The sequence below is a fragment of the Sphingobacterium sp. GW821-FHT03E03 genome (assembly GCF_059420745.1).
In genome coordinates this window covers 1-57,671 of record NZ_JBWKUH010000032.1, presented here as the reverse complement: position 1 = coordinate 57,671, position 57,671 = coordinate 1, and the positions used below count along the sequence as shown (strand labels likewise).

Annotated in this window: 55 protein-coding genes and 1 pseudogene (1 of these 56 running past the window's edge); 31 read left to right on the top strand and 25 right to left on the bottom strand. The window is 38.7% G+C overall.

The features are described from left to right. From AC07UV_RS23100 to AC07UV_RS23080, 5 genes are all read left to right on the top strand, one after another. Positions 1-532, top strand: the 3' portion of a protein-coding gene (locus tag AC07UV_RS23100; RefSeq protein WP_282255251.1) for a Crp/Fnr family transcriptional regulator. It extends 56 nt beyond the left edge of the window; the window shows 532 of its 588 coding nt (coding positions 57-588); the start codon falls outside the window, past its left edge; it ends in the stop codon at positions 530-532. 93 nt (positions 533-625) lie between these two features. Next, on the top strand, positions 626-1,090 hold the full coding sequence (locus AC07UV_RS23095; RefSeq protein WP_495185449.1) for a DoxX family protein: 465 nt from the start codon (positions 626-628) through the stop codon (positions 1,088-1,090). 106 nt (positions 1,091-1,196) lie between these two features. Further along, positions 1,197-1,796, top strand: a complete 600-nt coding sequence (locus AC07UV_RS23090) for a Crp/Fnr family transcriptional regulator (RefSeq protein ID WP_495185448.1) — start codon at positions 1,197-1,199, stop codon at positions 1,794-1,796. Between the two features lie 62 nt (positions 1,797-1,858). Continuing rightward, the gene (locus tag AC07UV_RS23085; protein ID WP_495185447.1) at positions 1,859-2,479 is read left to right on the top strand and encodes a hypothetical protein; all 621 of its coding nucleotides are present in this window, start codon (positions 1,859-1,861) and stop codon (positions 2,477-2,479) included. A gap of 147 nt (positions 2,480-2,626) precedes the next feature. After that, positions 2,627-3,028, top strand: coding sequence for a DoxX family protein (locus AC07UV_RS23080; protein WP_282255258.1), 402 nt, complete (start codon positions 2,627-2,629; stop codon positions 3,026-3,028). A gap of 155 nt (positions 3,029-3,183) precedes the next feature. On the opposite strand, the gene AC07UV_RS23075 is transcribed toward AC07UV_RS23080, so the two are convergent. After that, a complete protein-coding gene (locus AC07UV_RS23075) occupies positions 3,184-4,704 on the bottom strand; it encodes a glycoside hydrolase (RefSeq protein ID WP_495185446.1) in 1,521 nt (506 codons plus the stop codon). A gap of 160 nt (positions 4,705-4,864) precedes the next feature. Between AC07UV_RS23075 and AC07UV_RS23070 the strand changes: the two genes are divergently transcribed. Continuing rightward, positions 4,865-5,191 carry a hypothetical protein gene (locus AC07UV_RS23070; RefSeq protein WP_495185445.1) on the top strand — a complete coding sequence of 109 codons (327 nt, stop codon included), beginning with the start codon at positions 4,865-4,867 and terminating at the stop codon, positions 5,189-5,191. A 166-nt stretch (positions 5,192-5,357) separates the two neighbouring features. Here the strand turns inward: AC07UV_RS23070 and AC07UV_RS23065 are convergent, their stop codons facing one another. Then, positions 5,358-5,810: a GNAT family N-acetyltransferase gene (locus AC07UV_RS23065; RefSeq protein ID WP_282255261.1), complete on the bottom strand. Its 453-nt coding sequence runs from the start codon at positions 5,808-5,810 to the stop codon at positions 5,358-5,360. A gap of 91 nt (positions 5,811-5,901) precedes the next feature. Continuing rightward, the gene (locus AC07UV_RS23060; protein ID WP_495185444.1) at positions 5,902-6,891 is read right to left on the bottom strand and encodes a GlxA family transcriptional regulator; all 990 of its coding nucleotides are present in this window, start codon (positions 6,889-6,891) and stop codon (positions 5,902-5,904) included. 134 nt (positions 6,892-7,025) lie between these two features. On the opposite strand from AC07UV_RS23060, the gene AC07UV_RS23055 reads away from it, so the two are divergent. Beyond that, a complete protein-coding gene (locus tag AC07UV_RS23055) occupies positions 7,026-7,478 on the top strand; it encodes a DUF1569 domain-containing protein (RefSeq protein ID WP_495185443.1) in 453 nt (150 codons plus the stop codon). A 159-nt stretch (positions 7,479-7,637) separates the two neighbouring features. Further along, on the top strand, positions 7,638-8,144 hold the full coding sequence (locus tag AC07UV_RS23050) for a hypothetical protein (protein ID WP_282255264.1): 507 nt from the start codon (positions 7,638-7,640) through the stop codon (positions 8,142-8,144). A 35-nt stretch (positions 8,145-8,179) separates the two neighbouring features. On the opposite strand, the gene AC07UV_RS23045 is transcribed toward AC07UV_RS23050, so the two are convergent. Further along, positions 8,180-8,389 carry a hypothetical protein gene (locus AC07UV_RS23045; protein ID WP_282255265.1) on the bottom strand — a complete coding sequence of 70 codons (210 nt, stop codon included), beginning with the start codon at positions 8,387-8,389 and terminating at the stop codon, positions 8,180-8,182. 348 nt (positions 8,390-8,737) lie between these two features. Between AC07UV_RS23045 and AC07UV_RS23040 the strand changes: the two genes are divergently transcribed. Next, entirely contained in the window at positions 8,738-8,932 is a 195-nt protein-coding gene (locus AC07UV_RS23040; RefSeq protein ID WP_077435067.1) for a YqaE/Pmp3 family membrane protein, read from the top strand. A 62-nt stretch (positions 8,933-8,994) separates the two neighbouring features. On the opposite strand, the gene AC07UV_RS23035 is transcribed toward AC07UV_RS23040, so the two are convergent. Next, positions 8,995-9,774, bottom strand: a complete 780-nt coding sequence (locus AC07UV_RS23035; RefSeq protein WP_282255266.1) for an alpha/beta fold hydrolase — start codon at positions 9,772-9,774, stop codon at positions 8,995-8,997. Positions 9,775-9,819: 45 nt separating this feature from the next. Continuing rightward, entirely contained in the window at positions 9,820-10,248 is a 429-nt protein-coding gene (locus AC07UV_RS23030; protein ID WP_282255268.1) for an SRPBCC domain-containing protein, read from the bottom strand. A gap of 267 nt (positions 10,249-10,515) precedes the next feature. Between AC07UV_RS23030 and AC07UV_RS23025 the strand changes: the two genes are divergently transcribed. After that, positions 10,516-10,965, top strand: coding sequence for a hypothetical protein (locus AC07UV_RS23025; protein ID WP_495185442.1), 450 nt, complete (start codon positions 10,516-10,518; stop codon positions 10,963-10,965). Between the two features lie 188 nt (positions 10,966-11,153). Here AC07UV_RS23025 and AC07UV_RS23020 read toward each other — a convergent pair whose 3' ends face one another. Beyond that, positions 11,154-12,311, bottom strand: coding sequence for an Atu1372/SO_1960 family protein (locus tag AC07UV_RS23020; RefSeq protein WP_282255271.1), 1,158 nt, complete (start codon positions 12,309-12,311; stop codon positions 11,154-11,156). A gap of 156 nt (positions 12,312-12,467) precedes the next feature. Here AC07UV_RS23020 and proA point away from each other — a divergent pair, with 156 nt between their 5' ends. Further along, a complete protein-coding gene (gene proA / locus AC07UV_RS23015; RefSeq protein ID WP_495185441.1) occupies positions 12,468-18,191 on the top strand; it encodes an anti-phage protein ProA in 5,724 nt (1,907 codons plus the stop codon). Positions 18,192-18,198: 7 nt separating this feature from the next. Here proA and AC07UV_RS23010 read toward each other — a convergent pair whose 3' ends face one another. The 3 genes from AC07UV_RS23010 to AC07UV_RS23000 all read right to left on the bottom strand — a co-directional run bounded on the left by AC07UV_RS23010 (position 18,199) and on the right by AC07UV_RS23000 (position 19,784). Continuing rightward, positions 18,199-18,561: a DUF7674 family protein gene (locus AC07UV_RS23010; protein WP_282255273.1), complete on the bottom strand. Its 363-nt coding sequence runs from the start codon at positions 18,559-18,561 to the stop codon at positions 18,199-18,201. A gap of 128 nt (positions 18,562-18,689) precedes the next feature. Then, entirely contained in the window at positions 18,690-19,106 is a 417-nt protein-coding gene (locus AC07UV_RS23005) for a hypothetical protein (RefSeq protein WP_495185440.1), read from the bottom strand. A 186-nt stretch (positions 19,107-19,292) separates the two neighbouring features. Then, a complete protein-coding gene (locus AC07UV_RS23000) occupies positions 19,293-19,784 on the bottom strand; it encodes a hypothetical protein (RefSeq protein ID WP_495185439.1) in 492 nt (163 codons plus the stop codon). A gap of 340 nt (positions 19,785-20,124) precedes the next feature. Between AC07UV_RS23000 and AC07UV_RS22995 the strand changes: the two genes are divergently transcribed. Further along, entirely contained in the window at positions 20,125-20,766 is a 642-nt protein-coding gene (locus tag AC07UV_RS22995; RefSeq protein WP_495185438.1) for a DUF4272 domain-containing protein, read from the top strand. Positions 20,767-20,837: 71 nt separating this feature from the next. Here AC07UV_RS22995 and AC07UV_RS22990 read toward each other — a convergent pair whose 3' ends face one another. After that, positions 20,838-22,049, bottom strand: coding sequence for a DUF1266 domain-containing protein (locus tag AC07UV_RS22990; protein ID WP_495185437.1), 1,212 nt, complete (start codon positions 22,047-22,049; stop codon positions 20,838-20,840). 247 nt (positions 22,050-22,296) lie between these two features. Here AC07UV_RS22990 and AC07UV_RS22985 point away from each other — a divergent pair, with 247 nt between their 5' ends. Both AC07UV_RS22985 and AC07UV_RS22980 read left to right on the top strand, forming a co-directional pair. Next, positions 22,297-22,854, top strand: coding sequence for a Crp/Fnr family transcriptional regulator (locus tag AC07UV_RS22985; protein WP_495185436.1), 558 nt, complete (start codon positions 22,297-22,299; stop codon positions 22,852-22,854). Between the two features lie 54 nt (positions 22,855-22,908). Next, on the top strand, positions 22,909-23,505 hold the full coding sequence (locus AC07UV_RS22980) for a DinB family protein (RefSeq protein ID WP_495185435.1): 597 nt from the start codon (positions 22,909-22,911) through the stop codon (positions 23,503-23,505). A 192-nt stretch (positions 23,506-23,697) separates the two neighbouring features. On the opposite strand, the gene arsC is transcribed toward AC07UV_RS22980, so the two are convergent. Further along, the gene (gene arsC / locus AC07UV_RS22975; RefSeq protein ID WP_495185434.1) at positions 23,698-24,054 is read right to left on the bottom strand and encodes an arsenate reductase (glutaredoxin); all 357 of its coding nucleotides are present in this window, start codon (positions 24,052-24,054) and stop codon (positions 23,698-23,700) included. Positions 24,055-24,496: 442 nt separating this feature from the next. On the opposite strand from arsC, the gene AC07UV_RS22970 reads away from it, so the two are divergent. Further along, the gene (locus AC07UV_RS22970; RefSeq protein ID WP_282255281.1) at positions 24,497-25,405 is read left to right on the top strand and encodes a helix-turn-helix domain-containing protein; all 909 of its coding nucleotides are present in this window, start codon (positions 24,497-24,499) and stop codon (positions 25,403-25,405) included. An 82-nt stretch (positions 25,406-25,487) separates the two neighbouring features. Beyond that, positions 25,488-26,488 (top strand): annotated as a pseudogene (locus tag AC07UV_RS22965) (aldo/keto reductase). Between the two features lie 131 nt (positions 26,489-26,619). On the opposite strand, the gene AC07UV_RS22960 reads toward AC07UV_RS22965, so the two are convergent. The 3 genes from AC07UV_RS22960 to AC07UV_RS22950 all read right to left on the bottom strand — a co-directional run bounded on the left by AC07UV_RS22960 (position 26,620) and on the right by AC07UV_RS22950 (position 29,041). Next, positions 26,620-27,708, bottom strand: a complete 1,089-nt coding sequence (locus AC07UV_RS22960) for a porin (protein WP_282255283.1) — start codon at positions 27,706-27,708, stop codon at positions 26,620-26,622. A 198-nt stretch (positions 27,709-27,906) separates the two neighbouring features. After that, entirely contained in the window at positions 27,907-28,029 is a 123-nt protein-coding gene (locus tag AC07UV_RS22955; protein ID WP_282255284.1) for a hypothetical protein, read from the bottom strand. A 532-nt stretch (positions 28,030-28,561) separates the two neighbouring features. Continuing rightward, a complete protein-coding gene (locus tag AC07UV_RS22950) occupies positions 28,562-29,041 on the bottom strand; it encodes a hypothetical protein (RefSeq protein ID WP_495185433.1) in 480 nt (159 codons plus the stop codon). A gap of 124 nt (positions 29,042-29,165) precedes the next feature. On the opposite strand from AC07UV_RS22950, the gene AC07UV_RS22945 reads away from it, so the two are divergent. Both AC07UV_RS22945 and AC07UV_RS22940 read left to right on the top strand, forming a co-directional pair. After that, the gene (locus tag AC07UV_RS22945) at positions 29,166-29,897 is read left to right on the top strand and encodes a class I SAM-dependent methyltransferase (RefSeq protein WP_495185432.1); all 732 of its coding nucleotides are present in this window, start codon (positions 29,166-29,168) and stop codon (positions 29,895-29,897) included. 128 nt (positions 29,898-30,025) lie between these two features. Beyond that, the gene (locus AC07UV_RS22940) at positions 30,026-30,757 is read left to right on the top strand and encodes a 3-keto-disaccharide hydrolase (RefSeq protein ID WP_495185431.1); all 732 of its coding nucleotides are present in this window, start codon (positions 30,026-30,028) and stop codon (positions 30,755-30,757) included. A 554-nt stretch (positions 30,758-31,311) separates the two neighbouring features. Here the strand turns inward: AC07UV_RS22940 and AC07UV_RS22935 are convergent. The 3 genes from AC07UV_RS22935 to AC07UV_RS22925 all read right to left on the bottom strand — a co-directional run bounded on the left by AC07UV_RS22935 (position 31,312) and on the right by AC07UV_RS22925 (position 32,945). Continuing rightward, positions 31,312-31,782, bottom strand: coding sequence for a hypothetical protein (locus AC07UV_RS22935; protein WP_495185430.1), 471 nt, complete (start codon positions 31,780-31,782; stop codon positions 31,312-31,314). 209 nt (positions 31,783-31,991) lie between these two features. After that, positions 31,992-32,309, bottom strand: a complete 318-nt coding sequence (locus AC07UV_RS22930) for a DMT family transporter (protein ID WP_282255290.1) — start codon at positions 32,307-32,309, stop codon at positions 31,992-31,994. A gap of 78 nt (positions 32,310-32,387) precedes the next feature. Beyond that, positions 32,388-32,945 (bottom strand): Crp/Fnr family transcriptional regulator, encoded by a 558-nt coding sequence (locus AC07UV_RS22925; protein WP_282255291.1) that lies wholly within the window; start codon positions 32,943-32,945, stop codon positions 32,388-32,390. 158 nt (positions 32,946-33,103) lie between these two features. Between AC07UV_RS22925 and AC07UV_RS22920 the strand changes: the two genes are divergently transcribed. The 3 genes from AC07UV_RS22920 to AC07UV_RS22910 all read left to right on the top strand — a co-directional run bounded on the left by AC07UV_RS22920 (position 33,104) and on the right by AC07UV_RS22910 (position 37,853). Further along, positions 33,104-33,466: a DUF1801 domain-containing protein gene (locus tag AC07UV_RS22920; protein WP_495185429.1), complete on the top strand. Its 363-nt coding sequence runs from the start codon at positions 33,104-33,106 to the stop codon at positions 33,464-33,466. Between the two features lie 113 nt (positions 33,467-33,579). After that, positions 33,580-36,846, top strand: coding sequence for a TonB-dependent receptor (locus AC07UV_RS22915; RefSeq protein WP_495185428.1), 3,267 nt, complete (start codon positions 33,580-33,582; stop codon positions 36,844-36,846). Positions 36,847-36,908: 62 nt separating this feature from the next. Continuing rightward, the gene (locus AC07UV_RS22910; protein WP_495185427.1) at positions 36,909-37,853 is read left to right on the top strand and encodes an MBL fold metallo-hydrolase; all 945 of its coding nucleotides are present in this window, start codon (positions 36,909-36,911) and stop codon (positions 37,851-37,853) included. 141 nt (positions 37,854-37,994) lie between these two features. On the opposite strand, the gene AC07UV_RS22905 is transcribed toward AC07UV_RS22910, so the two are convergent. Next, positions 37,995-38,594 (bottom strand): nitroreductase family protein, encoded by a 600-nt coding sequence (locus AC07UV_RS22905; protein ID WP_259178271.1) that lies wholly within the window; start codon positions 38,592-38,594, stop codon positions 37,995-37,997. A 142-nt stretch (positions 38,595-38,736) separates the two neighbouring features. Here AC07UV_RS22905 and AC07UV_RS22900 point away from each other — a divergent pair, with 142 nt between their 5' ends. The 3 genes from AC07UV_RS22900 to AC07UV_RS22890 all read left to right on the top strand — a co-directional run bounded on the left by AC07UV_RS22900 (position 38,737) and on the right by AC07UV_RS22890 (position 40,797). Beyond that, a complete protein-coding gene (locus AC07UV_RS22900; protein WP_223579086.1) occupies positions 38,737-39,036 on the top strand; it encodes a winged helix-turn-helix transcriptional regulator in 300 nt (99 codons plus the stop codon). Positions 39,037-39,069: 33 nt separating this feature from the next. Beyond that, on the top strand, positions 39,070-39,642 hold the full coding sequence (locus AC07UV_RS22895; RefSeq protein WP_282255296.1) for a Crp/Fnr family transcriptional regulator: 573 nt from the start codon (positions 39,070-39,072) through the stop codon (positions 39,640-39,642). A 72-nt stretch (positions 39,643-39,714) separates the two neighbouring features. Continuing rightward, on the top strand, positions 39,715-40,797 hold the full coding sequence (locus AC07UV_RS22890; RefSeq protein ID WP_495185426.1) for a DUF418 domain-containing protein: 1,083 nt from the start codon (positions 39,715-39,717) through the stop codon (positions 40,795-40,797). Positions 40,798-40,913: 116 nt separating this feature from the next. On the opposite strand, the gene AC07UV_RS22885 is transcribed toward AC07UV_RS22890, so the two are convergent. Next, positions 40,914-41,822, bottom strand: coding sequence for an NAD(P)/FAD-dependent oxidoreductase (locus tag AC07UV_RS22885; RefSeq protein ID WP_495185425.1), 909 nt, complete (start codon positions 41,820-41,822; stop codon positions 40,914-40,916). Positions 41,823-41,969: 147 nt separating this feature from the next. Next, complete coding sequence (locus AC07UV_RS22880; RefSeq protein WP_282255300.1) at positions 41,970-42,566, bottom strand: class I SAM-dependent methyltransferase; 597 nt, start codon at positions 42,564-42,566, stop codon at positions 41,970-41,972. Positions 42,567-42,836: 270 nt separating this feature from the next. Here AC07UV_RS22880 and AC07UV_RS22875 point away from each other — a divergent pair, with 270 nt between their 5' ends. Then, positions 42,837-43,499 carry a DUF1349 domain-containing protein gene (locus tag AC07UV_RS22875; RefSeq protein WP_495185424.1) on the top strand — a complete coding sequence of 221 codons (663 nt, stop codon included), beginning with the start codon at positions 42,837-42,839 and terminating at the stop codon, positions 43,497-43,499. A 51-nt stretch (positions 43,500-43,550) separates the two neighbouring features. On the opposite strand, the gene AC07UV_RS22870 is transcribed toward AC07UV_RS22875, so the two are convergent. From AC07UV_RS22870 to AC07UV_RS22855, 4 genes are all read right to left on the bottom strand, one after another. After that, positions 43,551-44,336 (bottom strand): response regulator transcription factor, encoded by a 786-nt coding sequence (locus AC07UV_RS22870; protein ID WP_495185423.1) that lies wholly within the window; start codon positions 44,334-44,336, stop codon positions 43,551-43,553. Between the two features lie 108 nt (positions 44,337-44,444). After that, positions 44,445-47,000 carry a BamA/TamA family outer membrane protein gene (locus AC07UV_RS22865; protein WP_495185422.1) on the bottom strand — a complete coding sequence of 852 codons (2,556 nt, stop codon included), beginning with the start codon at positions 46,998-47,000 and terminating at the stop codon, positions 44,445-44,447. Positions 47,001-47,046: 46 nt separating this feature from the next. Then, positions 47,047-47,472: a GNAT family N-acetyltransferase gene (locus AC07UV_RS22860; protein WP_495185421.1), complete on the bottom strand. Its 426-nt coding sequence runs from the start codon at positions 47,470-47,472 to the stop codon at positions 47,047-47,049. Positions 47,473-47,542: 70 nt separating this feature from the next. Continuing rightward, entirely contained in the window at positions 47,543-47,989 is a 447-nt protein-coding gene (locus AC07UV_RS22855; protein WP_495185420.1) for a DUF1572 family protein, read from the bottom strand. Between the two features lie 586 nt (positions 47,990-48,575). On the opposite strand from AC07UV_RS22855, the gene AC07UV_RS22850 reads away from it, so the two are divergent. The 6 genes from AC07UV_RS22850 to AC07UV_RS22825 all read left to right on the top strand — a co-directional run bounded on the left by AC07UV_RS22850 (position 48,576) and on the right by AC07UV_RS22825 (position 57,312). Further along, positions 48,576-49,877 (top strand): ATP-binding protein, encoded by a 1,302-nt coding sequence (locus AC07UV_RS22850; protein ID WP_495185419.1) that lies wholly within the window; start codon positions 48,576-48,578, stop codon positions 49,875-49,877. 104 nt (positions 49,878-49,981) lie between these two features. Next, the gene (locus AC07UV_RS22845; protein WP_495185418.1) at positions 49,982-50,581 is read left to right on the top strand and encodes a TetR/AcrR family transcriptional regulator; all 600 of its coding nucleotides are present in this window, start codon (positions 49,982-49,984) and stop codon (positions 50,579-50,581) included. A gap of 78 nt (positions 50,582-50,659) precedes the next feature. Continuing rightward, positions 50,660-51,856 (top strand): efflux RND transporter periplasmic adaptor subunit, encoded by a 1,197-nt coding sequence (locus tag AC07UV_RS22840; RefSeq protein ID WP_495185417.1) that lies wholly within the window; start codon positions 50,660-50,662, stop codon positions 51,854-51,856. Positions 51,857-51,875: 19 nt separating this feature from the next. Beyond that, complete coding sequence (locus tag AC07UV_RS22835; protein ID WP_282255310.1) at positions 51,876-55,064, top strand: efflux RND transporter permease subunit; 3,189 nt, start codon at positions 51,876-51,878, stop codon at positions 55,062-55,064. Between the two features lie 24 nt (positions 55,065-55,088). After that, positions 55,089-56,516, top strand: a complete 1,428-nt coding sequence (locus tag AC07UV_RS22830) for a TolC family protein (protein ID WP_495185416.1) — start codon at positions 55,089-55,091, stop codon at positions 56,514-56,516. Positions 56,517-56,829: 313 nt separating this feature from the next. Further along, on the top strand, positions 56,830-57,312 hold the full coding sequence (locus AC07UV_RS22825; protein ID WP_282255312.1) for a DUF4822 domain-containing protein: 483 nt from the start codon (positions 56,830-56,832) through the stop codon (positions 57,310-57,312). The last annotated feature ends 359 nt before the right edge of the window (positions 57,313-57,671 follow it).

Here is a 57,671-nt window from a genome sequence, read left to right as displayed (position 1 = left end):
AGAGGAAGAGAAAGAACGCTTGTGCGCAGCATTGACCTACAAAAAAATACGCCGCCGGCAATATTTACTACAAGAGGGAACGATCTGCACACGCGAATGTTTTGTTATCAAAGGTGCCCTGCGGCAATATGAGGTTAGCCCGACCGGCCGTGAGAATACCGTGCAATTTGCTTTTGAGAACTGGTGGATTTCGGATTGGTATAGTACCTTGCAAGCACAGCCTTCGGTTTACAATATCGATGCATTGGAAGATACGGAAGTATTCTTAATAGAAAAATGCAAGCTGGAAGAACTGTTTATTGAAATCCCAGCTTTGGAAAGCTATTTTCGGAAAATATTTCTAAAAGCATTCGTTTCCCTCCAGAAAAGAATACTATTCCAGCAGAAAACAGCTGAGGAAAGGTATCTTGAGTTTATGAAATGTTATCAATGGTTTGAACAACGTATCTCCCAGCAACATATCGCCTCTTTTCTTGGCATTACAAGGGAATCGCTGAGTAGACTCAAAGGACAACAGTATAAAAATATATAAATCTGTGATAAATCGCACCGGTTTTATTTATCAAATAGCACAGGTTAAGAGGCTAATTTCAAATTAAATTTGTTCATCATAAATCAAAGCAAGATGAACAAAAAAGTTAAACAATGGATGCTGTCAACAGATAATAGCTGGACAGCCTTTATTTTGCGGCTAACATTGGGGTTAGTGCTATTTCCACATGCAGCCCAAAAACTATTTGGTTGGTTTGACGGCCCCGGATTGCAAGGAGAAATTGCGTACATGACCAGTCATGTCAATCTCCCAATGTTCTTAGCCGTTAGTGCAATTGCGGTTGAATGCCTAGGAACGTTTTTTATCCTATTGGGCTTTTTGACCAAACTCACCAGCATTGCTATTTTTTTCCTATTTATTGGTATGATTGTGGTCGATCACGCCGCACATGGTTTTTTTATGAACTGGTTTGGAAAAATGCCGGCTGGTGCTGAGGGTTTTGAATACCATTTATTGGTCTTGGGTATATGTCTCGCACTCATGCTACAAGGTGGTGGCAGATATGCTCTGGATAAATTATGGAACTCAAAGTCCTAGAACAGTCGTGATCAATACTAAATTTGCTTAAATTTGCGTCTTATTTAGACACCCACAAAAGCGATATTTTTACGATAAAGCCCATCGGTGTTTTTAATCAAGATATATGAATTTAGACGCTTTCAGTTCGCTATTGATCGACCATTTCAAAGAAATTGTGCCACTCACTGAAGCGAATATACTGTCCATTCTCCCAAAATTGGAAGTAAAAGTTGTAAAACGGAAAGAGTTTGTTCTTCAGGAGGGGCAGATTTCCAAACACATGCGATTCATTGTAAAAGGAAGTCTATATGCCTATTATATGGAGGAGAATGGCAAAGAACATATTGCGCAACTCGGGATAGAACATTGGTGGATCAATGATCTATATAGCTACCTGAGTGAATTACGATCTCGTCTATATATCCGTGCAAATGAGGATACCACACTCATACAGATCAGCAAACGCAATCTGGAAATATTGTATAAAGAAGTCCCTGCCCTCTCCGAGTTTTGGCGATTGAAAATTCAGCATGCTTATATGAATTTACAGGAACGTACTTTCGAAAATGTACGATCTGATGCGTATACCAAATACCGCAAATTTATCTCGGACTATCCTACAATTGAACAACGGTTTCCGCAATATATGATTGCCTCTTATCTTGGGATTACGGTCGAATACCTAAGTTATTTGAGAAAAAAACACCTGTCACGTCTTTCTTAAGATTTCTTAATTTTTATCCCCTCCGCCTTGTCTAGTTTTGCTCGTAATTCAAACGAGAGAACATGAAGACAACAGCTATTACACTTGCACTTTCTACCTTGGTTGCTGTGGCGACACATGCTCAGCAACTATCCTATACACCTGAGGTCGTCCTGGGACATCGTTCATACTTCTATATGCATCAGGTCAGTTACAAGATCAGTGACAAATTAAAAATCAACAATCTATCGCTTTTTGATACAGAATATACAAACGATAAAGAAAATATCTTTTTTATAAGAAATACGGCTTCCTATACGATTAATAAACGATTCACATTGAATGCAGCTTTTGGAATGAAAAATCCCGGAGCTTTCTTTAGCGCCTTTGTACAATATCGCGTGAGCAAACCTACCCAGTCTTTTTCTTACACTATAGGCAGCACTTATCAAAAAGGATTTACGCTCGAACAGTCCTTATCGTTTGAGTATAAACCCTATTTAACCGCACAGAAACAGGCTTATTTCAGTTTACTTGCTATCGGCAATGTAAATACCAAAATGTACCAGCGGGGACTTCAATTTATACGTTTGGGCTTAAAACAGAACAAGCTTATGTATGGACTAGCATCCAATTTTGACCAATTTAATAACAGTAAAAAAACACTGGAAAATATCGGCGCTTTTGTAAAACACAACTTTTAAAAATAACATAATGAAACCATCATGATTTATTCAATCACATTGGGGAATGAATAACCGAGCAAAGCGAGTTCATGAATACCACTTAAAACATACACTCGATGAATAAATCTGATAGCTTCATCACAATTTAAAAACAAATTTATACAGATGAAAAAAAATCTTGATTTAGGCATTCTAATCAGTAGAGTAGCTATTGGCGGTCCCATGTTGGTTTACGGGATCAATAAATTAATCCATGGCATCGGGTTCATTAGGGACATCATCGTCAGCATCGGACTGCCCTCATTTTTTGCAAATGGTGTATTTGTCGGCGAAATCATTGCCCCCATTATGATTATACTTGGTCTACGCATACGTTTGGCCGGAGTAGTATTCGCTATTAACTGTCTTACGGCTATTTGTCTCGCTCAAACCGGTAATATCTTAAAATTAAATGAATTTGGTGGCTGGGCAGTGGAGCTTTTGGTTATCTACATGCTGATTGGATTGAGTTTTCTATTTATGGGGGCAGGTAAATATGCCATTTCGACAAATAATAAATGGGATTAATCGCAGCGCATTAATTTGAAAGAAAAATGGGCTGTCCAAAAAAGATTTCGGACAACCCATTTTCTTTTATTTTATTCGTATCCCCCCTCTTTCACACATTCATTACTCATGGGGGTGTTTTTACTCTTCGGATTGCTTCTTTTCCGTTTATATCCTTATTGTTTGGTTCCTTCGAGTGTCGACACGCTCTTTGCTGGAATAGTTAAGCTATATACACCACTTGCAGTTGGCGCAACCATACCGGCGAGCCCCCAATGCCCTACACTGGTCGCTGTTGTCTGATAATTGGATAATTGTCCCCCCACAAAACCTGACAGATTGATATCCAACGGGACACTACTACTACCTGTATTTGTCACGACCATCGCAAATTTACCTGTTTGCGGGTCTTTATACGCGGATATAAGTAATCCATTGGCATTTTGTACCGCAACGTTGATACGCTTGTAATTCGCTTTAATAAATCTGGAATAATGCCCCATCACATCATAAGCCTTGGTAAATTCCAACGAACCATCACTTCGTGTACAGATCAAAGCCTCGTTATTTTGGAATGCGAGCATCCCGAGCCAGAAGACATAAGCACTGGCATCACAATCTGCCAGCAATTTGTGCATATTAACGGCAAGCTTCAATCCACCTTCAATTCCAGCATCATAGTTTCCGCCATCGTCCGATGCTTCGGTTACCCACATTGGTTTGCCGCCTGTGGAAAATGTCCACTTTGATGGGCTTTGGTTGAAACCTCTTTTTCCGCCGATCAACTCTGTAATTTCAACGTAACCATGTCCTGCCAGAATATCGACATTACTCCTGTCCATTCCAGATAGGAAGGTATTGGCAGTACCCCAAGCCGCATTTTCAGAAGCGATGATTTTGGTACTTTGCAAACCTTCTTCATTTAAAGCTGGTCTGAGGTTGTTAGTGACAAACTCACCAAGTTTATTTGAAGCCCAATAAGATGCATCCCAATCCGAAAACACATTTTCAGGTTCATTCGTTGGCGATATAGCGTTAATTGTTATCCCTTCATTTTGATAGGCTTTAGCGAAACCAGCCAGATAACGGGCAAATAGCGTCGATGAGGTATTCAGATTAAGCCCATTAAACCATTTACCACTGATACTATTGGGATTCGTCTTCATATAAAGCGGCGGTGTCCAGGTACTCGCGATAATAACGGGGACTTGAAATCTTTCCTTAGCTTTTTTTAGAATCCACAGCTGTCCCAGATGCTCCCGCGTATCTGCCGAAAGTGCCTGATAAGCCGGGCTACTCACTGCGACATCGATATCAACCCCTGCAGGCTTAATGGTCACCAGCCTATTCTGTTGATTGAATGGGTAGGTATGTAATACTTTACCGCGCAATATATTCAACTTCAAACCCGAGTTACCCCACAGATAGTCCAAAATACTATCTCTCTTCGGAGATTCAAAGAAAGGAACAATACGCCCCCCGAAGGCACCAAAACCGTCTATTTTTTGACGTTCCTGGTTCCATTCCACAACGGCATTTGTCGTTACTGAGGCAGCCTGCGCATTTAACTGATTCAAACGATTCACCGCTTCATCTTCATTCGTCGATAATACCTGCTTGTGACACCCCGTCAACCATAGGGATGCCATTAATCCAAAACAAGAGATGGATTTAAAAACAAATTGATTTCTGTTCATAAATTTCTATTTATTAATTTGCAATAACAGTTTATCTCTAAATACGACTTGCGGTAAAATTGTTTTGTCAAATTTCAAACAAAGTATTTATTTTTTGAAAAATTAACAATCCTTGCAATCGCTTAACAATAAGCTATTATCATATTAACATTCAATAAAAATGAACGATTTTATACAAGACTTTGAAGTGTACATAGCTACTTTCCCGACCGAACTATCTGCCATTGATACCATAGCATTTAGTGCGAAGCCAGTTCCAGAAAAATGGAGTAAGAAGGAAATTTTAGGGCACCTGATCGATAGCGCCATGACAAACTACCTCCGGTTTATCAGAGCACAATCTGAAGAAAACCCACAGATCTTTTACACACAGGATGACTTTTGTGAAAATGCAAATTATCAGCAGTCAGAAACTAAACAGCTGCTTGATCTATTGGTTAGCACTCAACAAACAACTTCTATTTCTATTCAAGACTTTGATTACTAAAAGCCTGACAATGCGAAAATGTAATGATCTAACACTTGCCTTTTTGATGGAAGATTATTTAGCCCACCTCAATCATCATCGTCAACAGATACTTTCTTAATCATAAAATAGTTAAAATGTCTAGTCCAAATAATTAGATTATTTTTCAGACTAGACAAAATACAGTTTACTTTTTACTCCACCAATGATAATAGTTGTGAAGTCCATCGTATTCAAAACCGCAACGTGGATATAGCGTATTGCCAATGTCATTTGTTTTTTCTGTTTCGAGCATTAACCCACAGGCACCGGTTTCGGTACACCATTCTTTGCTCCGATCGATCAGTGCAACTGAAAGTCCCTTACCACGATAATCTTGGTGAACAAACAGATCGCTCAGCAACCATTGCATTTCTAACTTAGTGTAATGAAACAGTTTATACAATTGTACAAATCCCACGGCTTTACCGTCAGCAACGGCTAGAAAAACAATTGATTCGTCATTCAGAAACCGCTCTTTTAAAAATAGTCTCCCTTTTTCCAGATCGGATTCCTGACGGTAAAAGATTCGATAAAGGTTAAACAATTCTGCGGTCTCGTTCAAGTCTTCAAGACTGGCTCTTTTAATTTGGTAATTCATTTTAGTAAATATTTTGATTTATACAGGCAAAAATATTTGTAAAAAGAATCCACATTATCATCCAGATTTGAGATATCGGGTAGTCCAGTCCTTAGGCTTCCTCAAATTGGCCCCTGTATCTGTTTCTATAATCTATGGGTGTTAACCCCGTTATTTTCTTGAATAAACTGCGGAATGTTTTTAAGTCATTATAACCGATACTATAGGTAACATCAGCTATATTTGCGTTCCCCATTTCCAATGCTTTTTTTGCAACCTCTATCTTTGTCCGCTGTATATATTCTATCGGGTTCAATCGGGTTGCATTCTTAAATCTTCGAATAAAATTTCGTTTGCTCATATTGACGTGGTCAGCAATCTGTTCTACCGAAATGTCTGCTTTAATTTTCTCTTCGATATAGCTTTGCGCTCTATGGATATCTTGATCATCGTGAAGACGTTGCCCTGAGAAAACTGAAAATATATTCTGTGAGGTACGACCATAATCCAATGCATAGAATTTACTGAGTTCGATGGCGATTTCTTTGCTACAATTTTTTTCTATAAAATAGAGCATTGCATTTAATGCCGAAAAACCACCTCCGCCTGTAATAATTGCTTTGGAATGCGTGACCACATGATCTGGTTTAAACAGGATCTTGGGATATCGACTTGCCAGATCCGTAATAGCGTCCCAATGTGAGGTTGCTGGCATTCCATCCAACAATCCACTTTCTGCCAAAAAATAGGCTCCGGTGCACAGACTAATCACTTCCGCTTTGTGCTCATATTTATCTCTGATCCAACCGATCAACTCCCAGTTGTCTTCTAAAAATGATTCAATCTGCTTTGCGGCTATATTCATAGGTGGAATAATAACCACATCCGTTCGGGCGACCTCCGCCAGTATTCTCGTACAATAAAACTGGATCGGGAGAATGGATTGCACCGTTTTTGTATCAACCCCAATTAATTCAATCTCAAATGGTATCTGCATCCCTCTTTTTAAAGCAGCTTCATTTGCACTCATGAGTAAAGCGACTGTAGTTGATACTGCCGTAGATAATACATTGTTATAGATAATGACTGATATATGTTTCATTTGCAAATAATTATGTACACCTCTATTTTCTCTCTTAAATGTACACATATTTTTGGCACGAAAACCACCCTCAAATGTCATTTTTACGTGGTAATGATCGGCAATATCTGCCTTAACTTTACAAAAAAAACAAGATGAAAACAATATTCAACAACACAGAAAGAGCAGAACTGATCGAAAGAATCGAGCTCCTTACCCCCAATAACACAGCACAATGGGGAAAAATGAATGTATATCAAATGATCAAACATTGTACAATCTGGAATGATTGGGTGCTTGGTCGGAATAAACATCATTACAAGCAAGAATTTCTTGGGAAGATATTTGGAAAAATGGCCCTAAAGGGGATGATAAAAGACGATAAGCCACTGAAAAAAAATGTGCCTGCTGGAATTTTTGCCGTTAAGGATAATATGGGTCAGATTGATACCGCCCAAAAAAAAACTTGGATGGAGCAAATTGAATCCTATGGTCATTATTCAAATCCAGATTTCGTCCATGATTTTTTCGGAAAAATGGAAACGGAACAAATTGGCATTTTTGTGTATAAACACATGGATCATCACTTGAGACAATTCGGTGTGTGATCGAATATAAAATCTTTTCAGACGAATTGTAAATGTAAGAGGTATCGACTGTTACACACTATTATATTTACGAAATAATCTGTCGTTTTACATTACTATTGATCAATTAATAGGTTGATTACGTAAAGTAAAAAATAGATCTTCATTTATAAGGAGCTTATGGTTAATGAGGTGCAGTCTGAAAAGATTTATTATCATCCGAACTGGAAAAGAATCACGATCGCTGTTATTTTAGTGCTCATTGGAACAGGGACATTATGGGTAGACTTTGCCCCTTTTTTGGGATCCATATCATGGCTACCATTAAAGCTGACATGTATTCTGATCGGGTTTTGGATGCTAAAGAACAGCAAAAAAGCCGTTCGGGCGAAAACAGATACAAGAGGATTTTATTTCAAAAGAATGCCCGCAAGACATGCGTTCAAAAAAGCCATTGCTGACCTTGATTTATTAGTGTTTGTTCCATTCGTACAAATTGTCAACATCCGGATAACCGCAAGTATCTGGGAAGGGACAAGACTCGAATTAGAAACTACACAGGGAAAAGAGATACTCACGATGTTAAACGTGTTGAGTAAAAAAGAGAAACAGCAGATCTATCAGACTATCAAAAGATTTGGTATAGCGAATGTGGTCAAACCCCAGGAGGAGCAGGGGAAAAATTGATTACATTAAAAAATCTGCTGTAGATTAGTCTCCTTTTAGCTGAAGTTGTCCGATAATAGCAGATCTACATCTTCCCTAATTTCTTCGGGTAACATCAGGTAAACCGATGTTTTTAGATTCTTTCTACTAGCTTCTCCTTCTATAAAAATGTTCCTAAATCCTTCATTGAGCCATTTTCCGTCTTCTTCCAAATAAGCTTTATATTTATTGTCCAAGATCTCAATAATGTTTTTGCTCTCTTTCATGTGTTCCGTCATTTATCTTATTGTAAACTGCATCTAAAAATATTCGACAGGGGAACATCAACATTGGTGCCACTCCTGCCCCGAATTTTCAAAAGGGGATTGGAAACAGAAAATTTTAAGATTTCTTAACATCTTCCGCTATGAGGTAAATAATGATTCAGAAAACTGGCAATCGTGTTTTTGACAACAGAATTCATATTGAAGCAAATAGCAGCAATTTTCAACACCGTTATTTGCTTTCTTACATATTATTGTCGATTTTTGTTGTGTACATTTAAGCTATCTGTATAACTAGATGAAAGGATCTTGTTTTCGGTTATTATACAGTTCTTTTATAAATCGTTTGATATGATATTGATTGCTGTACTACTTCCTTGGTTATCCTTCTTTTTAAGAGGTAAGATATTCAGTGGAATTATTTGTTTAATCCTCCAACTTACTATTTTGGGCTGGTTGCCCGCAGCAATATGGGCCGTTGCTTCACGTGTTGATGGTAAAAATCAACAGCGCATACGAAGTTTGGAACGTAGTATGCGCCGTTAAGTGTCTCATCAGCTGTACTAAAACCGCTTCAATCCAATGAACTTAGCTTAAATAGGATGATGTTATTCGGCCTCAAGGAATTTTTGAATCTGAAGGATAGTAAAATCAATTAATCCTTTATCTATTTGTCCATCAAAATCTTTCATCATATAATTACCATGATTAGCGGGCAGAACCATGAGCCGTGCATCAGGTATCTGCTGTTGCATTTGTGCCAAATGCTCCCCTTTGACCACGTCCTGATCTCCTCCGATCAGAAATACCGGACAAGGTAAGTTTTCTAAGGTACCGGGTTCAAAATCCTGGAAATTTATCATACGTTGGCTATCCTTTTCATACATATTTTTAAACTTTTCGGGATCCGGATTCAATTTCAAAAAATTTTCTTTCAAATAAGATGGCATAACCTCAATCGTAGAAGCCGACATGCTATCAAAAAAGCCATCTAACAAGCCCTCTCTTTTGGTGTTACCCGAAGCAGCAATCAATTTGTCTACCCTATCCGGGAAAAGAGAAGCGAGTTTCAAAATGGTCGTTGCGCCATTACTGAAGCCTAAAAATGAGGCTTTATCGATCGCGAGGCAATCCAACACCGCGATAATATCCATTGCATCCTGTTCAAATGTTTCCGGAACAGTCCTATGCTCTGATCGACCATGATTTTGCATATCCAGCAAAATCAATTGATAGCGATCCTTCAATCGTGTCACGGTCTCCTCAAAATCAAAAAAACCTGAGGAACCACCGCCATGGATAAGCACAAGTGGCTTTCCGGCCCCATATATTTCATAGTATAGCTTTATCCCGTTAGCGGCTGCATAGCCTGAGTGATTGTTCAACATGCTCATTGTTCAATTTAATTAGTTTCGTCTATTTAAGATCTAGATTTATCTGCTTTCTACAAATTTTTTAAAGTTGGTCAGAACGGCGTCGGTGAAATTTTGCTGAAGATCCAGCGCTGTCACCGCATCTGGTTCAAACGTCTCCCTTATAATCGTATTATTATCTATAGCCTGAAATTCGACAATACAGTTTCTTCCGCCACTGGTACTTTCAATATATTCTAATGGAATAATACGATCATACACCCCACGATAATCAAAGCCTTCATGATCATCTCGCCGTTCCATTCGAAAATTAAACTGACCACCTTCCCTAAAATCGTTCTCTACATCCGGACAATGCCAATCATCGAATGGAATATTCCATTGTCTTATGGACGCTGATCCGATCCAGTGTTCCCAGACATCTTCGAGCGGTTTTTCCACCAAAACAACTGAAACAAGGGGATTTTTTCTTGGGTTTGCGTCTTCCATATGTTATATTTTTAGATTAAATGCGATCCGTTTATTAATTTCTACCGCCTATTGAATATATATTTCGGCATTTGCCTTCGGCCAGCATAAAGCTATGGTTGACAGGCAATATTAGCTACAATGCAATATTAATAAACGGCGTATTAAATTAACTTGCCCTATGGCAATATTTATGGTTCACTTAATTTTTTCAAACAAAGGGATCAATTTGACAAGTATGGTATATTTATTGCACTGCACGACAAAACATATAAAAAACCGATTAAAATGAAAAAAATTGCATTTTTAGCACTATGTGTTATCCTATTTGCAGGATGTAATAATGCACAGCAACCAAAGTCTGCTGAGAAAACAGACAGTCTGGCCAAAGAAGAAACACCATCTATCGGCGGAGATAAGGATGAACATGGATGTCTTGTTGGCGCAGGCCAAACCTGGAGTGAAGTTAAACAGGGATGTATTCAGGTCTTTAACGTAGGAACACGTCTGAATCCTGTTGATGTTAAGGAAGGTGATGCTGTCATCAGTGCATTTATTGTCGCTAATGATGATAAATCCAAAATGGAGTTATTTTTACCAGACGACAATAAAACAACGATTATTTTGGACAAAACTGAAAACAATACATACCAAAAGGATACCTATAAATATGATGCTGATAAATCAGATTTATATGTAAATGGTGCAGTAAAATATAAAGGTGAAGTTAAAAAATAACATCCCTGAAACTTTATAGGACGTATAAGGTAATGCCAATGTTTATCACATTGGCATTTTTTTAATTGTCTATTTTTTATTGAGCCATTTTTTTATTAAGGTATCCATAAGCTAGCTACACTCGGTTTATTGGTCAGAAAGATCCCTCAATCGATTTTCACAGCTATCTCTAACGAACAGCTATCTAACTATTCAATTTCGAAGACTGCTTGTATCTCTACAGATGAATTTACAGGTAAAGATGACGCTCCAAAAGTCGCCCGGGCATGTTTCCCTTTTTCGCCAAAGGCCGTAACAGCCAAATTGGATGCCACGTTCATCAGGTCGGCATGTTTATTATAATCGTCTTTCGTATTGAAAATTCCTGTTAACTGTACACATCGTTTGACTCGGTTTAGATCTCCACCGACCGCCTCATTAAGAACAGAAAGTACATTAAGCATTGTTATTTCGGTCGCTTCCTTCACCTCCTGCTCACTTACTCCTACCCCTAATTTTCCGGGTTTAAATATTTTACCATCCTTGAGTGCGACCTGATTAATAAAGACCAAATTTCCCGAACGGACATAAGGTTGATAATTCCCTGCCGGTTGGGGTACTTTTGGAAGTACAATATTCTTTTCCCGTAACCGATTATGGATTGATACCACATCCGGATTAGCTGGGCTACTTTTTTTATCAAGAGCCTTATTGTCCCTTGTACCCGCTAGACCTAAGGCAACCTTCGCAAAGTTCATTCCCTGCAGCTCGGCCAGATAACGCTCACTTTTGCTTGGTCTTTCGGTAGCTGTCAATGAAGCGAGACTTGTTGTCCCCAAGACTGTATTTCCCTGTGGAATGGATTTATCTATTTTGTCATTCCCCATGATACCGGTAGGAACCAGAATCATCCCATGTACAGCTAGGCTATTCCAGAATGACTGCAATGCCAATTCCTTTCCTGCACCACTCCCTGCAGACATAAACACTGTAGCGGGGATGCCCTCCAAAGCGTGCTGAGACCACAGGTCTACTGTTTTGGACAGGAACTCGCTCATTGCTGTACTTACATTACCAAAATAAACAGGTGATCCAAATGCTATCCCGTCGTAATTAGGCAGTTCTTCTACTGTCGCCACTGCAAGACTACTTAGCTTTGGATCAGATGATGGTTTCACAAGTTTAACAACAGCCTGTACCTTGCCAGTACGCTCAACACCTTTTGCAACTTCCTTGGCTAATTCATACGTTCCGCCTTTATCGGAATGAATAAGAACCAAGACCTGTGTTTTATGAGCCTGTGCCATGCCAACATTGGTCAATACAGCTAACATTACGCCAATAAGGGAGGTATATAATTTTTTCATCTTAAATCACTTATTAAATCTGACACAAAATTAAAGATGCTTCCTTTATATATTTTGCCAAAAATTACACTCAAAACGACATCTAGAAATAGCGTATAAAGCAATTGGGAGTATATAAATTTTCTATATCTTTAAACTAATATATTTTTTTTTAAAATGATCGAAACTAATGCTTGTTTTCAGGTTGCAATAGAGAAAGCCTCTCGCTTTAATTATAGCTTCTGTTTTCATAATCTGTCGCTGGTGGAAAAAATAAAGATCACCGCAGTTACAAAGGATATTGAACAGATAAAAATTGAGATTACTTCTGAAATCGGATTGTTCAGCCCCTACACATTTTATATAGACAGGTTTTTGGAAGGAACACCAGTAACACTGGAAAATTTAGATTTCGACTATAATATTCCATTTATCCGGAATCTGGTAGAGAAAGATTTGGATACGCTTACCTGTACGATTTATTCTAAAAATGAAATCTTATATCAGCAAAAATTCACCGTAAATGTATTACCGATGGATTATTTTAGCGGATTAAGTAAATATCCCGAGTTATTGGCTTCTTACGTTTTGCCTAATCACGATATCATCTATACGATTAAAGCAGAGGCGGTCAAAATTCTTGAGAAAAATAGGTTAACGCCAGCGTTTTTGGGCTATCAAGCCAATAGCAAGGATCGTGTCCTGCAGGAAGTAATGGCCCTATATCAGGCTATTCTAAATATCAACATTACCTACAGTGCCATGCCTGCAAGTTTTGAAACTGAAGGTCAGCGTATTCGTCTGGTCGATCAGATCTGGGAAACTAAGTTTGGAAACTGTATCGATATCTCGCTACTATTTGCAGCCTGTCTGGAAGCTATCGATCTGAATCCAATTCTTATTGTCACTCGAGGGCATGCATTTATTGGCGTTTGGCTCAGCGATCAACGGCTAGAAGCTGTTGTCAATTATGATCAAGCCGCTATTTCAAAACGGATCGCGCATGGCATTGATGATATCGCTTTGATCGAGTCTACTCATTTATGTAGAGGAAATGCCTATACCATGCGGGAAGCAATGAACATCGCCGAAACGCAGCTATTACATGCAAACAACTTTATTTTATCCCTCGATATCAAACATGCCCGTTCACATGAGATCCTTCCCTTACCTTTTACAGGAAAGGACGAGCTGAACAACGCAGCAATAAAGAATACTGCTGGATTAGCAAAAAAACAGGCTATCGATTATTTTAATATCGATGACAACAAACTGGATCTCGTTCTCAGTGAAGTCAAAGATCTAACAAAACAAAAAATCTGGGAACGAAAGCTACTCGATCTTTCCCTCAGAAATAACCTATTGAACCTCCGGTTCACTAAAAGTATGTTGCAAATAGTAGATCTGAAAACAGATCTCTTGGAAGATCATCTATCAAATGGAAAATCACTTACAATACATCCCAACAACAGTCAAGAGGTTTTACGTCGTTACAATCTTTATTTAGAGCCCTTGCATTCTTCCGAGCCATTATTCAAGCTTGCTGACGATGAATTCAGATACAATCGCCTGTTGACACTTTATCATCAGGATGATCTGGATATTATCTTAACGCACCTGTACCGCAATGCGAAATTGGCAGAAGAGGAGAATGGAAAGAGCACCTTGTATCTAGGAGTCGGTTTATTGAAGTGGTTTGAACCCAAAACCAATCAACAGCCTAGACTTGCCCCCATCTTATTGATTCCTGTTGAATTATCACGCAGATCTGTTAACACCAAGTTTACACTCCGCAGCCGTGAAGAGGAGGCCATGATCAATATTACACTGTTGGAGTATCTCAAACAGGAATTTAAGCTTAACCTCAATGCACTGGAAGTGCTACCAATGGATGAGTCGGGAGTTGACGTACAAAAAGTATTCGCCATTTTAAGAAAGTCTATTTTAAATCTGGAAGGATGGGATATTCAGGAACAGGTTGTTCTTGGGAACTTCTCTTTTAACAAGCTTATTCTATGGCAAGATCTAACCAAATATGCAGAAGAAATTAAAAAAAGCACCATTGTAAAAAGCTTGATTGACGGGCGGCTTTCAGACATGTTGGATATCACCTGTGATTCGGAAAATCTGGAGCAGCTCCCCTCTTCCTTGTTAACATTACCCATTCCGACCGACAATTCACAACTTGAAGCTGTACGTCACTCCAATGCGAATAAAAGCTTTGTATTACATGGTCCTCCAGGTACTGGTAAATCCCAGACCATAACCAATATTATCGCAAATGCACTAGCGAATGACAAGAAAGTTCTTTTTGTCGCTGCTAAAAAGGCTGCTTTGGATGTGGTACATCGCCGTTTGGAAAAAATTGGTTTAGGCTCCTTCTGTTTAGAATTACATTCAAATAAATCCAAAAAATCAGATGTCCTACAGCAATTGGAACAGAGTCTGGAAACACCCAAGTATCAAAGTCATATCGATTTTCAGGAAGAAGCGCAACGTATCGATCAACGTAAAGCAACATTAAGTCAATATGTTGACTCATTACATCAGCCCTTTGCAGTGGGTTGGAGCCTGTATGATTCCGTTTCTTATTTGGACAGTCATCATATCGAAATCAACACGGACTGGTTGCTATCCTTGCAACTGGAACATATTGACAAAAAGACCTGGAATAATTGGCAGGACTGGGCAATCCCTTTCGGAGAATTAACGCATAAATTACCAGCGATTGACAAGCACCCATTGCACTTGATCCATTTGAAAGATCAGAACTTTGCTCACAAAAATAATATCGAGAAATCTATCGAAGATTATATACAGGCAGACTCTGAGGCAACAAAAGCCCTCTCGGACCTGCAATTAAATCTTACAAAGAATTGGATAGAAAACAAGGCTTCGCTATGTTCACTTCTCGAAAAGATCACTCACTTTTCGGCGCATCAGACTATAGTAAATGTCTACTTTGATGTTCGCCAAAAGAATTTACTTGATCATTGGGTTGAATTGCAAAGCCAAAAACAGACATTAGAAAATGCGCTTGTTACAGATTTTGGCAACCGAATATTTACGACAGACTGGAATCTGATTGAATCCACCTGGAATCAGTCAAAACATTCATGGTTTTTGCCCAAATGGTTGAAACAACGTAAAGTAAAAAAATTCTTAAATGGTTTTGCCACAAACAAAATCACTTTCGAACAGCAGGTTGATCAGTTCTTTTATCAGAAAAATTCCTTCGATCTGGTCTCAAAGAATTTAGCGGAACCGCAATTTTATCCGATAACCGATGCGACGAGTTATTATCGCATAGGCAATACCTATAATTTAGCTACACTGCAACAGCATCAGCAAGAACTACATGCATTCAATGAACTGGCGCAACAGCTCAAATTTGAAAACTTTCAATCTTGGTTAAACTATATACTCGCACATATAGATCTAAAGTTGAGAATACCGGCCATTATTTTAACGCTCCAAAATTACGCAGATAGGCATCAGGCCATTTCGGCATTTTTAGTTCATATTCCAGAAGTTGATGCTTTAAACCAAATAAAACAAGATTTAGATCAACTTGAAGACTGGATCCGATACAATTATTATAAGGATCAGGGCATAAAGCTGGGACTATCCTGGTTGATTGATCTACTTGAATCGAACAAAATCAATAAAGATGCACTGAACATGGATATGGAAAGTGTATTGCATCTTAATTACTTTGTAAATTCTTTGGATCAGTCCAGCATTTTAAATGGTTTTGATGCAGCTGTATATGAGGCACAGATTTTACAATACAAGACACTTCATCAAGAGTTTACCCGATTGGTACGGGAGCAATTGGTTTTAGAGCTCAGCAACAAAATCCCCAACCTCTCTCAAGAAGCAGTTCATAGTTCGGAAATTGGAATCTTACAACGTGCGATCCGAAATCGAGGTCGTGGAGTCAGTATCCGTCGTTTATTTGATCAGATTTCGACATTACTTCCGCGGCTCAAACCCTGCATGCTGATGAGTCCAATTTCGGTCGCCCAATATTTTGATGTAAACACTGATCATTTCGATCTGGTTATTTTTGATGAAGCATCGCAGCTACCGACATCAGAAGCAATCAGCGCCCTTGCCAGGGCTAAACAGGCCATTATTGTGGGTGATCCAAAACAAATGCCACCAACGAGCTTCTTTGCTAACAACAAAATTGATGAAGATCATCTGGAATTAGAAGATCTGGAAAGCATCCTGGATGATACCCTCGCCTTGTCCATTCCATCGAAATACCTATTGCGTCATTACCGTAGTAAACATGAAAGTCTTATTTCTTTCAGTAACTCCAATTTTTATGAGAACAAATTGCTAACATTTCCTTCCCATGACGATCAGGATAAGAAAGTAAGTTTTCAATTTATCGATGGTCATTATGACAAAGGTAAAACCCGAACAAACCTAAAGGAAGCTGAGGCAGTTATCCAATATATAAAACAGCATTTGGAACATCGTCCCCATCGTTCATTGGGCGTGGTGACTTTTAGTCAAACGCAGCAGAATTTAATTGAAGATTTATTACAGTCATTATTCTCAGCGCATCCCAACTTAGAAGAAACGGCACTACAGGGTGATGAACCTATTTTTATTAAAAATTTAGAAAATGTCCAGGGCGACGAACGTGATTTTATTCTATTTTCCATCGGCTACGGCCCAGACGAAGATGGCAAGGTTTCGATGAATTTTGGACCTTTAAATCGTGATGGCGGCTGGCGCAGGCTCAATGTCGCTGTGACTCGGGCCCGATACGAAATGCGTGTTTTCTCCTCACTAAAGGGAGATCAGATTGATTTAAACCGCACTAGTTCGGCTGGTGTGGAGGGACTAAAAGCTTTTTTGAACTTCGCTGAAAGAGGCCTATTGCAAACAGCTGAAGCAGTAGCCCATGACCAGGAAAAATATACGCTCATCCAATCGATCGCGAAATATTTAGACCGACACGGTATAAAAGTGAAAACAAATATAGGTACTTCGGGCTATCGCGTTGATATTGGTATTGTGGATCCGATACATGCTCATCAGTATATTTTGGGGATATTGGTTGACGGGAAAAACTATTTCAATACACAGACAACAAATGACAGGGAATTGCTGATTCCGAATGTGCTGCAATCACTGGGTTGGAATATTTACCGCATCTGGACCTTAGATTGGATAAAAAACAGAGATAAAATACTGAATGACGTTAAAGCCGAAATTCAACGCATCGTAAATGATACAACGGCAAAAGAGCCTATCGTCATCGATGCTTCCCAAGCGCAATCGAAAACCACTCTTTCAGTGATATCCGATGATGCAATTGTTTCATCTAAAATGAAACCTTATGTAAGCGCCAAAATCAATCCAATGACAACAGCAAGTCCTGAATTAATTTATGATGTGGCCTATCGAACGGTATTGAATGATCAGATCCAGAAGATTATCCGTACGGAATCTCCAATCAGTCAAAACCATCTCTTTCGCAAAGTACTACGTTTATGGAACACCACAAGAGCTACATCAAAACTTGTCCAGTATCTAACTGAACTGACGAGAAAATTGCCTGGAGTAAAGGAGGAGCTTTCCCATCAAAGTTTTTATTGGGATCAGGAACAATCGGCCACAGTGCTGACATACTACCGCGACAATAACCTCGAAAAACGAGCGATCGAAGATATTGCACCTGAGGAAATAGAGATTGCACTTATCGAGGTCATGGACAACAGTCTCAGTCTTTTAAGAGAGGATCTTGTACGCGCCACAGCCAGAGCCTTTGCCTTTTCTAAGACCGGCGCTCAAATTGATAGCATTATCAATACTTCAATTGATAAGCTACTAGAACAGGGTTATTGGAAATCAATAAATGGGAGAATTGTTTTAATATAGATCAGGTTTAGTAGCCTGATCTATACATCTGATTGATATAAGCGGTATAAATTCCGATAGGAATCTTGCCTGTCACCGTTCCACGCTGAAGTTCGGGGCAGGCTGTCAAAATACTGTCCAATGAGAAAACAAATATATTCTCCACTGCATTTTGGAGTCTCCGCTCCCCTTTTTCGTGGATATATTCCATCAGATGTAGTGCTTTACCCAACTCTTCCTCGCGTCCCTGCTCGATCATCTTTTCGATATAAGATGTAAGGATGCGGATTGTTGAGATTGGATTCCCAGCATTTTCTGGCTTCGAAATTTCTGTTTGCGCCGATGGTATCACCGAAACAATTATTTCCTGAGCTTGCTTTATATTCATCATATATTACTATAAGCGGTTTAAACATCATTGTTATTCAATAGCTTTTTATAAATCCGATATTAAATTTCGCCAGCTGTAATACGAATTTTGGCTTGCAATCGACGATACGGACCCCACGCATATTTACATTAGTTATTTTCATAGGAATAGTATTCGCCTGGTTTGTTTTTCTCTTTGTCATTAGTACCCTCTGGAAGAATAAGTTGTTGTATCGAAAGCGGCAAACGGGCCTCGAGGTAACTCCATTCAATCGTGTTACATGCTTTTTTAAATCTGGAGAAGGTCTTTGGAAGTAATCCCTTTATTACAATCTGGAGTTCTGAAGTTCCGCGCTCAAGTACATAAGCCATGACCTGCATTGCCCATTCGAAACGGCGCCAATCTTTGGCATAAATGACATCCTCAGCAAACTGAGATATGACATTGACAATATTTTTGTAGTCCTTTTTAAGTTCGGTTTTCCTTAGTCTAAGATTCAACTCCGGGATGACAGCGGAAACAAAATCCACTGTCTGTCCTTCATCCATTTTTTTTCTTGCTTCCATTGTATTGTTTTTATGAATACTTGTTATCCATTGTTACTGGCATAAGCCAAACAACATTCCAAAACAAAAAAAATTAAATAAACAACTGAAATACAGTTATATAAATTTATTTCACAAAGTTTTTAATAAGAAAAATAATATCAAAATGAAAAGGTTATTCTCAAATTGGGATAAGCTTCATTTCCTCTACATTGTCCAAAGACTCCATTTCGATTTTATCGCAGTGGGATTTGCTTGCTCTATTTTCTTATAAAATTTAAAGAAGTCTTTATTCCATAGGGTATAGTTGTGCGTAAACTTAAATATTATTTTGTGATTGTCAACCCCATGGATAGTGACTTGCCAAACCTTATGATTACCGATTGTTATCGAAGTCTTGCTCAGTTCTATTATATCCGTTAGCGGGAAAACCGCCTTTCTCTGCTGTTTATTATCGATAGCATAAAAGTTTATATCATCAAAATAGAAATCTTCATCACTGACAAAATTATCTTCCAAGCCAAACAGGAAAGGGCGGGAAGAAATCTTTCGGATCTTTTCTCCTACAAAATCAGCTGAAGCTTCATAACTGATCTGATTATTTTTAGGTTTAAATCCAGCAGTACACTTCCTGAAAATTAGGCTAAATAGTACAATGAATAGCGTTAAGCCTATCAAAAATATAAGGTACAAATACATTCTTCTCTTTTAAACGAAACTTACCTTTCACTCCCGACATCAAAAAAAACGTCTAAATATGTAATTCGGTAATTAATTAGCAGCACAAAAATATCAAATTTAATTCAATATGAAGATTTTCATGGCAGACGGGGAAATAAGATGGGCCGAAGGTTTCATTTTACTGCTGAATTAGCTATTTTAGGTACTGTTAAAATCAAAATCGATGGATTATTTAAATAAGATAAGGAAGTTATTTGCTTTAGAACAGGATACATTTGAAGATGAAGATTAATGCAACTATGTATAAATTTTCAGCGAAGAAATCCGGCTATTTAAATGAAAATCATTGTTAAAAAGTATGACTATAGAAGAAAAGAATGCCATAAAAGAGGCAAATATCAAACAAATAGAGGCCAAAAATTACCGCTTTACAGCTTGGCTACCAATTTTAGAGGATCCGAATACCAGAAGCATCGATGTAGTAAGAGGGAGAATATCTGTCATGAATGCGTTGATCAATATATCCTTTGAAGCTCCGGTAGAAATTATCAGGAACTGGATCGACCATCATGGGCTGACCAAACATTTATCGAAATGGGAACAGGAAATTCTACAAAAGGATAACAACGCACTTTCAGACCGTGAACTTAGTTCATTAAGATGGTACCTTGAAGGTCTCTGGGCATTGATGTGGGCAACTGAATTAGTCAATAATTTGGATGAAACAACATGGTGCGGCGACCATATGGCTTCGTTGTTACCAAACCTCGAACGCAATGAAAATAATGAAAAAATTGATCGTCTGTCGTCATTAAGAAGCGATAATAAAATTTACACCATGCTAGATTTTTATTATCGCTTACATTGGTATTGTGTCGATGAGAGGCTAAAGGGAAAACAAGCGCTGATCAATGAGGGACTCGTCTATGAGCGCCGAAAAGCATTGGAATGGCTTATCGACAAAGATGCAGATTGGGATGATATCGAGATGGGAACATAAAAAATCACTCAATGACAAGCATTGAGTGATTGATGGTATGATACGTATTTCCGTTTATCGAGATAGAAAGACTAGCTTCCTAAGCTGATATAATACAGGGGTGTATCGCCGGAGTTATTCTCGACACGATCAAGCCCTTCAAAGAATATGTGATCCCCCAGTTCCTTGCCTATCAATTGTTTCTCCATTTGATACAATAGGTCCAGTGCGGTAAAATTCTTCCCATTGGAAGCTTGGATTCGGGCGCATATTTCCACTTGAAAATATCCATCATCTCCATTATCCTCATCAAAAGCCTCTTCTTCATCATCCAATAGTATCTCATTGGGATTCAAATCTTCCATTCCCTTGATCCAGCACATATAACACAGTTCAATTTCAGGAGCATCGACCACAATTTCATTGGCATCCCACTGTGCCCGATCAGCTAAAATATCACGCTGATACTCCGCAACATCGGCATCAAACTCCTGGGAGCTATGATACGACTTGGCCTGAAATGTCCAGGCAATAGCTGACAGCACAGCATCTTGGACTGGTTCCTTGTTCCAATCAATATTATTCCAAGGGCTGCCTATCTTTTCCCTTAAATAGCCAATATATCTTTTCAAATAAGATTTCCCTATCTTATTGTTCAGCCCAACATAATGTTCTCCCTCCAAAAATTTTTCGGAGAACGTGTGCCAATCCTTAAAGTGCGATCTTGCATAGGAAGAAAGGTTTTTCAGTATGTCCAAAGCGGCTGATTTTGGCAGATACCCTATATCAGCTGCAGCAGTCGTGATATGACTGCTAACAGTAATAACAAGTGCATCCACACCAGGTTTGCTGACGTCCCAGCTTCTGCTGTCGATTTGATCTTCCCGACCTTCCAGGACGGTCCCCCCTGTCTTAATTCCGAGCAAGTTAAAATATGCCGCTAATATTTGGAGGCAGCTTTCGATATCTGTAATGGCGAAGTCTCTTTTCAATAGTTTCACCAGTTCGTCGCGGTACTCCGCCTGTTTGGGATAATTCCCGAACTGATATAGATGAACAGGATAAGTTCCATCGTCACCAGCACTACCAAATACGGTAAACCAATCGCCAAATACTATAACGCGGAATGCCGCTCCCAATGCTGTACCAAATTGCTCTTCATAAGGAATATTGTTCAACATATCCTTACTATTAATTTGCGGGCTTTTGGCTTTATCCAATTTCGCTTCCTGTGCGAGTTCCTCCCGCGCTTCGTTTACTCCCTCCTTTGCTGCACTCAATAATTCTTTGAAAAATTTAAACATAATTTTAAAATATTATTTTTAGCTAATCATTCCTATTTACATTTTATCTCAACCTCCAAAGGCTTCACACAGTGAGTTTAACTACTCATTATCACCTTTATGAGCTTAAGATTTCAATTTACTGCTGTAAATCTGAAAATAAATATTTACTTTTTATTCAGAAATCCATATTAGTCTGGAGCCCGACCATATTTGTGGCCTAAGACTCCATATTTGAAGGAGGATAACAGGAGTAATTTTCATCATTATGAGAGCTCCATTCATTAAAGCAACATCAGACATGACTGTATTCAAAGATCTAATTACACCTGCCGTTTTTAAGAAAACACTTACATTCAAGCGGAATGAACTGGTCAAAAGCAGCGGAACTGTAGACTCAAAAATATATTTCATAAAAAAAGGCAGCCTTAAAATTTCCATCTTCCAACTAGATGCTGAACAGATTATCCGGCTAGGTTATACTGGAGATCTTATCGTGGCCATGGACTCCTTCTTTGATGCTTGCAATTCAGATTTTGTTATTCAGGCCATCAAGAAAACTGAGGTATTAGTTGCGGAAAAAGAAGATTTTATGAATTTCGTCTATGACAGTCATGAGAACACTTCACTTTACATAAACATATTAGAGGGACTGGTGAAGCAACAGCTTGAAAGAGAACAGGATCTATTGCAGGACTCCCCTAAAATCCGATATGAACGTGTTTTTAAGAGAAACCCTCTCTTATTCCAAATTATTCCCAATAAACATATTGCTAACTATTTGAGGATGACACCTGAAACTTTTTCACGGATCAGTAAATCTTGAGTTCAATCAATTTTTTTACAGTTTTTTTTCGTGTATTTTATCAAAAAAACGAAAATGGAATATAAATCTCTAGCATTACTTGAACAGCTCAGCACACAAACAAGGGAACATACGGCTTTTGTTGAATCGTTGAAAACCCTGTCATTAGACGATCTCAATAAACGGCCCCATAAAGGCTCATGGAATATTTTAGAGTGTATCGCACATCTCAATCTTTATGGAAACTTCTATTTGCCCGAAATTTCAAGAAGAATGGTGGCTAGTCAATCGAAAGCAGCAAGCTATTTCAGCAGCGGCCTTCTAGGAAACTATTTCGCAAAAAGTATACTTCCAAAAGATCGGCCCAACAAAATGAAGACATTCCAGGAGATGGATCCTATATATAAGCAATTGGACAAAAATGTGCTTGTTGTCTTTTTGGAACAACAGGAGAACTTCCTTCAATTACTTGAGCAGGCAAAATCAAAAGATCTCAACAGAATCCGAACAAATATTTCCATCAATAAATGGATAAAAATCCGTCTCGGAGATACCTTCCGCTTTCTGGTTAACCATAATAGCAGACATATTGTACAGATAAAAACAATCCTTTCAAGTTACACCGCTATTGATCAGACCAGTCAGGCCCTACCGACAGTCAATTACGAATAAATAAGATCAAGTTGATTTACAAAAAAACAGAAAACACATACCGCGAAAGACTTTAAAGGGCATATTTCAGCACTTCTACACAAGGTGGTTAACGATAATCAACTATGTAAATAATTTGAAAATATCCAGCACTGCTGCAAGTATATTTAATATCTGTTTCCTTATAAAAATGATAACACAATTATCGAACCATTAGGATGAGTGCGGCGAAAAGAGGTCTATTACTCTTTCCAATGGGCGTCCGATAACCGCTTTACCGTCTTTAATAACAATAGGCCGTTCAATCAGGATGGGGTTTTGCAGCATCACTTCAACCCACTCCTCATCCGTCAATTGAAGGTGTTGAAATTTTTCGAGGAATAAGGCTTCTTTTTTTCGAATAAGCGCTAATGGTTGAAGTCCGAGTTGTGACAATATTTCAATGAGCTCAGCTTTACTAGGTACTTCTTCAAGATACTCTTGCACCTGAAGCTCAATGGCATGCTGTTGCAAAAAATCCAGTGCAGCACAACTCTTGCTGCATTGTTTATTATGGTATATTTTAATCATAATAGCTTGTTGTTGGGTCTCTTTATTTGAGATTATTTTTCGAATCTAATGAAAATTCCAAAGGAAATACAAGCAGATTTCGTTTTCACTTAGGAAACACGAGATTCCCTGACGGAAATTTGTTTTTCCCTTAAGGGATTTCGTTTCCTCCTAAATTCTACCTCTAGAAACCAAAGCGGCAACTCATGCGATTAAAAGCAATAGATACATTTTTCACAGAAAAAAATGTAATTCAATAAATCATAGAGTTAAAACTGCGCCAAAAAGTTTTTTGTACTTCCTAAATTTTGGCACAATTTTACCCCTTCTATAAGCTGCGAATTGTTTATATAGGCCACTCCTCCTATTTACCTGAGGTACATCTGATTTATTGGCAATACCTCAGGGAAAATTGAACTGTAAATGACCATGGATTGTAAAACGAATTTTATAATTTAGTAGTATGAACTCAGCTGAAAGTGTAACAGATTTCTACAAAAGACAACCGGGCTTTGCGAACGTAGACTTACCACTTAATAATACAGGTATTGGGCACTTCAATGTGTTTAGCCGAGAATCCTGTACTGTGGTCTCCCCTTATAACCGTCGTGATTTTTATAAAACATCATTGATTATAGGTCGGGGCAAATTATATTATGCTGATAAATGGATACAGATCGATCGACCTGCGATGTTATTTGCCAATCCGGTTGTACCTTACGCCTGGGAACCGGAATCTACGGCACAATCTGGGTGGTATTGTGTCTTTACGGAAGAATTTATTCAACATAGTGAACGCATAGAGAGTTTAAAGGATTCTCCCCTTTTTAAAATTGGGAGCAACCCAATTTATTTTCCAAATACAGAACAACTGGATGAAATCTCAACAATTTTCAAAAAAATGTTGTCTGAGATGAATTCAGATTATGCGCATAAAGATGATGTCTTGCGCAGCTACCTACATCTATTGATCCATGAGACAATGAAGTCAATCCCTGCTCAGGAGTTTGGTGCATATACCAACGCATCTACCCGGGTATCGAGTCTATTTTTGGAACTCCTGGAACGTCAATTCCCAGTAAACACATTGGATACTGGTTTGCAACTGAAAAGCCCCGGGGATTATGCCCATGCCCTTTCGGTGCATATCAATCACCTAAACCGTTCTGTAAAAGAAACAACAGGTAAAACCACAAGCGCACATATCGCCAGCCGCATTGCGCAGGAAGCGCGGGCATTGCTGTTGCATACCAATTGGAATATCGCTGATATCGCCTATAAATTAGGCTTTGAATACCCTTCTTATTTTACGAACTTTTTCAAAAAACATACCGGAATGTCACCAAACCAATTACGGATGACGACTGTTTGAATAATATAATTATCTGTTTGATTGTCTTAAGTAAGACACAGGATACCTTCGCTACTTTTGTATTGAACAAAATATAACAGTTATGAAATATAGAAATCTCGGAACAACAAACGAACAGTTATCTGCTATCGGATTAGGTTGCATGGGAATGAGTTTTGCCTATGGACCTACAGACGAAAAAGAGAGTATTGCTACACTTGAAAGGGCATTGGATCTTGGCGTAAACTTCTGGGATACAGCGGACATGTACGGTAATGGTGCCAACGAAGAATTAATCTCAAAAGTTCTGGTTCCCAATCGTGATAAGGTATTTATTGCAACCAAATTTGGCTTTCGTTTCAAAGATGAACAAGCGGGACCAAGCGGCACCGCAAACACCTATTTTGACGGATCACCTGCCTGGATAAAAATCGCCGTAGAAAATAGTCTCAGAAGACTTCGTATCGATACCATAGATCTGTATTATGCACATCGGGTGGATCCGAATATCCCGATCGAAGATACTGTAGGCGCTATGGCGGAATTGGTCAAGGAAGGAAAAGTAAGATATCTTGGACTGAGTGAGGCTTCGCCGGCTTCGATCATCAAAGCCAATGCGGTTCATCCCATTGCAGCACTGCAAAGTGAATATTCTCTGCTAACACGTGATGTAGAAAAAGAAATACTACAGACTGTACGTAATCTCGGTATCAGTTTAATCCCTTATTCACCACTTGCCAGAGGTTTGTTTTCCAATACCTTAAATTTGGATAGTCTGGCAGCAGACGATTTCAGAAGGACACTTCCTCGTAATCAGGGAGAACATGCGGAGAATAACGCTCGTTTGATTGCTGAATTCGCGCTCTTAGCTCAAGATAACAATGTTCGCCAATACAATTGGCGCTGGCTTGGGTGCTCGCTCAAGGGAATGACATCATTCCAATTCCAGGTACGAAAAAAAGAAAGTATCTAGAAGAAAATGCAGGTGCTATCGAAGTACAATTGTCAGATTCAGATCTAAACGCCATCGAAGAAATACTTCGGAAATACCCGAATGTAGGCGCTCGTTATAGTGATGGCGCGATGGCATTGGTCAACAATTAATAGATACATCAATCCGTTCCTACACCTGAGACATAACTATACACCTAAAAATGGAGTACAGCATTTTTTGCGTATCGTTTCGGTAACCTTGCTGTTGACTATTGATCCAACAGCAAGGTTTGTTTTTTTATTTAGAAACTAACAGTCAGTGCCATAACAGCTGTTGTGCTATTTTTTACCAAACTATTATTCCGATTTAGGAAAACTGCTTCTTTATTGGTCAGATTACGTATTTCTGTCCGCCAAAGTACATTGGGGAGAATTGCATAATCAGCATTTAGAGAATAGCCAAATGTTTGGAACCCATTTTTTGCATCGGTAGAGATGATGACTCCCTTTTTATCCTGATAGTATTCGCCCCTAGCAGTAAGGCTGAATTTATCGGATCCTGCATAACGTGCAATTAATACCGGGGTATACCAGACATTGTATTTGCTGCTCCCTTTTTCCTTTTGCTCTGCACCGATGTCAAAACCTACTGTGAATCCGACCTGTTTATTTAACTGGTAAATAGCATATAAATTATGAAAATAGCGCATCTGTCTGACACTATCCGCTTTATCACTACCTATAAAAGATCCACTATTGATCGTTAAATTATCGGTCGGCTTATATACTAGCTGATGTCCGAAGGCAGGCAAACTATTGCCATCGACACGCTGTATACGTTGCCAACCGTTTAATACAAGTCCGCTAAGAAATAATTTTCCAGATGCAGAGGTGTAAGATATTTTTGCGCCAGTTTCAAAATAGGGCGAATTATCGGCAAAAAGGCTCCTTGTTAATGTCCAATTGTCCTTTCCAATGGCACTTTCAAAACCCAAATGGGAAGAGAAAATACCGGCGTCGATCCATAAATTATGCTTCTTTGAGATGCGTACACCGGCATTGGCTTCATAGATATTCTTCAATACTCCAGGCTCCGCAGCATAGTTGGCATTCATGTAGGTACCCGTTGCCAAGGTTACATTAGCCCGCGTGTTTTCAGTATTATAGCTAGCTTTTAGCAAGGCCAGATTAATATTCACTTCATTGTTCCTGTTATGGCTGTAAACAAAAGGTGGACGTGTATTTCCAAGAGGGTTATTGAAATCCCGCATATAATAAGCTTCCACATACCCGTTGAATGAAAGCGGATTATTTTTCGTTGTGTCTTCCTGTGCGAATATTGATGTTGTTGACCCAAGTACGAGGGAGGTCAACAGGGTTAATTTCTTCATTTATTTAATTTTTGATTGTCATTTATTCTATTCGTATAGCTACTCTTTGGCATTTATTTTCCCATCACTGCCATTCTTCTATCATCTAGATTCGTTTTATTCCTGCGAAGGACTGCAGTCCATTATATACTCGACATAATAGCTACTCCGACTATATCCTGTCGCCAAAAGTTGATATCACGATTGTTTTTTCAAAATTTAACCGAGATACAGCTGATAGATCATGGTAAGGATCAAGATGATCATCACGACCTTCGCTATGCGATCCATAGACAATTTCCGGGGCGACTGCTGCTCCTGATTTTCTTTTAAATCTTTCATGGCTAACGTTAACTTAAGTGTTGTTCTACCTTGTATTTTCTTAATTTTTCTCAAAGGAATCCATCACATTTTAAAGAATAACTAAAAGCAAAGTAATCCAGTTATTATAGTACTAGTGTTTTCACTTTGGTGTGGATTATTAAAAATTCGTAAACTATTATTTTCATTCTCAGAGATGTTATATCATCCGCGGTCGGTATATCAGCTTCAATGTGGGCGGGCTCTATGCCGATTCTTTTATTTTTCTAATCATCTTCATTTTTATATACGTTGCCCCTATATGCCAAACAATATTCCACAGTTTTCACGAACAACGTAAAACACTAAAAGACAATAGATTTAAAAAGAAAAGACTAAAATCAAAATAGCTAGATCCTATCAAAATGACAGGGTTATTTTATCAAAATGAGAATTGATTTGTGATATGAGCTATCCAAAATGAGGGATACAGTCCCTGTCAACGGCTGATTGATTGATTGATGACCAATACGGCGTTTTTATCGGGTGAGAATTGGTCAATCGCTAAGAAAAATTAGATTTCCTCACTATCTTCTAAGTTGTCTAATGAGATTGGCTTATCTGACGAAAAATTTATATTGATACCATAGGGGTCACAAATGCTAAATAAACCTTCAGCAAAACGCAGCACCCATTCCTCCTCGTCGTCGTAAAGAATAACTTCGGGGAAATCCACTGGAAACACTTCGATCTCCCTCACTAAATACTCCCTTTCCCTATCGCTTATTTTGAAATCATCAGCTTGTTCGGTCAATGTTCTTTTCAAAAAGGATATTCCAGTTTCGAGGTAACTCTCCATATTACCGAGAATAGCTTCGGCACGCCTTAACATACTAACACTCGGCTTTTCTGCTCTGCTCAGTATATATAGCGGAATTTCTCCATCAAAAAAACGGTTGTCCACAACAATCCGAATAGACCAAACGGATGTCTCCTCTGGACCTTCGGTGCGTTCAAATTCACCAAAACTTGTCATAAAACTTTTATCAACCATGCCCTTAATTTAGAAACAAATAGTATTAATACGCAAAAAATAAGCGTAACAAAAACAAAAAACATGAATAATCTGTACATTAGGCAATCAAGAATAGGGAGTGAACTTAACCCGTAATAATTAGATGCAAGAAAATAAATACGACGATCCAAAATTTTTCGAAGAATATAGCAAAATGTATCGATCACAGAAAGGCTTATTGGGAGCTGGCGAATGGCGCGAATTCCAAAAGCTCTTGCCAAACCTGAAGAACAGTACTGTGCTCGATTTAGGCTGTGGATATGGCTGGCATTGTCGATATGTGATTGAAAATGGTGCAAAATCTGTTGTAGGCGTAGATCTATCCGAAAAAATGTTGGAGAAGGCCAACGAGATCAATAAACTGGAAGGAATCGAATATCAACGAAATGCAATTGAAGAGCTTACTTTCAGATCCGGACAATTTAATCTAGTGATCAGTTCTTTGGCATTTCATTACATAAAAGACTTTGATGCACTCTGTCGGAGTATTTACAATTGGCTCCAACCGGGAGGGAAATTTTTATTCTCGATAGAGCATCCTGTTTTTACCGCGCAGGGCAACCAAGATTGGATCTACAACAAAGATGGAGACAAACTCTATTGGCCTGTAGACAACTATTTTCTCATGGGGGCCAGAGAGACAACATTTTTGGGAAATACAGTTCTGAAATACCATAGAACAATTACTTCTTATCTCCGTAGCATTGTACAAAGTGGATTTAAAATAAACGCTTGTGTTGAACCTGAACCCAGTACAGAAATGCTCGAAAATTTTCCGGCAATGGGTGATGAATTGAGAAGGCCGATGATGTTGATTATTTCCGCTGAAAAGTAGTTCGCTACATCGGCTTCCCGTGTAACAAATTTGCATAAGAGCCTGTATTTATAATGGAAAGCAAACATTAAAATTTATTTTAGTATATCAAGACCCTAAAAACAATCATATACGACAAACTTTAAACAATGATAAACTTAAACCTATTCAAAAAAATTGCAGTGGCTGCCTGTATCAGCTGTCTATTTTATTCGTGTAATAAGGAGGTGAGTGCTCCAAATACGTTGACTGAGGAAGAACAAAAAGAAGGCTGGCAGCTCCTATTTGGCGGCACTACCCTGAACAATTGGCATACCTACAACAATGAGAAAAAAGCACCAACTGCCTGGTTGGTGCGGAATGGTACAATCTATTGCGATCCAAACAACGAAAGTCAAAAATATGATCTTGTGTCCAATACTGACTATAAGAATTATGAGTTCAAATTTGAATGGAAACTGGAAAAGGAAGGCAACAGTGGCGTTTTCGTCAATGTACAAGAACAGCCGAATATCAACGCGACTTATCACTCAGGCCCTGAATATCAATTACTAGCAGATTCGCACCCAGACTTTGACAAACCATTGAAACGTGCAGGTTGTCTTTACATGTTTTTGCCTCAACAAAATTTTGTCAGCACCAAAGCTAAAGATGATTGGAACCAATCAAGCATTGTACAAAAAGACGGTAAAATAACCTTTTATCTGAATGGTACAGTCACAGCTGAAATGGATTTCAATTCGCAAAAATGGAAGGATCTGGTAAAACATAGTACTTTCAAAGATTTTCCGGAATTCGGTCAACATATTAGTGGCAAGCTCGCTCTTCAAGATTGGTCAAGGGGTGCATCCTTTAGAAATCTAAAGATAAAACAATTATAAGAGCCTCTACATATAGCTTTCAAAAAAAAGGTCCTTCGTTTTTGTATGAACGAAGGACCTTTAAATTTTCAAACAATTCCGGAATTATATGCTCTATATAAACTAAACCGATCTCTAAGTACATGAACACAAGCAAATCATTAATTAACATATTACTTTTCTTTGCAATTGCCTCTCCCGTAGCCGCACAGACAAAAATTGAAATTGACCAATCGATTTCTTAGGTAGAATCAGGATTAATGCCTGGGATACGATTTGACGAGTGAACTGTTGGACAATACACTGTCTGCCGTATACAGCAATCTGATGCTTACGGGTTTTTATATTATTCATTGATATCTGATTACAGCATTATTCAATACAGCATCTACATTTCAGAATTAAAATACAAAAACAAAAGAAATAAAATATTTATTAAATACTAATGTATCGAATTAAATTCCAAACACATTAAGAATTAGAGAGTCACCAAAATCGTGGCTTCTACAAATATTAAAAAAAAAAATGCTTTTGGAAAGTGCCATTATAGACTGCTCTCTTGCCTGTCGCAACTATTATCGCAAATCGATACGGGCATCTATCCAGAAGTACGCCCTGTGTTTGCGAAATAAGTCATCGGGTAATTGATGGTTATAAATCAGTTCTTCCAATGTATTAAAATTGTAACGCAACATATCATCGTTCTTAAACTGGATCGGACGTAAAATCGCGTCTTCATCATCAATAAAAATATCAGATTCGAAAAGATTAATTTGATTTGTTGTGACCCAAGCTATGGCGGCTACCTTATCCATTTTTATCAAAGCTTTAGCCGCTTCTTGATATTGTTTCATTTCCCAAGGGAGATCTTCGGGATAATGGGAGGCCACATAGTCCTGATATATTTTTATATCCCCTACTCGCAGGCATTCGTTACGAATCAACAGTCTTGTTGTATCGCGGGCAAAGCTCACATAATCGGGATGCATAAACAAGCCGTACCGTTTACTATACAATGCAATCTTATCTGCCAATTCCTGCCTCATAATTTATGTACGCAACAAAAATCATCCCAACATCCTCTTTTATAGCAGATTTTAAACTAAATTATTGATTTTTTAGACAAAAAAATATGATTTATTCAAAATCAAGCAGCATATGGAAACTATAACGCGTTAGTTTTTCTCATAAAGAGAAAGGATTCTGATATCACTCCTTTTTATATGCAAAGCGATATCAAAATCCCTTGATTGTATTAAAATATCTTTAAGCCTACAATACCCGCCACAATTAACGTGGCCGACAAAAGTCTAAAGACGTTTGCCGAATCGCCGAAGAAGAATATCCCGACCAACAATGTACCTACGGCACCTAGACCAGTCCAAACCGCATAGGCTGTACCGATTGGGATAGCCTTTTGCGCATAAAACAATAGTGCTCCACTGATAGTCATCGAGACAATAGCGAATATGATCCAACCAAATTTATTGCCATCTGGCTGTTGTGCCATCTTCAATCCTAAAGGCCAACCAATTTCAAAAATACCAGCGATAATTAATGCAATCCAATTCATTTTCAATTATTTAAATGATCCACTACAAAAGTAGTGACTTGATTGACTACATTTTTTGATCTATATCAAAATCGTTCGTTAACGTCTGATACGACTCAAAGTCTCCTGTGTAATTCCCAAATAGGATGCAATGTGACCAAGATTGACTCGATTTAACAAATTTGGTTGCAACTTAATCAGCGATTGGTAGCGTTCTATAGCAGATTCGGTGTGCAATGAGATAATACGTTCTTCTAAGACAATGCATACTTCCTCCGCAATTTTTCTTCCGATAAGGTTTAACTCTGGATATTCACGATAGAGTTCATTCAGATCATCCACAGCAATTGCATAGACCTCCGAATCTTCAAGAAACTGAATATTCTCAAAGGAAGGTTTTTCTGTATATACAGGTAATATCGATCCAAAAATTTGATTTTCTTCACCAAACCAGCTGTTGAGTTCCCGCCCATTTTTAAAGAAATAGGCACGAATCAGACCTTTACTTAGTACAAAATAACTGGATACATGCTGGCCCTCTTTTAGAAAATGTTCTCCCTTACGCTTCGAAAAATAGTTGATCCTTTGTTCGATCTCCTCTTCGGCCGCTTCATTGAGATGCCCATATCTTCTGAACTGCTGGATTAATGGATTCATGACTTGCTATAAACTAATGGATCTGAAGATACAAAACTCTCAAAAAAACAGTGCAGGATACGATAAAAAAGTCAAGTGTAATGTATCTTTGTCTAAACGGTAAACCAATCAATAAAAATTAATCCGTTTGGAAAAAAGCAGTTCAAAAATCTATCAATATGCAAGAAATCAACCAGTTTTATTTAAGCCAGGAAGAACCCAATAAGAGCTGCCTGTTGGCACTAAAGCATATTATTCTTCAGCAGGATACAGAAATCAGGGAAACGGTAAAATATGGGATGCCTTGTTTTTGCTATAAGAACAAAGCATTTTGTTACCTGTGGACTGACAAAAAAACAAAACATCCTTATCTGCTGATGGTAGAAGGAAAATATCTGGATTATCCTGAGCTCGAAACCGGAACACGTTCACGGATGAAGGTATTTCCTGTCAATCCAAATGAGGATCTTCCACTGGAGACCATTAGAACTATTTTAAATGCAGCGGTCAACCTATATCGCGATGGAAAAATCGGCTTTTAGCAGCATCCTCCAAAACATTTAAATAATAATTACTTAACCTAAGATCAATAATACAGCACTACCTTTACCGCGGTTTAAAAAATCACCTAGTCATTTAAACAGCTAATAAACAAATGAGAAAACATTTGATTACCAGCATTTTGCTAAGTACAATTGGTACATCGATTACCTATGCGCAAAATGAAACTACCTCTGCCCTAAATGGAACAGTCAGAGAGGGGAACACTCCTATCAATGGCGCAACAATTGAGGCTATCCATTTACCATCTGGGACAAAATACACGACTTCATCACGCAACGATGGCCGTTATAACCTTCCGAATATGCGTATCGGTGGTCCTTATCAAATCACTGTAACTTATTTAGGTCATACACCAAATGTCAAGCAAGTAGAAAAACTGGCATTGGGACAAAGTTCAACCCTTGATATTCAGATGATCGCCAATGATCGGCTTTTAGAAGAAATAGTTGTCGTGGGCACAAGGCAGGGAAAAGTCTTCAATTCAGGGCGAACTGGTGCTTCGCAGAATATCTCACGTACGGCAATACAGAATTTACCCACACTCAACCGGAGTTTTACAGATTTCGTCAAGCTGACGCCTCAATTCTCCATGCAATACGGTAATCCTTCATTTGCAGGCAGAAGCAATCTTGCCAACAACTTCACGATTGATGGAGCATTGTTTAACAATGCTTTTGGACTACAGGGGACAATTGGAAGCCAGACGAACTCGCAACCGATTAATATGGATGCCTTTGAAGAGATCTCTGTTAATATCGCTCCCTACGATGTGAGGCAAAATGGCTTCACAGGGGCTGCAATCAATGCTGTCACTCGAAGTGGTACAAATGAAATACAGGGTTCATTAAACTATTATTTCAGAAATCAGGATCTTGTCAATAAGTATAATTCAGCGGGTCTGAAAGCTCCTGTCAATAATTTTAATCTCAAAGGATATGGGTTTACAGTCGGCGGTCCAATTATTAAAAATAAGCTTTTCTTTTTTGCTAGTGGAGAAATTGAGCGAAGGGTGGATCCAGGAACAAACTTTATCGCTTCGCGCGGAGGCAACACGGGCCCTAATGTGTCAACTGTCTCAGCCGAAAAACTAGATGATCTAGCAAACTATCTCAAATCTATCGGATACAACCCTGGCTCCTATCAAGATTATCCTTTGGATACACGCAGTGACAAGTTTTCGATCAAATTAGATTACAACATCGACTCCAAAAATACGCTGAGTGCCAAATACTTTTACTTCCGCTCCTATCGGGATATCCTACCATCTAACAGTGGGGCGCCAAAAAACAATAGACAACCCTCGAATATAAGTCTACCATTTAGTTCAGCGGGCTACGGTATCAACAACAATATGGATAATGTGAATCTGGAGCTGCGTACGCGTATCAGTAGTAAATATTCCAACTCCCTAACCGTAGGCTATAATGTAATGGATGACTACCGTGAATCTAAAGGCGGCCAGCCATTCCCTTTGGTAGACATTATGAATCCTGATGGAAGTAGCATGACTGCTTTTGGGTATGAACCCTTTACGGCATTTAACAGTCTAAAAACAAAAGTTTTTCAAGCGACTAACAACTTCAATATATATGCCGGCAAGCATGAAATCACACTGGGAGCTAACTTTGAAAATTATAGAACAAGAAATGGTTTTGCACCAAACTACTATGGAGCTTATACTTTTGCCAGTCTTGATGATTTTTATAATTCAGCTAAAAACAATATTTCAAATGCAACCAAATACCAAGTACAATATTCTGTATTGGCTGATGGGTCTTTCCCCTATTCGGAGGTTTCAGCCAATATGCTTGGTCTGTATGTGCAGGACGCCTTTGCTGTAAACAATAATTTTAAACTCACCGCTGGACTACGGGCTGATTACACACACATATCATCACCTAGTGATCTGAAAAATGATAATGTCAGCAAATTGACCTTTGATCAGGGCGAAAAAATTGATGTTTCAAAATACCCTAAGGGAACTATTCTATGGTCGCCTCGCATTGGATTCAACTGGAACGTCAATGGAACCAATCAAACTCAAATACGTGGTGGCTCGGGGATCTTTACCGGTCGCCCGCCGTTGGTATGGATCTCCAACCAAGCTGGTAACAATGGTGTTATGTTTGGATCTGAAACAATAGATAAGCCCACCAATCGCCCTTTCACGCCAGATGTGGATGCCTATCGCAATGTGAATCATCAAACAGCCGCAAATAATTCGAGCTATAACCTTGCTGTTACGGCCAATAACTTCAAATTTATGCAGCTATGGCGCACAAATCTTGCCATAGACCAAAAATTGCCAGGCGGAGTCATCGGTACATTTGAAGCAATGTACTCCAAGGATATCAATTCTGTTTATTTCCGGAATGTCAATCTAAATACGACAGATGGTACAGCTTTAACTGGTGCTGATAACCGTATGCGTTATACGACACCACGTATATATGGTGCTGCGAAACCTACTCCTGAAAATCCAAATATTTCGGATGCGATCGTCATGTCCAATACTTCAAAAGGATATAGCTATACCCTGACAGGAACATTATCAAAAGAATTTAAAGGTGGATTTTTTGCTAATATCGGTTATACCTATACTGATTCAAGATCCGTTAACGACGGAGGTTCTATTGCACAATCGATGTGGCGAGATCGATATGTATCTGGGAACCCAAATAATGCGGACCTCTCCTATTCAACTTACCTGGTTAAAAACAGATTTATTGCCAACTTCTCTTACCGGAAAGAGTATTTTGGTCATTTGGGAACGACTTTCTCCTTGTTTTATCAATTGCAGGATGGTCCACGCTATTCTTATACTTATGGGGGTGACCTAAATAATGATGGTCTGTCTGGTAACGATTTGATTTATATTCCAAATAATAAGGCGGAAATTGCATTGGTAGGTGACAATGACAAAGATATGCGTACACCAGATCAACTGTGGTCACAATTGAATGGTTATATCAATCAGGACAGCTACCTGAATGCACACCGGGGTCAATACGCGAAACGCAACGCGTTGGTCGGAAAAATGATCGGTACTCTTGATATCCGTGTTGCTCAGGATGTATTCTTAAATACTGGTGGAAAAAAACATCAATTACAAATTACATTCGACGTATTCAATTTTGGAAATATGATCAATAAAAGTTGGGGTGTGGCACAATTTGCCAATAAGGCGAATGGTATACTAAATTACAAAGGACTCAACACTCAGGGCCAACCAACTTTTTCTTTCCCTTATTTAGATGCGACGAATCAGATTCCATTGACCAGTACATTTTCAAATAGTGTTGACGAAACATCGCGTTGGAGAATTCAACTTGGCGTCCGTTATCGTTTCAATCAATAAGTAAAAAATAATGTAAATTTGACCCATCCTTGTTTAAGGATGGGTTTTTAGTTTAATATGATATGAAAAAAATATTACTTTCTTTTGTTACTCTCTTTATATGTATTTCCTCCCAAGCGCAACATTTCGACTTAATCCCTTTAGGTATATATGGTGGTGAGCAAGAGGATAATCTATCGGCCTACCTGGTTGGAGCTCCAAAGGACACTGCATTTCTCTGCCTTGATGCCGGTACAATAAATACTGGGATACGAAAAGCCATCCAGCTGAAAAGTCTCCATGGAACAGAAGAAACGATCCTACATAATCAAATAAAAGGATATTTTATTTCTCATGGTCATTTAGATCATCTATCCGGTCTGATTATCAATTCTCCGGCAGATAGCAAAAAGAATATTTTTGCTCTTGCTCCTGTACTTCAGATTTTACAAAACCATTATTTTATAAACGATACCTGGATTAATTTTGCTGATCAGGGGCAAAAACCAATTCTTGGAAAGTATCATTACAGTGAATTGCAAGAAGGAATAGAATTTGCGGCACAAAAGACCCCTTTCTTGCTGACGGCATACGAATTAAGCCATGTAAATCCGTATAAAAGCAGTGCTGTGCTGGTGCGCCATCATGATCATTATCTGCTCTATCTCGGAGATACGGGTGCCGACCGGGTTGAAAAGGCTGACAGACTTGACAATCTTTGGAAAAATATTGCTCCATTGATCACAAAAGGTCAATTAAACACGATATTAATTGAGGTATCTTTTCCCAATAGTCAAGCCGAAAACCTGCTTTTCGGTCATCTTACCCCTAATCTGTTATTAGAGGAATTAAACAAACTAAAAGATAAGATCGGACAAAATGATTTAAAAGGATTAAACATCGTGGTCACTCACCGAAAACCAACAAGAGATAATCCAGAAATCATAAAAAAGGAGCTCCTAAAAAACAATCCCTTAAAAGTAAATTATATTTTTCCTGAGCAAGGAAAAAAGATTAGTCTACCTTAACCATATCTGGTAACAAGATGTCTCAAAAGTGCGATTCCGCTGAAATTTAATTGCTGAAAGAAGACGATTGAGGTTACGAACGAAATTAAAGAACATAGGGATGACCAAGTTTTTTGGCCGTCCCTATTGCTATTAAAAGAACTATATTGCCTGAATAATATCCGCCATATTCAGACGCGATTTAGCTGTTATGCTAGGCTGATTTGAATCCTCCACATTTCGATAACCTATGGCAACGGCAAATAAGCTATGGTATTGCTCGAGCCCCAAGATTTGATCATAACGATCATTTTCAATTCCCTCCATTGGTGTTGCATCAATATTATTTGACGCACAGGCCGCAAGAAAAAATCCCAAAGAAAGATAAACCTGCTGCTTCATCCAGGATTGCACATGTTGTTCTCCCTGTGATTTTAAAAAACGATGGTAATAATTTATCGATCCCTCGGGAAGCGTGCTGTTGATCTGCTCCTCGAATCGTTGCACATCGTTAAGAGCACTAAAGACTACCAGATGACTTGCCTCATTAATTTTCTCCGCATTCCAATAGGATGCTTCCGCTAATTTTGTTTTTGTCTCTCCATCTGAAATAAAGAAAAACTTCCAAGGTTGGCTATTGATGGATGATGGACTCAGGCGAAGTATTTCTTTTAGCTCAGCAATCTTGTCCGCTGAAATTCTTTCTGTTGAATTATACTTTTTTGTTGTATAACGTTGTTTTGCTGTTTCTATAAATGCCATAACATACAATTTTAAATTAACTATATTTTTTATAGTTGCAAACTTAAATATAGTGTTATATATTTGCAATAACGGTCAAAGTTGATAGTAACAGATGTATTTGATAGACAACAAACAATACCCATGCAGTACCAGCCTGACAATGAAATACATAGGCGGAAAATGGAAAGCAGTCATCCTCATTCATTTAATTGAAAAAAAACGTTATAATGAGTTGAGAAAAGAATGTCCAATGATTACCGAACGTACATTGAGCCTACAGCTGAAGGAGCTGGAAGCAGACGGCTTGGTCACGCGGACAGTACACACGGACAAAGCGCCATTAAAGGTCGATTATGAACTTACGGAATTTGGCAGGACACTTATTCCTCTATTGGAATCTATTGCACTATGGGGCAGGGAGACTGCAAGTAGAACTGGAGGAGTTCAACAGGTTAAATAGAATCCAAATAGTAGCTGTGCTTATCAGTAACGTATGAATGAACATCTCCTTAAGATCAACAGCATTATTGAACAGCTCGACGGGGATACCCTCAGTGCACTCGAGGCTGTCTCAAAAATAAAAACCTATAAAAAGGGTGATTTTATACTCTATCAGGGTGAGGTCTGCCGATATAGCTTTTGGATCGAATCTGGTATCGCAAGAAAATTTTATCTGAACGAGAACAAAGAGCTAACGACTGAACTGCTCTTTGAAAATGACCTCGCTGTTGCATTTAGCAGTTATGTTACCCAGGGGCCGAGCCAAGAGTTTATACAAGCGGTCACAGATGTTAGGGTATCATCAATTGATAATAGCTCTTTCCAGCGTATAAAAGGTCAATTTTCGGCTTTAATGGAGCTAGATCTCTTGATGACCGAGTATTACACCATGTGGCTGGAAAAAAGACTATTTGATTTTCATACACTTGATGCATCCACGCGTTATTCACAGCTCCTGAGAAATCAAACCAATATTATACAACAGGTTCCCCTTACCTATATCGCATCTTACCTGGGCATTTCATTAGAAACCTTAAGCAGAATCCGCGCAAAAATCAAATACTGATTATTTGACTTAAGTCAAATGCCATGTTAACGCATCTTTCAAAATTTGCATAACATTTTGAAAGCAATTATCATGGCAGAAAAAACGAGATTTATAGGATTTGACTTACTAAGAGCGTATGCAATCTTTGGGATGTATATCGTAAATTTTAACATGGTGTTCGGAGACCACAACGATACAAGTTGGCAGGGACAATTCCTCTCCCTCTTTAGTGGTAACTCAAGCACTATATTTGTTATGTTAGCAGGTATGGGGTTAATCCTGATGACAAAAAAACAGGCATTTGGCACCGCTGAAGAACAGCTAAATCAGAAATATATTGCACTTAAACGGGCCGGATTTTTATTTGCTTTGGGAATATTACTCGCTATCTGGTGGCCAGCGGATATCCTACATTTTTACGGGTTTTATATGTTCATTGCCTCATTTTTCCTTTTCCGCGATAAAAAACAATATATCTATGGAGCAATTATCTCTGCCGTTATCTTCCACCTGCTACTTCTTTGGATTCCCTATGAAACAGGCTGGAATTTTGACACACTGGAATATAAAGATATGTGGACTTTATCCGGTTTTATACGAAACTCTTTCTATAACGGCTGGAATGCTGTTTTCCCTTGGATGAGTTATTTTATTACCGGAATGTACTTGGCAAAACTAGACTGGTCGGATTTAAGTATACAGAGGAAAACATTTGCTATCGGACTAGTACTTTACTTATTGATCCAAACGTTGCAATGTATTCCCAAAAATCTGATGACTCCTGAGATTGATTTTTTTCTAAATGCAGATTATCTGCCCCCTTTTCTACCCTTCTTAATCAGTACAATAGGCTTTGGATTAATGTTAATTGCTTCTTTCATGTATATCAGCAAATTTATTGCACATAACAAGTTTGCAAACGATTTGGCCAAAACGGGACAAATGACATTGACACACTATATTTCCCATCTAACAATCGGATTAGTTTTCTTCTCATTTATGATAAATCAGGGATGCTTTGTCAAGATCAATGCACACAAATCACTGTCACCGATGCTCATATTTATCATTTCGCTTCTCTATTTTGCATGCAGTTACTATTTCAGTAAACTTTGGGCCAAAAGATTTAAACATGGTCCGTTCGAACTTCTACTGAGAAAAATTTCTGCTTAAGTTTGGCCAAGCACAATGGTTCTTAAAAAGTTCTTCAATCAGAAGCGTCTATCCACGATCGCTTCCGATTGAAGTTGAGATTAAATTTGTTGTGGCTACGATCTTGCAAGTTTATATTAGAAGTTTTCTTCAACCAATTCTTTATTGACCATTGCTCCCGCTAAATTGCCTGCTGCTACAGCACTGGAAACGGACCGCATCATACTCGTATTATCACCGCATGCAAAAACTCCTTTAATTGTTGTTTTCTGAAAACTGTCAACGACAATATGCCCTTGTTCAGTCAATTCACAGCCCAACGCAACAGGAATACTTGAATGCTGCCTAAAAGGGATTGCTGCATATACGGCATCAAATGCTATTGCTTTGTTGTCCTTGAAAATCACTTTTTCTACCCAGCCATTTTTGTGCTGAATTTTACTAACCTGTTCTGCTATGACAGTTATACCGTGCTTCTTCAATTTTGCAGCCTGCTCCACACTGAAATTTGCTTCTCCAGAAGTCAATATTGTCAGATCGGCGGAGAGATTGTTGACTAAAGATGCCAAATGTAAAGCCCGTTCACCATTAGCCATAATTGCTGTTTTCTTGCCCCTGAATTCATATCCATGGCAATATGGACAATGGATAACTGAAATCCCCCAACAGGCCGAAAAACCTTGGATACCTGGCATGATATCTTCTACCCCAGTCGCAAAAATCACCTTTTTTGCACTAAATAGTTCACCATTTTCAGTACTAATTTCAAAGCCGGTACTTGTTTTCTTTCCACTTACAGCAAGTCCTTTCTGGAATCTCACTGTTGGATAATTTAATACCTGCTCTTTAGCTTTTTTAGCAATAACCGATGGTTTTTCGCCATCATGAGTTATAAAATTATGCGAATGCGGTGTTTGTCTATTACATGGTAGACCACTATCAATAATGAGCACCTGACGTAGTGATCTCCCCAGTGCCATTGCTGCCGAAAGTCCGGCATAACTTCCCCCAATAATGATGACATCAAAATTTTTATCGTCTTTCATCTTTATAAATTTGATTTTAAATGCTGATGATACTAGCAGATTTATGGTATGGACTTATAAGTAAGGTTTTCGTCTCCCGAACCTATTCATTCCAGCAGGTGAATTAAATAAATCAGAATAGTTTCATCTATGATTATTTTGTTTATTCTATTTTTTACAAATGATCAGATAAAAAGGATAATTCTCTTCTACTTCCTTGATTTCAATCAATCCATATTTTTCAAATTCTGACCGAATAGACTCCAAGTCATAAAAGAACATGCTAACACCTCCAAACATTTCAAAACGATCTGTGCCTATGGTAGTCCCTTGTCTATAAATACTTGCCCGTTTTGACACAGTCGTAAAGATCATGTAACCATCGTCGGACAGCTGCTCGTAACAGTCATGTATAAATTTCGCCCGCTCCTCAGTTCCCAGAAGATGGATGAGTGCGTAACAAAATATACCACCATATTTTTTGGTATCAAATGGCATATCTACGACCGAACCATGATGTATGATCGTCTGACTTCCAACATGTTTTCGGGCGATTTCAATTGCTGTCTTGGACAATTCAATTCCCGTAACAGCTATTCCATTATCTAGAAATATATGACCATTTCGTCCATAGCCAAAGCCCGGAATAAGAATTTCCTTTATATTTTCTGCTATAAAGAGATCTTTCGCAATGTGTGCTGAATGAGCAGGACTGCCTCCCCACATCTCCCCCTTTTCTATAAAATTACGTTCCCAAAACTCCATATATGTAGGCTTTTACATTAAGTATCTGTGCTATTTTTATTGAATTCTGCTTCCGATAAGCTTGCAATGACAATAAAGATAGAACGAAGGTAAGGCTTTTTATTATTGCAACTATGTAGCAACATTGTTAAATGCAATTAAATTGCAAATAAATTACATTTAAAGACCGCTATTCATATAATGGTTATTTATCAGTATTGAAAAAGACAGCATGCCGACGATATCTTTGCCTTTAGAAAAAAGAATACACCTCTTGCTAAAAAGAATATAATGAAAAAAATAAAGACACTTTTTGCGGCTTCATTGCTTCCTTTCTTCTCCACACAGGCCTCCGCACAACAATTGGACAAGATGACCTGGTTTAACGAACCTACTGAGTGGACAGTCAGTAACAACTCCCTTTCCATGTTTGTCACACCCAAGAGCGACTACTGGCGAATATCACACTATGGATTTACCGTAGATGACGCACCTTTTCTCTACACAGAGAGAGGAGGTGAATTTGAAGTGAAGGTCAAAATTTCGGCTAAGTATAAAAATCGTTTTGATCAAGCAGGTATCATGCTGCGTATAGATCATGAAAATTATATAAAAGCGGGAATAGAATTTGTCGATGGCAAGTACAATCTGAGTACTGTCGTCACTCATCGAACCAGCGACTGGAGCATCGTACCAATAGATAAAGAAATCCCTTTTATATGGATAAAAGCAATTCGAAGATTAGATGCTGTAGAATTCTTTTATTCTTTTGATGACAAGGAGTATGTGATGATGAGAAATGCCTGGTTACAAGATAATCATCCTGTTATGGTTGGTTTGATGGGTGCATCCCCAGATGGTGATGGCTTCCAGGCTAAGTTTGAACACTTTGGGATCAAACATCTTCCAGACCAGCGTAGAACCAAATGGCTAAAAGAAAATACTTCCAATTGAGCCGCTATAGTAAAGAGTCTGTCAAAAGCTACTCTTTTGACAGACTCTTTACTATAGCGAAGTATCATCTTGATTATACATTTTATTGTATATACTGATCGCTTCATGTGAGTTGCGCACCCGCAGTTTTTGCAGAATATTCTGTCGGTGTCGATTGACAGTATTAACGCTCAAAGCTAGCTTCTCGGCAATATCTTTACTGATCATGCCTGCTCTTATGCACCGTAAAACCTCTTTTTCCCGCACACTCATGACATCCTTCATCTCCTGTTTGTCAAGCGGAAAAACTTCGCCGCTGACCTGATTAAAAATATAGTTCTTCTTACTTTGACGATCTTCTCGATCGGGCATTAGCGTATAGCAGCATAATGCCAGTTGGGGAAATTCTTGACCGGGGGTATCCAAATAGATAATATGATGCGACATCAACATAATTTGCCCATCTTTTCCTTCTACACGGAGTACACTGTTTGCCTGGTATCGAAAACGTTCTTTCGGTTCGGTTTTCTTGACCAGATCAAGAAACTGCAGTTCAAGTGCATGTTTTACAGCCAGATCTTCAGGATGTACGCGCTCTAAGAGAAAATCCTCCCATATACTGTTGATCTCCAATTTTCTTTTGGGTGAACTCAAATGTAAACGTTCAGCAATCTCGCCCATAAAGGTAAAACTCCAATTGGCTGTCAGATCGCTCAATACCACAATGCCGTTATGGATGTCGGCATATGTTTTGGCATATTGCTTATAGTATTTCAAGACAGATAGGTCTACACTTGTATTTCGCAGTCCTTTACCAGCAAGATTTTTATTTAGTGTCTTTTTTAAATCCGATCCCATAGTTAAATATTTCGCAAATGTATGGACATCCCTGAAGAACCATTTTTTTTATGTATCTACAACGTGACCGAGCTTTTCGCGACTCTTTTGTAGGGTAAACGTTTACGCTTAAAAAGAAAGACCGATCCGAATATAAGGCAAAGTTGCTTCCTTACTAAAGCCTAGCACCCCTTGAATCGTAAGAAGCTCTCCCGGCATAAAATAAATTCCTCCGCCATAGCCCATATGCCATGTATCTGAACTTTCCGCTGTCATCCAAACCCGCCCAACATCGTAAAAACCAATCGCTCCTACCGTTCCCGGAACAAGATAGGATGAATAACTGAACAGTTTCAATCGCATATCAAAATTATTATATACGGCTGTTTTCCCTGTAAAACGCCTTGAATTATATCCACGCAGACTCATCTCACCACCGATTTGTGCATGCTGATAAAAATACGGGGCTCCCCAAACCGCATCTATCCCCGTCCTATTCGCAAATGTAATATAGTCATCAGCAATTGTTTTATAGAAACTCATCGCGTGATGTAGCTTTGTATATTTCCTTGTATCGCCGCCAATCTCAGCATTCCACCCTACTCTGGTATGGATATGAATACCTGATTTTGGATTTGCAGCATTATCACGTGTATCATAATCTATCCCCCCTGTAATTCCTGTAAAAAAATTGCTCCCATAGATAGGTTCAGAAGGAAACTTAGTATTAAACTCCTCAAAGTATTTTCCAATATTATTAGCCTCTTTACTGTTGTAATACTCAGAAGATGAACCATAAAATAATTTCAGTTTAGGATTTAGATACTTTTCCAGAAAAATGTCGCCACTTACAATATCAAATCTATTTCGATAGTAAGAAATACTCCTTGAATCCGATTTTTCAAACAAGGTGTTGTTTCCATAACCAAAAAAATTGCTCAGATTTCTAGGGCCAAGTGATGAAAGATGAATAGAAAGATCCTGATCTGCAATTAATTTCTTAAAGTGACCTTTGTAATCAAACATAAATGATTCGCGTCCTGTTAAATAATTGGCCATAAATTGGTGCCGATAAGCATAGGGTTTCTTCCTAAACCCTTGATTTTCTATCAGGTATCCTAGCCCAAAAATCAGACCGCGGTCAACACCATAATCTAGATTGACCACGACTCCTTTACGATCGTATACAAAATTATCGTACTCAAATTGGTGAATAGCAGTATCTACACTCAATTTTAGTCGCACATTTTTATCAACCTGAATACCGGAAGCCTGTTGATTTTTAGAGTCATAAATATAAACCTTATGACCATTGTCAAATTTATCAGAAGTACGATATAGATCTTCACCTTTTCCGCCGATTAAACGGAGTTTGATAGGTGATCGGCCAGATCCATGGATTTTATACTCATCCGAGCCTGAAATTCCATAGATTCTGATTTCCTCGGTTTGACTAGGTAAAAAAGTACGTTTTATTAGCTTTCGCCCCTCAGTACCATCCTTTTTCTTATTGTGTATATTGACTGATACCGAACCGTCTTTATTGTAATCGATATCAACGAATTCAGATTTGGCAGATAAGGGTAAATCAACAACACGTGCAAGAAAACGGTAATAGGTTAACCCACTCTCCATGAGATCGTCCCTTCTGGATCGAATATTTGTTTCCAGTTCATTCGCACTTAATTTTACGATAGAATCAGGCATAGTAAGCATAGCCTGATGAATCAGCGAATCGGTAAGTGTTTTCTGAACAAATTTTATTTCATCGATCCATTCGTCCTCCGTAAGGTGGGTCAGAAAAAAGTGATCAAAATGGCGTGCGTTAAAGTTCCAATGAGACACATTACGTATATGTGGGCTAAATGGTTGTAAGTGGGCCTTTAACCATTGATAGGAAAGTAAAGTTGGAAACAGACCTGATGTTTTATAATACACTTTATCCCGATCGCGCGGTACAGGCGTATAAATCTTCTTACCTTTTTCTTTTTCAGGATCCCAGCGCCAATTATCTTCATGACGATCCCAGTCTCCCAATGCAAAATCAAGTAATCTTGAACGTAAAGTTAGTTTTTGATCAATTTGCGTATCATTATCTTCTAACACTTTCCGAATGACTTTTGCACTATTGTCCGTTTTTTCATCTTCAAAAGGTGTACGGGCCTCAAACATATAAGGCCTATTTTTAAAGACCGCCCGGTATTCACCGAATCCAGGATCATCACCCACGAAAACAAGCTCGGGAGATGAATGTGGAATACCCAAAGCTGTATTAAACGGAGGAACAGTTAATGCACCGAATGGATGGTGTATTGAAATCTGATCCTGAACGATATCTTTTGCAAATGTCTTTCGAAGACTTTCAGGAAGACTACGTTCCGGATATTTCTGAATGGATCTTAACACCCATTCTCTCCCTGAGGGATCGGCCATCCGAAGCGATTGGGTTTGCATCCCCCCACCCAGTTTGACTATATGAAGCCCGCCCTTTTCGGTTTTAAGATCCATTATACGCATTTTTACGGGCGTATTATATAATTTACGATAGCTGTCGCCCAACCAGAACCGATGAATCACGCCTACCCGGTCATACTCAGGGGCGATGACGGTTGTTATGCTGTCAACTTGTTGAGCATATGAGCTCAAAGCACAGCAGCACGTAATCAATGTTAGGAATCCTCTCATATTTCTTAAGTCGGTCGTCAGTAAAAATATGGCTAAAGTTCACATTTTAAAGCATGGAATCAAAAACTTTCTGCTCCTTTTTTAGTTTAAAACCCATCTGCTCATAAAATTTATGACTTTCTGTCCGAAGGACGCTACATCTTACGCGCAAACGAAAATATCCTATGTTCTTTGCCCACTGAGCAGCTTCCTGTATCAGTAATTTACCCAAGCCTTTTCTCTGCACAACATGATCAACGACCAGTCCAGTTATTTCTACATAGCTCCCTGTCTCGATACTCATGGTCCGTTGTAATTGCATCCACCCAACAACCTTGTCATCAATCGTACCAACAAGTATATGATATTCACGATGGCATAATAATATTCTCAACAGGTCTTTCAACTTTTCTGCCTCATTGGGATACCCCAACTGTTCGGTCAAATCTGCAATTTCTTTATAGTCAGTGATCCTGGCTTCCCTTATCTCCATTCCATTATTTTTTTATATTAAATTTATTCATTAAAAAAGCCCAGTTCCAATACAAATAACAGCATCAAAATTATACATCTAATAGACGACGATGATAATTGATCTGCCCGAGATGGTAGGTTAAATGTGTGGTTAAATGCACCAACAAATATTCCGTTGTTGTCTTCTCCTCAAACACTAATATGGGGTATATCGCGGCAAGGTCATCCTGATTAAGCTTATCCAAAGCCAGATCAACGACGCTGATAGTATTGTCTATACTATCTAAAAGTACTGATTTTGGAATATCCCGCAGGGTAAACTCAGCCTCCCTATTTCTAATATAGCCTATTTTTCCGATTTCCGCTCCAATATAAGTTTGTAAATTGCCAATTAAATGTAAACATAAATTTCCCGCTGAATTCGCAATACCATGATCAACAATCCAGATATTCTCCTCTTGTCCATAAGATGCAATTTCTGTTTTCAATCTATTCAGATCTCTATAAAAAAGACTTTTCAATGTTTTTACAAGCATAATCTAATTTTTAGTATAATACCACTAGCATTTCTTAATCAAAACTAACGCTTTCACAATATTAATTGGTTCTTTATGTGAAGAAGAAAAAGAAAAAATTGCCTCAACCGACTGTAATTTTGAAAAGATGGATCTAAACCTCTCGAAAAGTAGATCCATTAAATATTCATAAGATATCGTATTTTTACTTGTACTAATAAAGTAATCAATGCTTATGTTTCCAAAATTTCCAAGAACGACCTGGATAATCTTCTTTATATTAACAGTCACTATCACCCTGCTATTTTCGAAATGTGGAAGTCCCTCGGATGGTAATGATACCCTTGGTTTCCCCTTTCCCTTTTATACCTTTTTAGGCGGAAAGCGTTACCCAGAACCACCGGACAGAACATATTTTAACGGCATATACCTTCTTTTGAACCTGATCATCTATTTTGGGATCGCCTGTCTATTAAATTACTTAATAAAAAAAAACAAAAAAATAAAAGATTAAAAAAAGTAACGCGATCGGTACAAACTAAACACCACATAATTGGGAAGCGAAGTTCTCACCGCTTAAATTTACATTGCTAGAATTGCTGTCATTATGAAAAAAAACACGCAGATAACCAACCTGAGTATAGAATCCGCTGGTTTACCTAAAGATCCAAAACTGGTCATTGCTGAATATATATGGAACGGCTTTGACGCAAGAGCTACCGAAGTCGATATTGCAATTGATAGCAACGAACTCGGTTATATAAACAGTATCAGCATCAGCGATAATGGAGAGGGAATCGTTTTCGATACACTACCCTACTCATTTGGTAATTTTCTCGATTCAGTAAAGAAAAATAGCATCAAGCGAAGCTCCTATACAAGAGGAAAGAAAGGAAAAGGTAGATTTTCCTTTTCACTATTTGCGACAAGAGCGATCTGGAATACAATTGTAAAAGAAGAAGGAGTTTTAAAATCATACCACATCCAAATTGATAGGGACAGCAAAGAACAATATGACGTTAGCGAAAGTATTCTGGTAGAAAATCAGCAAACTGGAACCCGAGTGAGATTGGAGGGGGTTTTCGGGCTAAATTCATCCCATTTGGAATCCCAAGAATTTATAGATTTCATGGCGCAGGAATTTGGTTGGTTTCTATACCTTAACCGCGATTTAGGTTATACAATACGAATTAATGGAGTACAATTGATATATGATCATCTGATTCAAGAAACGGATCTTCTATCTTGGACTTTATATAGTCCTGAAGGTAATTCCTCCTATACTTTTCAGGTCAATTACATTCGTTGGAACCAACAGATCGGAGACCGCTATTACTATTATTTGCGCAATAGCGAAAAAAGAGAAGTGGCAAAAGTACTCAGTAGCTTTAACAATAATGCAATAGATTTCCATCACTCGGTATATGTAACATCCAATTTTTTTGACACTTTTGAACTGGAAGATATCAGCATCTCTACAGACATAAATCTCTTCACTGGCAAAGACAAACAAGTTGTCTACCGTAATCTACTTGCTAAATTACGCGATTTTCTAGATCGTAAGCAGAAAAAATACATTCGTGAAAGCGCTGTTGCTGTCAAACTCAGTGAATTGGAAAAGAAAGGATTTCTACCCCATTATGATCAAACAGAAAAAGACAGGAAAAGAAAAGAAACACTGCTCGCATTGGTTCAGGAAATCTATATCATAGATCCGCGCATCTTCTTTGGAGTCAAAACCGACCTGATCCGTACCTATTTAGGTTTCCTGGATCTCCTACTACAAACAGAGAAAAGTGCAGAGATCCTACCCATACTCGAAAAGGCAATTTCCTTATCTGACAAAGAGAGGAGCCGGATAAAACAGATACTAATACTTCCCAATAATCTCGATACAGCAGCCATTTAAGCGCATTTGAGGGATATTTTTATTTAATGACTTTTATATGTCATTAAATAAAATAAAAAGTTTGAATTTTGCTTAACACTGTTAAATCATTTATGCATTAAAGCATGGGTAGTAAAGAACGCATACAACGTATCAAAGATGAGAATAGAACTAATATTCTCGACGCCGCTCTTCAAATCGTGAAAGAAGAGGGATGGCAGGCATTGAGCATGCGTAAAATCGCGGATATCATTGAGTATACCGCACCCATGATTTATGAGTATTTCGCAAATAAAGATGCAATTTTAAATGAGCTCGCTAACCAAGGTTATCTCTTACTTGCCAAAAAAGTCAGACAAGCCAAATCAACTCAAACCGACTTGGAGAAACAATTGGAAGCGATGTGGTTCAGTTATTGGGATTTTGCATTCGAGGAGCGCGAATTGTACCAACTCATGTTTGGCGTTGGAACAGCCTGCTGTGGGTTTGAAAAGACTTATAAGTGTGCGGAATCTCATGGTAGAATGATCAGTGATGTGATTCGTGAGATCATGAAGGATAAAAACCCATCGGAAGATTTGATCTGTAGAAAATATTTTACATACTGGTCAATTATACATGGGCTAATATCAATCAACTTAGTTAACCAGGGTAATGGTGAAAATACCAACCAAGAGGTTCTAAAAGATGCAATCTACGGTATCACCCGCTCGCTTAGTGACTAAATTTTTTTATACCAGAAAATACAACGTTAAAAAATCTAACACCATTAAATACACCACAACTTCAATTTTTAATATCACATGAAAACAAATGTATCACCAAGTCTTAAGAAGATTTACATTCCAGCACTTAACAGTGTTAAACGAATTAATATCGTAAAGACCGCATATGTGCTTAGTGTAATCTTTTTATACAGCTGTTCAACAGGAACCAGCAAACCTATTGATCCTCCTCCTGTTAGCCTACCTGTTGTTGCCATCGAAAATGGTAACGAGACAGTTTATCAGGAATATCCAGCAACAATAGAAGCTTCGGCGAATATCGAGATCAGACCTCAGGTTGAGGGGATTTTGGAGCAGATCTTTGTCGATGAGGGTGCGAAAGTCAGTAAAGGACAGGCGCTTTTTAAAATTAATGACCGGCCATATCAAGAGCAATTGAATCAGGCCAAAGCCAATTTATTAGCTGCAAAAGCTGCGTTGGAAAACGCCGAGCTGGAAGTTGAGAAAAAAACAAAATTAGTCAATACCAAAGTATTGACTGACTTTCAATTAAAGACAGCGATCAGTGCGCGTAATGCCGCTAAAGCGAATGTTCAATTGGCAGCATCTGCTGTGGAAACTGCTAAAATCAATGTAGGTTATACACTGATCCGTGCTTCGGCAGAGGGGTATATCGGGAGACTACAACGGAAACAAGGAAGTTTAGTAGGGCCAGCAGATCCGCAACCTTTAACTGCACTGTCAAATGTCAGAGATCTTCACGTCTATTTCTCATTGGGAGAAAATGATTTTATTGCTTTCAAAAATAATACAGAAGGCAATAATCTTCAACAAAAATTGAACAACCTCCCGCCGATCAGTTTAGTGCTTTCCGATCAGACCATCTATGATCAAAAAGGAAAAATAGATATGGTGGATGGTCAGTTTGACAAAAACACAGGCGCGATTACCTTACGCGCGACATTCAGTAATCCTGAAGGAGTTTTGCGTAATGGAAATACCGGCCGTGTCAGACTCCAAAAGAAATATGATCAGGCTTTATTGGTACCACAACTTGCGACACTTGAAATGCAGGACAAGATCTTTGTGTATACTGTCGGAAAAGAAAATAAAGTTGTACAGCAGCCCATCACCGTCATCGGAAAAAGTGGCGCAAACTATCTCGTAAGCAAGGGTGTCAGTGCCGGAGATCGCATTGTTTACAAGGGTATTGATTTACTTCAAGATGGTCAAAAAATAACACCACAAGCTTTATCAAAAGACAGCATCAATTAATATTATAAACGACAAACTTATGCTTAAGAAATTTATAGAAAGGCCTGTACTTGCCACTGTCATTTCCATATTACTTGTAATATTGGGGGTGATCGGTATCCTAAAGCTGCCCTTACAGCAGTTTCCCGATATTGCCCCACCAGCAGTACAGGTAACAGCATTATATCCTGGCGCAAATGCCGAAACGGTACTTCGTGCCGTGGCCCCCTCTTTGGAGGAATCCATCAATGGTGTCGAAAACATGAGCTATATGAGCTCTACCGCCAGTAACGACGGTTCATTGATGATTACGGTATATTTTAAACTAGGCACTGATCCGGATCAAGCTGCTGTCAATGTGCAGAATCGTGTTGCACAGGCCACCAGCCAACTTCCTTCCGAAGTTGTTCAGGCCGGAATTACAACAGCCAAGCAACAAAATAGCTTGATCATGGTATTGGATCTATATACTGAGGATGAAGGTAAATATGACCAAACGTTTATTACCAACTATGCACAGATCAATATTATTCCGGAGCTGAAACGTATCCCCGGAGTGGGACAAGCATCGGTTTTTGGCGGTAGTAAAGATTACTCCATGCGTGTATGGCTTAATCCAAACCAAATGGCTGCTTACAAACTGACCCCTGAGGAGGTAACGGCAGCTATTCAGGATAAAAACGTAGAAGCCGCTCCCGGAAAATTTGGAGAAAGTAGCCGTGAAGCTTTTGAATTTGTCATTAAGTATAAAGGTAAACTTAATCAGCCGAGCGATTATGAAAATATCATTATCCGCTCAAACACAGACGGTTCTGTATTAAAACTGAAAGATGTAGCTCGTGTCGAGTTAGGATCTTATACTTATGCCAGTAAGACCCGCATCAATGGAAAAGCTGGTCTCAACATCGGTGTAATGCAATTAGCGGGATCCAATGCGAATGAAATTCAGATTGCCATACAGGAGTTTATGAAAAAAGCTTCGTTAAGCTTTCCAAAAGGTGTAAAATATCTCGTTTTATATAACACTAAAGATGCGCTCGACCAATCCATTGATCAAGTTAAACACACGTTGATCGAAGCATTTATTCTGGTCTTTTTAGTTGTTTTCCTATTTCTTCAGGATTTTAGATCAACACTGATACCGGCCATTGCTGTACCAGTGGCAATTGTGGGAACATTTTTCTTTATGCAGCTTTTTGGCTTCTCCATCAATCTATTGACCTTATTTGCGCTTGTACTTGCAATCGGTATCGTCGTGGATGATGCGATCGTGGTGGTCGAGGCCGTACACGCCAAAATGGAGCATAATAATCTACCGCCCAAATTAGCAACGACCTCTGCCATGAGTGAGATTACGGGAGCCATTATCTCCATTACCCTTGTCATGTCTGCGGTCTTCCTCCCTATTGGTTTTATGGAAGGTTCGACAGGAGTTTTCTATCGACAATTTGCCTTTACATTGGCCATAGCAATTGTGATTTCGGCGATCAATGCACTGACATTAAGTCCGGCGCTCTGTGCCCTATTTTTAAAACCTACGCACCATAACCACGACGAGACCAAGAAACTTAATTTCAAAGAACGTTTCTTCACAGGATTCAATGTCGGTTTTGACCGTCTGACCAAAAACTATTTAGGCAGCTTACGTTTTCTGGTCCGTTACAAATGGGTAGCTTTTGCAGGCTTAGGTATCACCTTGTTGTTGACAATTTTTATGATTCGTCGTACACCAACAGGATTTATCCCTTCCGAAGACCAAGGTTTTATCGCTATATCATTTTCTATGCCAGCCGGTGCCTCTTTGGATCGGACTTCGGAAGCATTAGCTGAAGCTGAAAAGCAACTTCAACATGCTGACTTCACCAAGACACTAAACGTTTTGGCTGGTTTTAATATTTTAACGCAATCAACCAGTCCATCAGCAGGTGTAGCATTTATTTTGCTGAAACCACATGAAGAACGTGGCAGTATCAAGGACATCAACGCTATTATGGCCGATGTGAACCAACGTTTAGCAAGTATCAAGGGCGCCAACTTCTTCGTGTTTACCTTCCCTACAGTCCCTGGATTTAGTAACGTGGATGGTCTCGATATGGTTCTTCAAGATCGGACAGGTGGACAACTTGGTAAATTCAGTACAATAGGTCAAGGGTTCATAGGAGAACTCATGAAGCGTCCTGAAATCATGATGGCCTTTACAACCTTCAAAGCCGACTACCCGCAGTACGAGCTACAAGTGGATGACATCAAAGCCGAACAACTTGGTGTAAGTACCAAAAGTATCTTACAAACCATGCAAGCTTATTTTGGTAGTGCGCAGGCGTCAGATTTTAATCGATTCGGAAAGTACTATCGTGTTATGGTCCAAGCGGATGCAAAAGATCGTAGCGAACCAACTTCTATGGACGGAATCTTTGTTAAAAACAGATTAGGCGACATGGTACCGATCAATACATTGGTTAAATTAGAGCGTGTCTATGGTCCCGAAACGGCTTCACGTTACAATCTATTCAATTCGATCGGAATAAATGCAATCCCAAAACCTGGCTATAGCTCAGGAGATGCAATCCGGGCCGTGGAAGAAGTGGCCAAACAGCATTTGCCAACTGGATTCACTTATGAATTTTCGGGTATGACGAAAGAAGAAATTGTCTCCGGAGGTCAGTCTACGCTTATTTTTATTCTCTGTTTGATCTTCGTTTACTTCCTTCTCGCGGCACAATATGAGAGCTACATTATCCCATTAGCCGTTATACTCTCTATTCCAACAGGTATATTTGGTGTCTTTGCAGCAATTAGCCTCACCGATACTGCCAATAATATTTACGTTCAGGTAGCGTTGGTCATGTTGATCGGGTTACTGGCGAAGAATGCTATTTTAATTGTCGAATTTGCCATTCAAGGTCGAAAACAAGGGCTTTCGATACCAAGCGCTGCGCTTAAAGCAGCACGCTTACGTCTGAGACCTATTATCATGACATCATTGGCTTTCATTGTAGGTATGATTCCTATGATGAGCGCAGTGGGTCCCTCGGCACAAGGTAATCACTCGATCAGTATTGCAGCAGCAGGAGGAATGCTTAGTGGGGTTGTGTTAGGGCTTTTTATCATTCCCATCCTATTTATCGTATTCCAGTTTATACAAGAGAAAGTAAGTGGCGCGCCAAAAGAAAAACAACTGGAGAATGAGCACATTTCTTTGGAAATTCCTGTGCATACAAATAATTAACAAACAATGACAACATCGAAATATATGAATAGAAAAGTAAAACTACTGACGGTTTTCATTTTATCCTTTGTCGCGTGGTCTTGTAAAACAGACAAACTGGTTAGCAATAAACATCTTGCACCCACTCTGCCTGAACAATATCGTGATCAGGGAAAAGCAGCACAGGAAAACAATATTGGTTCTATTCCATGGCGTGATTTCTTTAAGGATCGCGTCTTACAAACCTTGATCGACAGCGCAATCCAGCATAACCTGGACATGCAATTGGCGCTGAAAAATATAGAGTCATCTCAACTGAGCTTGAAACAGGCAAAAGCGGGCTATCTTCCCACAGCACAGTTGCAGGTCAGAGGAAATAGTACCAACCCATCCAATAATAGCATGAACGGATTGAGCTTGAATCAATTTTTAAAACAGCATCACGTTGAAGACTATACAGCATCTATTGGTTTATCCTGGGAGGCTGATTTATGGGGAAAAATCAAGAATCAAAATGTGGCAGCCTTGGCTTCTTACCTGCAAACTGAAGAAGCAAAAAAAGTGATACAAACCCAATTGATTGCCCAAGTGGCGCAAGGTTATTATCAACTTTTGATGCTCTATCAATTACGGGATATCGCACAACAAAATTTACAGCTGAGCGATACCACGCTCCGTATTGTCAAACAACAATATGAAGTTGGTGATATTACCTTGCTTGCTTTGGAGCAAGTGGATGCGCAACGTTTATCCGCTGCTGCGCTTATCCCTGATTTTGAACAACAGATTCATCTTCAAGAAAATGCGATCCAAATTCTCAGTGGTAAACTCCCAGCAGAAATCAAAACACAGGAACAATTGGTCAACGTTCGTTTTCCTGAAGATCTTGCAACTGGGATACCAGCAGATTTATTAAGCCATCGCCCTGATGTTAAACAGGCAGAGCTTGCTGTTACTGCTTCTCAGGCCTATCAAAAATCTGCTAAAGCAAGAATGTATCCTTCGCTGGTCATTAGTGCTGAGGCAGGTGTCAACGCATTTAAAGCAAGTAATTGGTTTAATCTGCCTGCATCTTTATTTGGTGCAATCACAGGGAGTATTACACAGCCTATTTTTCAGCGTAGAGAGCTGAAAACGCAATATGAGCTCGCCCGCATAGAACAAGAGAAGAATGTTATGATTTTCAAACAAAAAGTCATTTCAGCTGCCGGAGAAGTTTCCGATGCCCTGATTTCAATCCAAAAATTGAAGGAAAAACAACAGATTACGTTGGATAGAACTACTCGTTTAAAAGAGGCTACAAAACATGCCAACCTTCTCTTTGAAACTGGTATGGCAACTTATCTGGAAGTAATCACCGCTCAAAGCAATATATTACAGAGCGAACTTGAGCTGGCTCAAGTGAAGAAAGCGGAACTTTCGGCTGTAGTAGATCTGTATCGCTCCTTGGGTGGTGGATGGAGCAATAACTAATTTTAAAGATTTGCAATTTTTCTAATTTTATATCACATATCTGGGAGACAGGGGACCGCGAGGGTCTCCTGTCTTATTTTATAGCAACAACCTTCAACAATGCCCCCCCCCCGCTCATTGGATTATTCCTACTCCTACTCCTACTCTTAGCCAGCCCTCTTTAAGCATCAAAACAATAAAATAGGCGCCCTTTTTAAAAAATCATGTCTGTCACTATAGTCATTGTTATAAATCCTTCAAACCTTGGAATAAAAGGAACAAATACAGCAGCCATAATGCGATTACTTTTGTGAAACAATAAATTTAATAGACTATGAGAGATTTAAAAAAGGTTGCATTGGTATGTTGTATTGCCATTTGTACTTTACTGGTTATGAGCTGCAGTAAGGATGATGAAGTTACACCAGAGCCTCAGCTCACCCCGAGCGAAGTATTGGCTAGTACCGCTTGGGAAACAACAAGCGCCAAAAATAACAAAGGTGAAAATGTGGTATTGACAGATGCCAATGTCTCAAATTTTGTAGGTTTTGCCTACTTCAAATCCGATGGTACCTTTACCATGTTCAATCTTGACGACTCTCCCAAAATGCGTGGAGACTGGTCTGTTTCAGCAGATGGTAAAACACGGACTATCGTTGCCAAAAATGCAGCAGGAGAAACACTTTTCACACGTGTAGTTGATATAACGGTATTAACAAAAAACGAATTTACATACCGGATCTATCCAAACAACGACAATAAAACCGTTTATTTCGATATTATCCATACACCTACAACACACAAAGAGCCGAAATAACTAACTGGCACTATTGAATTATATAGAAGCATAATCTCCTCTTAAACCTTAAGGATTGACAAAATGAAACGTTGTCAATCCTTATCTTTTTTAGTGAAACGCTCAACACTTTTTTTAGATTATTTCAATATCAATTGAGAAAATCATTAAATTCTTAGATAACGTAATAACCGAAAACTCTAATATTGAGATTATAGACAATGTCCACATACATTTTCATTTACAGGCGAAATAATCTTGACACAATTTAAATGAAATAGCATTGCCCTAAAATATATTAATTTTGATAGCAGTCAGTTTAAGAAAAATAATGGATTAAATACCTTTATTTTGATTGCAAAACAGAAGAGAATTCCTTA

Bases quoted from the DNA above. Each gene is read 5' to 3' on its own strand.
- AC07UV_RS22870 (WP_495185423.1), bottom strand. From the start codon at position 44,336: ATGGGATCGGATTTAAAAAAGACACTAAATAAAAATCTTGCTGGTAAA.
- AC07UV_RS22895 (WP_282255296.1), top strand. From the start codon at position 39,070: ATGAATGAACATCTCCTTAAGATCAACAGCATTATTGAACAGCTCGAC.
- AC07UV_RS22985 (WP_495185436.1), top strand. From the start codon at position 22,297: ATGAGAGCTCCATTCATTAAAGCAACATCAGACATGACTGTATTCAAA.
- AC07UV_RS23020 (WP_282255271.1), bottom strand. From the start codon at position 12,311: ATGAAAAAATTATATACCTCCCTTATTGGCGTAATGTTAGCTGTATTG.
- AC07UV_RS22835 (WP_282255310.1), top strand. From the start codon at position 51,876: ATGCTTAAGAAATTTATAGAAAGGCCTGTACTTGCCACTGTCATTTCC.
- AC07UV_RS23055 (WP_495185443.1), top strand. From the start codon at position 7,026: ATGAAAACAATATTCAACAACACAGAAAGAGCAGAACTGATCGAAAGA.
- AC07UV_RS22970 (WP_282255281.1), top strand. From the start codon at position 24,497: ATGAACTCAGCTGAAAGTGTAACAGATTTCTACAAAAGACAACCGGGC.
- AC07UV_RS23060 (WP_495185444.1), bottom strand. From the start codon at position 6,891: ATGAAACATATATCAGTCATTATCTATAACAATGTATTATCTACGGCA.
- AC07UV_RS22995 (WP_495185438.1), top strand. From the start codon at position 20,125: ATGACTATAGAAGAAAAGAATGCCATAAAAGAGGCAAATATCAAACAA.
- AC07UV_RS23070 (WP_495185445.1), top strand. From the start codon at position 4,865: ATGAACGATTTTATACAAGACTTTGAAGTGTACATAGCTACTTTCCCG.
- AC07UV_RS22880 (WP_282255300.1), bottom strand. From the start codon at position 42,566: ATGGAGTTTTGGGAACGTAATTTTATAGAAAAGGGGGAGATGTGGGGA.
- AC07UV_RS22930 (WP_282255290.1), bottom strand. From the start codon at position 32,309: ATGAATTGGATTGCATTAATTATCGCTGGTATTTTTGAAATTGGTTGG.
- AC07UV_RS22850 (WP_495185419.1), top strand. From the start codon at position 48,576: ATGAAAAAAAACACGCAGATAACCAACCTGAGTATAGAATCCGCTGGT.
- AC07UV_RS22825 (WP_282255312.1), top strand. From the start codon at position 56,830: ATGAGAGATTTAAAAAAGGTTGCATTGGTATGTTGTATTGCCATTTGT.
- AC07UV_RS23005 (WP_495185440.1), bottom strand. From the start codon at position 19,106: ATGGAAGCAAGAAAAAAAATGGATGAAGGACAGACAGTGGATTTTGTT.
- AC07UV_RS22900 (WP_223579086.1), top strand. From the start codon at position 38,737: ATGAAATACATAGGCGGAAAATGGAAAGCAGTCATCCTCATTCATTTA.
- AC07UV_RS22935 (WP_495185430.1), bottom strand. From the start codon at position 31,782: ATGAGGCAGGAATTGGCAGATAAGATTGCATTGTATAGTAAACGGTAC.
- AC07UV_RS22925 (WP_282255291.1), bottom strand. From the start codon at position 32,945: ATGAATCCATTAATCCAGCAGTTCAGAAGATATGGGCATCTCAATGAA.
- AC07UV_RS22980 (WP_495185435.1), top strand. From the start codon at position 22,909: ATGGAATATAAATCTCTAGCATTACTTGAACAGCTCAGCACACAAACA.
- AC07UV_RS23045 (WP_282255265.1), bottom strand. From the start codon at position 8,389: ATGAAAGAGAGCAAAAACATTATTGAGATCTTGGACAATAAATATAAA.
- AC07UV_RS23040 (WP_077435067.1), top strand. From the start codon at position 8,738: ATGATATTGATTGCTGTACTACTTCCTTGGTTATCCTTCTTTTTAAGA.
- AC07UV_RS23075 (WP_495185446.1), bottom strand. From the start codon at position 4,704: ATGAACAGAAATCAATTTGTTTTTAAATCCATCTCTTGTTTTGGATTA.
- AC07UV_RS22990 (WP_495185437.1), bottom strand. From the start codon at position 22,049: ATGTTTAAATTTTTCAAAGAATTATTGAGTGCAGCAAAGGAGGGAGTA.
- AC07UV_RS23050 (WP_282255264.1), top strand. From the start codon at position 7,638: ATGGTTAATGAGGTGCAGTCTGAAAAGATTTATTATCATCCGAACTGG.
- AC07UV_RS23095 (WP_495185449.1), top strand. From the start codon at position 626: ATGAACAAAAAAGTTAAACAATGGATGCTGTCAACAGATAATAGCTGG.
- AC07UV_RS22945 (WP_495185432.1), top strand. From the start codon at position 29,166: ATGCAAGAAAATAAATACGACGATCCAAAATTTTTCGAAGAATATAGC.
- AC07UV_RS23090 (WP_495185448.1), top strand. From the start codon at position 1,197: ATGAATTTAGACGCTTTCAGTTCGCTATTGATCGACCATTTCAAAGAA.
- arsC (WP_495185434.1), bottom strand. From the start codon at position 24,054: ATGATTAAAATATACCATAATAAACAATGCAGCAAGAGTTGTGCTGCA.
- AC07UV_RS23080 (WP_282255258.1), top strand. From the start codon at position 2,627: ATGAAAAAAAATCTTGATTTAGGCATTCTAATCAGTAGAGTAGCTATT.
- AC07UV_RS22845 (WP_495185418.1), top strand. From the start codon at position 49,982: ATGGGTAGTAAAGAACGCATACAACGTATCAAAGATGAGAATAGAACT.
- proA (WP_495185441.1), top strand. From the start codon at position 12,468: ATGATCGAAACTAATGCTTGTTTTCAGGTTGCAATAGAGAAAGCCTCT.
- AC07UV_RS23030 (WP_282255268.1), bottom strand. From the start codon at position 10,248: ATGGAAGACGCAAACCCAAGAAAAAATCCCCTTGTTTCAGTTGTTTTG.
- AC07UV_RS22860 (WP_495185421.1), bottom strand. From the start codon at position 47,472: ATGGAGATAAGGGAAGCCAGGATCACTGACTATAAAGAAATTGCAGAT.
- AC07UV_RS22940 (WP_495185431.1), top strand. From the start codon at position 30,026: ATGATAAACTTAAACCTATTCAAAAAAATTGCAGTGGCTGCCTGTATC.
- AC07UV_RS23025 (WP_495185442.1), top strand. From the start codon at position 10,516: ATGAAAAAAATTGCATTTTTAGCACTATGTGTTATCCTATTTGCAGGA.
- AC07UV_RS22875 (WP_495185424.1), top strand. From the start codon at position 42,837: ATGAAAAAAATAAAGACACTTTTTGCGGCTTCATTGCTTCCTTTCTTC.
- AC07UV_RS23065 (WP_282255261.1), bottom strand. From the start codon at position 5,810: ATGAATTACCAAATTAAAAGAGCCAGTCTTGAAGACTTGAACGAGACC.
- AC07UV_RS22865 (WP_495185422.1), bottom strand. From the start codon at position 47,000: ATGAGAGGATTCCTAACATTGATTACGTGCTGCTGTGCTTTGAGCTCA.
- AC07UV_RS22960 (WP_282255283.1), bottom strand. From the start codon at position 27,708: ATGAAGAAATTAACCCTGTTGACCTCCCTCGTACTTGGGTCAACAACA.
- AC07UV_RS22950 (WP_495185433.1), bottom strand. From the start codon at position 29,041: ATGGTTGATAAAAGTTTTATGACAAGTTTTGGTGAATTTGAACGCACC.
- AC07UV_RS22840 (WP_495185417.1), top strand. From the start codon at position 50,660: ATGAAAACAAATGTATCACCAAGTCTTAAGAAGATTTACATTCCAGCA.
- AC07UV_RS22855 (WP_495185420.1), bottom strand. From the start codon at position 47,989: ATGCTTGTAAAAACATTGAAAAGTCTTTTTTATAGAGATCTGAATAGA.
- AC07UV_RS22830 (WP_495185416.1), top strand. From the start codon at position 55,089: ATGAATAGAAAAGTAAAACTACTGACGGTTTTCATTTTATCCTTTGTC.
- AC07UV_RS22890 (WP_495185426.1), top strand. From the start codon at position 39,715: ATGGCAGAAAAAACGAGATTTATAGGATTTGACTTACTAAGAGCGTAT.
- AC07UV_RS22915 (WP_495185428.1), top strand. From the start codon at position 33,580: ATGAGAAAACATTTGATTACCAGCATTTTGCTAAGTACAATTGGTACA.
- AC07UV_RS23000 (WP_495185439.1), bottom strand. From the start codon at position 19,784: ATGTATTTGTACCTTATATTTTTGATAGGCTTAACGCTATTCATTGTA.
- AC07UV_RS22910 (WP_495185427.1), top strand. From the start codon at position 36,909: ATGAAAAAAATATTACTTTCTTTTGTTACTCTCTTTATATGTATTTCC.
- AC07UV_RS23085 (WP_495185447.1), top strand. From the start codon at position 1,859: ATGAAGACAACAGCTATTACACTTGCACTTTCTACCTTGGTTGCTGTG.
- AC07UV_RS22920 (WP_495185429.1), top strand. From the start codon at position 33,104: ATGCAAGAAATCAACCAGTTTTATTTAAGCCAGGAAGAACCCAATAAG.
- AC07UV_RS22955 (WP_282255284.1), bottom strand. From the start codon at position 28,029: ATGAAAGATTTAAAAGAAAATCAGGAGCAGCAGTCGCCCCGGAAATTG.
- AC07UV_RS23010 (WP_282255273.1), bottom strand. From the start codon at position 18,561: ATGATGAATATAAAGCAAGCTCAGGAAATAATTGTTTCGGTGATACCA.
- AC07UV_RS23035 (WP_282255266.1), bottom strand. From the start codon at position 9,774: ATGTTGAACAATCACTCAGGCTATGCAGCCGCTAACGGGATAAAGCTA.
- AC07UV_RS22905 (WP_259178271.1), bottom strand. From the start codon at position 38,594: ATGGCATTTATAGAAACAGCAAAACAACGTTATACAACAAAAAAGTAT.
- AC07UV_RS22885 (WP_495185425.1), bottom strand. From the start codon at position 41,822: ATGAAAGACGATAAAAATTTTGATGTCATCATTATTGGGGGAAGTTAT.